At 58.3% G+C, this 57,671-nt stretch carries 53 protein-coding genes and 1 riboswitch (2 of these 54 cut by a window edge); of the genes, 10 read left to right on the top strand and 43 right to left on the bottom strand.

Annotation, left to right across the window (positions count from 1 at the left end; genetic code table 11):
• The 6 genes from gatA to pcrA form a co-directional block, all read right to left on the bottom strand.
• On the bottom strand, positions 1 to 937 hold the 5' portion of the coding sequence (gene gatA, locus MOMUL_RS09045) for an Asp-tRNA(Asn)/Glu-tRNA(Gln) amidotransferase subunit GatA (protein WP_062284291.1). Its footprint begins 527 nt before the window's first position; the window shows 937 of its 1,464 coding nt (coding positions 1-937); the start codon lies at positions 935 to 937; its stop codon lies off the left edge, out of view.
• 17 nt (positions 938 to 954) lie between these two features.
• On the bottom strand, positions 955 to 1,239 hold the full coding sequence (gene gatC / locus MOMUL_RS09050; protein WP_054936682.1) for an Asp-tRNA(Asn)/Glu-tRNA(Gln) amidotransferase subunit GatC: 285 nt from the start codon (positions 1,237 to 1,239) through the stop codon (positions 955 to 957).
• Positions 1,240 to 1,296: 57 nt separating this feature from the next.
• Entirely contained in the window at positions 1,297 to 1,473 is a 177-nt protein-coding gene (locus MOMUL_RS16630; protein WP_161484992.1) for a hypothetical protein, read from the bottom strand.
• A gap of 25 nt (positions 1,474 to 1,498) precedes the next feature.
• Positions 1,499 to 1,696, bottom strand: a complete 198-nt coding sequence (locus MOMUL_RS09055; protein ID WP_062284292.1) for a hypothetical protein — start codon at positions 1,694 to 1,696, stop codon at positions 1,499 to 1,501.
• A gap of 30 nt (positions 1,697 to 1,726) precedes the next feature.
• Positions 1,727 to 3,727 (bottom strand): NAD-dependent DNA ligase LigA, encoded by a 2,001-nt coding sequence (gene ligA, locus MOMUL_RS09060; protein WP_062284294.1) that lies wholly within the window; start codon positions 3,725 to 3,727, stop codon positions 1,727 to 1,729.
• Positions 3,728 to 3,999: 272 nt separating this feature from the next.
• On the bottom strand, positions 4,000 to 6,186 hold the full coding sequence (gene pcrA / locus MOMUL_RS09065; RefSeq protein ID WP_062284295.1) for a DNA helicase PcrA: 2,187 nt from the start codon (positions 6,184 to 6,186) through the stop codon (positions 4,000 to 4,002).
• 114 nt (positions 6,187 to 6,300) lie between these two features.
• Here pcrA and MOMUL_RS09070 point away from each other — a divergent pair, with 114 nt between their 5' ends.
• A complete protein-coding gene (locus tag MOMUL_RS09070; RefSeq protein WP_062284297.1) occupies positions 6,301 to 6,879 on the top strand; it encodes a hypothetical protein in 579 nt (192 codons plus the stop codon).
• 98 nt (positions 6,880 to 6,977) lie between these two features.
• Here the strand turns inward: MOMUL_RS09070 and MOMUL_RS09075 are convergent, their stop codons facing one another.
• Positions 6,978 to 8,201: a DUF438 domain-containing protein gene (locus MOMUL_RS09075; protein ID WP_064774378.1), complete on the bottom strand. Its 1,224-nt coding sequence runs from the start codon at positions 8,199 to 8,201 to the stop codon at positions 6,978 to 6,980.
• A gap of 214 nt (positions 8,202 to 8,415) precedes the next feature.
• Between MOMUL_RS09075 and MOMUL_RS09080 the strand changes: the two genes are divergently transcribed.
• The 5 genes from MOMUL_RS09080 (at position 8,416) to queF (ending at position 11,523) form a co-directional block, all read left to right on the top strand.
• The gene (locus tag MOMUL_RS09080) at positions 8,416 to 8,763 is read left to right on the top strand and encodes a cupin domain-containing protein (RefSeq protein WP_062284300.1); all 348 of its coding nucleotides are present in this window, start codon (positions 8,416 to 8,418) and stop codon (positions 8,761 to 8,763) included.
• 88 nt (positions 8,764 to 8,851) lie between these two features.
• Positions 8,852 to 9,292 carry a type VII toxin-antitoxin system MntA family adenylyltransferase antitoxin gene (mntA, locus tag MOMUL_RS09085; RefSeq protein WP_146127172.1) on the top strand — a complete coding sequence of 147 codons (441 nt, stop codon included), beginning with the start codon at positions 8,852 to 8,854 and terminating at the stop codon, positions 9,290 to 9,292.
• Positions 9,282 to 9,737, top strand: coding sequence for a type VII toxin-antitoxin system HepT family RNase toxin (gene hepT / locus MOMUL_RS09090; protein WP_062284303.1), 456 nt, complete (start codon positions 9,282 to 9,284; stop codon positions 9,735 to 9,737). The genes mntA and hepT overlap by 11 nt, the downstream gene beginning before the upstream one ends.
• 728 nt (positions 9,738 to 10,465) lie before the next feature.
• The gene (locus MOMUL_RS09100; protein WP_062284307.1) at positions 10,466 to 11,146 is read left to right on the top strand and encodes a queuosine precursor transporter; all 681 of its coding nucleotides are present in this window, start codon (positions 10,466 to 10,468) and stop codon (positions 11,144 to 11,146) included.
• Positions 11,143 to 11,523: a preQ(1) synthase gene (queF, locus tag MOMUL_RS09105; protein WP_153018333.1), complete on the top strand. Its 381-nt coding sequence runs from the start codon at positions 11,143 to 11,145 to the stop codon at positions 11,521 to 11,523. The genes MOMUL_RS09100 and queF overlap by 4 nt, the downstream gene beginning before the upstream one ends.
• A gap of 115 nt (positions 11,524 to 11,638) precedes the next feature.
• Here the strand turns inward: queF and MOMUL_RS09110 are convergent, their stop codons facing one another.
• The 35 genes from MOMUL_RS09110 to MOMUL_RS09280 form a co-directional block, all read right to left on the bottom strand.
• Positions 11,639 to 12,862: a S8 family peptidase gene (locus tag MOMUL_RS09110; protein WP_062284309.1), complete on the bottom strand. Its 1,224-nt coding sequence runs from the start codon at positions 12,860 to 12,862 to the stop codon at positions 11,639 to 11,641.
• A gap of 524 nt (positions 12,863 to 13,386) precedes the next feature.
• Complete coding sequence (locus tag MOMUL_RS09115; protein ID WP_062284311.1) at positions 13,387 to 13,722, bottom strand: hypothetical protein; 336 nt, start codon at positions 13,720 to 13,722, stop codon at positions 13,387 to 13,389.
• 72 nt (positions 13,723 to 13,794) lie between these two features.
• A complete protein-coding gene (locus MOMUL_RS09120; RefSeq protein WP_062284312.1) occupies positions 13,795 to 15,453 on the bottom strand; it encodes a methyl-accepting chemotaxis protein in 1,659 nt (552 codons plus the stop codon).
• 200 nt (positions 15,454 to 15,653) lie between these two features.
• Positions 15,654 to 16,469 (bottom strand): phosphoribosyl-AMP cyclohydrolase, encoded by an 816-nt coding sequence (gene hisI / locus MOMUL_RS09125; protein ID WP_062284314.1) that lies wholly within the window; start codon positions 16,467 to 16,469, stop codon positions 15,654 to 15,656.
• Positions 16,470 to 16,472: 3 nt separating this feature from the next.
• On the bottom strand, positions 16,473 to 17,237 hold the full coding sequence (gene hisF / locus MOMUL_RS09130; RefSeq protein WP_062284316.1) for an imidazole glycerol phosphate synthase subunit HisF: 765 nt from the start codon (positions 17,235 to 17,237) through the stop codon (positions 16,473 to 16,475).
• A 6-nt stretch (positions 17,238 to 17,243) separates the two neighbouring features.
• A complete protein-coding gene (hisA, locus tag MOMUL_RS09135) occupies positions 17,244 to 17,975 on the bottom strand; it encodes a 1-(5-phosphoribosyl)-5-[(5-phosphoribosylamino)methylideneamino]imidazole-4-carboxamide isomerase (RefSeq protein WP_062284318.1) in 732 nt (243 codons plus the stop codon).
• On the bottom strand, positions 17,953 to 18,585 hold the full coding sequence (hisH, locus tag MOMUL_RS09140; RefSeq protein ID WP_062284320.1) for an imidazole glycerol phosphate synthase subunit HisH: 633 nt from the start codon (positions 18,583 to 18,585) through the stop codon (positions 17,953 to 17,955). Before hisH ends, hisA begins: the two co-directional genes overlap by 23 nt.
• Before the next feature lie 52 nt (positions 18,586 to 18,637).
• Complete coding sequence (gene hisB / locus MOMUL_RS09145; protein WP_062284321.1) at positions 18,638 to 19,228, bottom strand: imidazoleglycerol-phosphate dehydratase HisB; 591 nt, start codon at positions 19,226 to 19,228, stop codon at positions 18,638 to 18,640.
• Positions 19,225 to 20,514, bottom strand: a complete 1,290-nt coding sequence (gene hisD, locus MOMUL_RS09150; protein ID WP_062284323.1) for a histidinol dehydrogenase — start codon at positions 20,512 to 20,514, stop codon at positions 19,225 to 19,227. Before hisD ends, hisB begins: the two co-directional genes overlap by 4 nt.
• Positions 20,498 to 21,184, bottom strand: coding sequence for an ATP phosphoribosyltransferase (gene hisG, locus MOMUL_RS09155; RefSeq protein ID WP_062284324.1), 687 nt, complete (start codon positions 21,182 to 21,184; stop codon positions 20,498 to 20,500). The genes hisD and hisG overlap by 17 nt, the downstream gene beginning before the upstream one ends.
• Before the next feature lie 25 nt (positions 21,185 to 21,209).
• The gene (hisZ, locus tag MOMUL_RS09160) at positions 21,210 to 22,376 is read right to left on the bottom strand and encodes an ATP phosphoribosyltransferase regulatory subunit (RefSeq protein ID WP_062284326.1); all 1,167 of its coding nucleotides are present in this window, start codon (positions 22,374 to 22,376) and stop codon (positions 21,210 to 21,212) included.
• 148 nt (positions 22,377 to 22,524) lie between these two features.
• Positions 22,525 to 22,821 carry a YerC/YecD family TrpR-related protein gene (locus MOMUL_RS09165; RefSeq protein WP_062284329.1) on the bottom strand — a complete coding sequence of 99 codons (297 nt, stop codon included), beginning with the start codon at positions 22,819 to 22,821 and terminating at the stop codon, positions 22,525 to 22,527.
• A gap of 107 nt (positions 22,822 to 22,928) precedes the next feature.
• Positions 22,929 to 23,156, bottom strand: coding sequence for a hypothetical protein (locus tag MOMUL_RS09170; protein ID WP_062284331.1), 228 nt, complete (start codon positions 23,154 to 23,156; stop codon positions 22,929 to 22,931).
• Between the two features lie 10 nt (positions 23,157 to 23,166).
• Positions 23,167 to 24,594: a Ger(x)C family spore germination protein gene (locus MOMUL_RS09175; protein ID WP_062284333.1), complete on the bottom strand. Its 1,428-nt coding sequence runs from the start codon at positions 24,592 to 24,594 to the stop codon at positions 23,167 to 23,169.
• Positions 24,591 to 25,688 carry a GerAB/ArcD/ProY family transporter gene (locus MOMUL_RS09180; RefSeq protein ID WP_062284334.1) on the bottom strand — a complete coding sequence of 366 codons (1,098 nt, stop codon included), beginning with the start codon at positions 25,686 to 25,688 and terminating at the stop codon, positions 24,591 to 24,593. The genes MOMUL_RS09175 and MOMUL_RS09180 overlap by 4 nt, the downstream gene beginning before the upstream one ends.
• Before the next feature lie 2 nt (positions 25,689 to 25,690).
• Entirely contained in the window at positions 25,691 to 27,352 is a 1,662-nt protein-coding gene (locus MOMUL_RS09185) for a spore germination protein (protein ID WP_062284338.1), read from the bottom strand.
• 162 nt (positions 27,353 to 27,514) lie between these two features.
• Positions 27,515 to 28,771, bottom strand: coding sequence for a phosphoribosylamine--glycine ligase (gene purD, locus MOMUL_RS09190; protein ID WP_062284340.1), 1,257 nt, complete (start codon positions 28,769 to 28,771; stop codon positions 27,515 to 27,517).
• A 17-nt stretch (positions 28,772 to 28,788) separates the two neighbouring features.
• On the bottom strand, positions 28,789 to 30,330 hold the full coding sequence (gene purH, locus MOMUL_RS09195; protein WP_062284342.1) for a bifunctional phosphoribosylaminoimidazolecarboxamide formyltransferase/IMP cyclohydrolase: 1,542 nt from the start codon (positions 30,328 to 30,330) through the stop codon (positions 28,789 to 28,791).
• Positions 30,331 to 30,384: 54 nt separating this feature from the next.
• A complete protein-coding gene (gene purN / locus MOMUL_RS09200; RefSeq protein ID WP_062284343.1) occupies positions 30,385 to 31,005 on the bottom strand; it encodes a phosphoribosylglycinamide formyltransferase in 621 nt (206 codons plus the stop codon).
• Between the two features lie 83 nt (positions 31,006 to 31,088).
• Positions 31,089 to 32,141, bottom strand: coding sequence for a phosphoribosylformylglycinamidine cyclo-ligase (gene purM / locus MOMUL_RS09205; RefSeq protein WP_062284345.1), 1,053 nt, complete (start codon positions 32,139 to 32,141; stop codon positions 31,089 to 31,091).
• Complete coding sequence (purF, locus tag MOMUL_RS09210; protein ID WP_084785566.1) at positions 32,141 to 33,604, bottom strand: amidophosphoribosyltransferase; 1,464 nt, start codon at positions 33,602 to 33,604, stop codon at positions 32,141 to 32,143. The genes purM and purF overlap by 1 nt, the downstream gene beginning before the upstream one ends.
• Positions 33,568 to 35,769 carry a phosphoribosylformylglycinamidine synthase subunit PurL gene (gene purL / locus MOMUL_RS09215; RefSeq protein ID WP_062284347.1) on the bottom strand — a complete coding sequence of 734 codons (2,202 nt, stop codon included), beginning with the start codon at positions 35,767 to 35,769 and terminating at the stop codon, positions 33,568 to 33,570. Before purL ends, purF begins: the two co-directional genes overlap by 37 nt.
• Positions 35,759 to 36,469 carry a phosphoribosylformylglycinamidine synthase subunit PurQ gene (purQ, locus tag MOMUL_RS09220; protein WP_062284349.1) on the bottom strand — a complete coding sequence of 237 codons (711 nt, stop codon included), beginning with the start codon at positions 36,467 to 36,469 and terminating at the stop codon, positions 35,759 to 35,761. The genes purL and purQ overlap by 11 nt, the downstream gene beginning before the upstream one ends.
• A 104-nt stretch (positions 36,470 to 36,573) precedes the next feature.
• Positions 36,574 to 36,855, bottom strand: a complete 282-nt coding sequence (gene purS / locus MOMUL_RS09225; RefSeq protein WP_062284351.1) for a phosphoribosylformylglycinamidine synthase subunit PurS — start codon at positions 36,853 to 36,855, stop codon at positions 36,574 to 36,576.
• A 19-nt stretch (positions 36,856 to 36,874) separates the two neighbouring features.
• Complete coding sequence (purC, locus tag MOMUL_RS09230; RefSeq protein ID WP_062284353.1) at positions 36,875 to 37,591, bottom strand: phosphoribosylaminoimidazolesuccinocarboxamide synthase; 717 nt, start codon at positions 37,589 to 37,591, stop codon at positions 36,875 to 36,877.
• Positions 37,592 to 37,756: 165 nt separating this feature from the next.
• Positions 37,757 to 39,052, bottom strand: a complete 1,296-nt coding sequence (gene purB, locus MOMUL_RS09235; protein ID WP_062284355.1) for an adenylosuccinate lyase — start codon at positions 39,050 to 39,052, stop codon at positions 37,757 to 37,759.
• Positions 39,049 to 39,573, bottom strand: a complete 525-nt coding sequence (gene purE, locus MOMUL_RS09240) for a 5-(carboxyamino)imidazole ribonucleotide mutase (protein ID WP_062284356.1) — start codon at positions 39,571 to 39,573, stop codon at positions 39,049 to 39,051. The genes purB and purE overlap by 4 nt, the downstream gene beginning before the upstream one ends.
• Before the next feature lie 330 nt (positions 39,574 to 39,903).
• Positions 39,904 to 40,006: riboswitch (purine riboswitch) on the bottom strand.
• Positions 40,007 to 40,104: 98 nt separating this feature from the next.
• A complete protein-coding gene (locus MOMUL_RS09245; protein ID WP_062284358.1) occupies positions 40,105 to 42,066 on the bottom strand; it encodes a stalk domain-containing protein in 1,962 nt (653 codons plus the stop codon).
• Between the two features lie 436 nt (positions 42,067 to 42,502).
• The gene (locus MOMUL_RS09250) at positions 42,503 to 44,242 is read right to left on the bottom strand and encodes a YcdB/YcdC domain-containing protein (protein WP_062284360.1); all 1,740 of its coding nucleotides are present in this window, start codon (positions 44,240 to 44,242) and stop codon (positions 42,503 to 42,505) included.
• A gap of 118 nt (positions 44,243 to 44,360) precedes the next feature.
• Positions 44,361 to 45,227 (bottom strand): ABC transporter permease, encoded by an 867-nt coding sequence (locus MOMUL_RS09255; protein WP_054936745.1) that lies wholly within the window; start codon positions 45,225 to 45,227, stop codon positions 44,361 to 44,363.
• The gene (locus tag MOMUL_RS09260; protein WP_062284362.1) at positions 45,214 to 46,155 is read right to left on the bottom strand and encodes an ABC transporter ATP-binding protein; all 942 of its coding nucleotides are present in this window, start codon (positions 46,153 to 46,155) and stop codon (positions 45,214 to 45,216) included. The genes MOMUL_RS09255 and MOMUL_RS09260 overlap by 14 nt, the downstream gene beginning before the upstream one ends.
• Positions 46,155 to 48,461: a DUF8725 domain-containing protein gene (locus MOMUL_RS09265; protein WP_062284364.1), complete on the bottom strand. Its 2,307-nt coding sequence runs from the start codon at positions 48,459 to 48,461 to the stop codon at positions 46,155 to 46,157. Before MOMUL_RS09265 ends, MOMUL_RS09260 begins: the two co-directional genes overlap by 1 nt.
• A gap of 8 nt (positions 48,462 to 48,469) precedes the next feature.
• Entirely contained in the window at positions 48,470 to 49,951 is a 1,482-nt protein-coding gene (locus tag MOMUL_RS09270; RefSeq protein ID WP_062284365.1) for a TolB family protein, read from the bottom strand.
• The gene (locus tag MOMUL_RS09275; RefSeq protein ID WP_062284367.1) at positions 49,938 to 50,489 is read right to left on the bottom strand and encodes an RNA polymerase sigma factor; all 552 of its coding nucleotides are present in this window, start codon (positions 50,487 to 50,489) and stop codon (positions 49,938 to 49,940) included. The genes MOMUL_RS09270 and MOMUL_RS09275 overlap by 14 nt, the downstream gene beginning before the upstream one ends.
• Positions 50,490 to 50,986: 497 nt before the next feature.
• Positions 50,987 to 51,709: a hypothetical protein gene (locus tag MOMUL_RS09280; RefSeq protein ID WP_062284369.1), complete on the bottom strand. Its 723-nt coding sequence runs from the start codon at positions 51,707 to 51,709 to the stop codon at positions 50,987 to 50,989.
• A 651-nt stretch (positions 51,710 to 52,360) separates the two neighbouring features.
• Between MOMUL_RS09280 and MOMUL_RS09285 the strand changes: the two genes are divergently transcribed.
• Together MOMUL_RS09285 and MOMUL_RS09290 are read left to right on the top strand one after the other, a co-directional pair.
• Entirely contained in the window at positions 52,361 to 53,362 is a 1,002-nt protein-coding gene (locus tag MOMUL_RS09285; RefSeq protein WP_062284370.1) for a serine hydrolase, read from the top strand.
• Positions 53,363 to 53,824: 462 nt separating this feature from the next.
• Positions 53,825 to 55,147 (top strand): PocR ligand-binding domain-containing protein, encoded by a 1,323-nt coding sequence (locus MOMUL_RS09290; RefSeq protein ID WP_062284372.1) that lies wholly within the window; start codon positions 53,825 to 53,827, stop codon positions 55,145 to 55,147.
• Between the two features lie 51 nt (positions 55,148 to 55,198).
• On the opposite strand, the gene MOMUL_RS09295 is transcribed toward MOMUL_RS09290, so the two are convergent.
• Complete coding sequence (locus MOMUL_RS09295; protein WP_054937970.1) at positions 55,199 to 55,873, bottom strand: corrinoid protein; 675 nt, start codon at positions 55,871 to 55,873, stop codon at positions 55,199 to 55,201.
• A gap of 269 nt (positions 55,874 to 56,142) precedes the next feature.
• On the opposite strand from MOMUL_RS09295, the gene MOMUL_RS09300 reads away from it, so the two are divergent.
• A complete protein-coding gene (locus MOMUL_RS09300; RefSeq protein WP_062284373.1) occupies positions 56,143 to 56,946 on the top strand; it encodes a methyltetrahydrofolate cobalamin methyltransferase in 804 nt (267 codons plus the stop codon).
• Between the two features lie 96 nt (positions 56,947 to 57,042).
• Positions 57,043 to 57,671: the 5' portion of a cobalamin B12-binding domain-containing protein gene (locus MOMUL_RS09305; RefSeq protein WP_062284375.1), read on the top strand. Its footprint extends 4 nt past the window's final position; 629 of the gene's 633 nt are visible here — the first part of the coding sequence; its start codon is at positions 57,043 to 57,045; its stop codon lies beyond the right edge, outside the window.

The following is a 57,671-nucleotide window of genomic DNA, read 5'->3' on the forward strand; positions in this document are numbered from 1 at the left end:
CCACCAGGTAATAGGCCGGCAGGGCGTATTCCGTATGGGGCAGGGAAGTCTCTTCGCAGATAGCCCCCATTTCCTCAAGTTTGGCAATGGCCCGGCGGACAACCGTCTCTACCTCCGGTTCTATACCGGCGCCGAAATACTCCCGCGGTACACCTATTTTTAAGCCTTTAATTTCAGGTTGCAGGGCCGCCCGGTAATCAGGTACCGGCAGGTCGGCCGAGGTGGAATCAGAGGGATCATGACCGGCAATGACCCCCAGGACCAGGGCGCAATCGGTGACATCCCGGGTGATGGGGCCGATCTGGTCCAGGGATGAGGCGAAGGCCACCAGGCCATAGCGCGACACCCGGCCATAGGTCGGTTTCATACCGACGACGCCGCAAAAGGAAGCCGGCTGGCGGATGGAACCGCCGGTATCGGACCCGAGGGCATAACAGGCCTCCCCGGCGGCCACGGCCGCTACCGAACCGCCGCTGGACCCGCCCGGTACCCGTTCCAGGTCCCAGGGATTACGGGTCGGGAAAAAGCTGGAGTTTTCCGTGGAGGAACCCATGGCAAATTCGTCCATATTGAGCTTGCCCAGTATTACCGCCCCGGCCTCTTTAAGGCGCCGGACCACGGTAGCGTCATAGGGCGGCACCCATCCGGCCAGCATCTGGGAAGCACAGGTTGTCCGTACTCCTCCCGTGCAGAGGTTGTCCTTTAAGGCCATGGGCACGCCGGCCAGGGGCCCCGGTTCCTCCCCCCGGGCGCGGGCCGCGTCAACGGCTTTAGCCTGCTCCAGGGCCTCTTCGGCCGTCCGGGTTAGATAAGCCTGCACCCGGCCATCGACGGCCTTGATGCGCTCGATAATGGCTTCGGTAACCTCTACGGCGCTGACCTCGCGGCGCTGTAAAAGATCGCCCAGTTCATGGGCGGTTAAATAGTGTAAATCCATCGCCTTAACCTCCCGGTCTAAACTACCCGCGGCACTTTAAACTGCCCTTCACTGGCTGCCGGTGCCCCGGCCAGGGCCTTCTCCCGGGGTAGACCGGGCCGCGCTACGTCATCGCGGAAAACATTGCGCAGGGGCAACACGTGGGCCGTGGGCTCCACGTCCGTGGTGTCCAAGGCGTTCAATTTATCCATATATTCCAGGATTGCGTTGAGTTGCCCGGTATAGGCCGCCTTTTCCTCCGGGGTAAGCTTCAGGCGGGCCAGCAGGGCGACATGTTCTACCTCGGCTGTCGTAATAGGCATAAATTACAACCACCTTTTCTAGGTATACTTTCTGCCTAATTATAGCAAAAGGGTGGGCTACCGGCAACGTTTCCCGGGGTAACCCCGGTCATATAAATCTTCTCGCCCCCAGGTCCGTTTTCCTTCAACCGGGCCCTGTTTGATTCGTATCTGGATAAATCTTTTTTCTTCAACCCAGGCCCTGGTATCCCAGGGCTCACCTTGATGGGTATTACCTGGTTTTTCAAGTGTCATCAGTTAGATCTCCCTGCCCCTTTACCTAACGCCAGGTGAAATGGGCGCCCCCGAAAAGGATGCCTGCAATAAGCAACAAGCGCAGGGCTTGCCAGAAGGTAATCCTTTTCAAGTTAAATACTTCGGGCATGGTGATGTTCCAGAGCCACTGGAACAAGCCGGTTACGGCGAAAAACAGGGCCACCAGGAAAGGTAATACGGCAAAAATCCTTACCGGTAACATTTTATCAACCCCCAATCTTTAGGCCAATCGTTACTGGCGCAGTAGTTGCTTTAACCCGTCCACGTCAATTACAGGCACCCCCAGTTCCCGGGCGCGGGTGTACTTGGAACCCGGCTTTTCGCCAACAACCACATAATCGGTCTTTTTGCTCACGCTGCTGCTGACCTTGCCCCCGGCGCGGGTAATCAGCTCTTCTGCCTCCTGGCGGGTAAGGCCCGGCAGGGTGCCGGTGATGACAAAAGTCTTGCCGCTTAAAGGCCCGGCCGGAGCCGCCGCTCTTTCAGCTTCCATCCGTACCCCGGCTTTTTTCAGCTTTTCCAGGACGGCCAGATTTCTCGGTTCGGCAAAAAATTCCCGGATACTCTCAGCAATACGCGGGCCTATATCGGGCAGGGAGGTCAATTCCTCCTCTGAGGCCGCGATTAGCTTCTCCAGGGAGCCGAAGTGGCTGGCCAGGGTCCGCGCCGCCCGCTCGCCCACATGGCGAATGCCCAGGCCGAAAAGCAGGCGTTCCAGGGGCCTGTCCTTGGCTGCGGCAATGGCCGCAATGAGGTTGCTGGCCGACTGCTCGCCAAAGCGCTCCAGTTTTAACAGGTCTTCCTTTTGCAAGTAGTAGAGGTCGGCCGCATCACGGATGAGGCCGGCCTCCAGGAGCTGGGCGACGATGGCCGGCCCCAGGCCCTGGATGTCCATGGCCCCACGGGAGGCAAAGTGAATGATCCCTTCCAGGACCTGGGCCGGGCAGGCCAGGCCCCCGGTGCAGCGGTGGGCCGCTTCTCCCGGCGGGCGGACTACTGCCGCGCCGCAGGCCGGGCACTTCTCCGGCATGTTAAAAACCTCTTCCGCTCCGGTACGATGTTCGGGCAGGACCTCCACCACTTCCGGAATGATGTCGCCGGCCTTCTGGATAACCACCGTGTCGCCGATGCGGATGTCCTTTTCCTGGATGTAGTCTTCATTATGCAAGGTAGCCCGGCTGACGGTAGTCCCGGCCAGGCGCACCGGCGTTAAGATAGCCGTTGGGGTCAGGACTCCCGTGCGCCCTACCCGGAGGATAATCCCCTCCACCCGGGTCGTCGCCTGCTCGGCCGGAAATTTATAGGCCACGGCCCAGCGCGGCGCTTTGGCCGTCGCTCCCAGGACAGGGTACAGGGCCAGGTCATTAACCTTGATCACCAGGCCGTCAATCTCATAGGGTAATGCTGCGCGGCGCTCCGCCGTCCAGTTTTTAATTTCTGCCAGCACGGCCCGGATGTCGGGGGCCAGGAAACGGTAGGGGTTGACGGGCAGGCCCAGTCCGGCCATCAACTCCAGAGCTTCTGCCTGGGTAGTAACATGTGCCCCGGTGACGCTGATCACCTGGTAGACAAAAAGGCTTAAGCTGCGGCCGGCCGTTACTTTTGGATCCAGCTGGCGCAAAGACCCGGCGGCAGCATTGCGGGGATTGGCGAAGAGGGGCTCGCCGGCCTCTTCCCGTTCGGCGTTCAGGCGGGCAAAGGCTGCCTTGGGCATGTAAACTTCCCCCCGCACTACCAGGTGGGGCAGGGGTTGCCGTAAACGCAGGGGCAGCACAGGGATGGTCCGGAGATTCGCCGTAACTTCTTCCCCTACCTGGCCGTCACCGCGGGTAGCCCCCAGGCTAAAAGCCCCGTCAATATAGGTGAGGGCCACCGTCAGGCCGTCTATTTTGGGCTCGATAAGGTAGGATACCTCGCCGCCCGTTATTTCCCGCACGCGGCGGTCGAAATCCAGCAAATCGCCCTCATTAAAGGCGTCATTTAAACTTAATAAAACTTCGGGGTGCCGGACGGGATTGAAGTCCTCCCGGGGCGCGCCGCCTACCCGCTGGCTGGGGGAATCCGGCGTCAGGAGTTCCGGGTAGGCCTCTTCCAGGGCTATTAATTCCTGCATCAGGGCATCGTATTCCCGGTCGCTGATCACCGGCTGGTCGAGGACATAGTAGCGGTAATTGTGTTCTTCGATCAGGCGCCGCAGTTCTTCAACCCTCTGCCGGGCTGTTTGGAAATCCATTTATTACCTTCCTCCAAAAAAACATATCGCATCTCTTCTTAGTCAGGCTTTGTTTTTGGATCGCATCAAAGCCCATGCTGAGCAACCTATGGCTCAGCCGTGGGCTTAAGGCGGGGTTCCCGGCCCATTCGGCATCACAAGCCTTCCGAGGCCGGCCTTTAGTCCCGCTGTCCTCGGCCCCACCCTCGCTCCTCGGCTTCGCCAAGTCCGCTTACCGCTCGGGCCAAGTCGCTCGCTCCAAACAAAAGCCAGACCTTGAACAATATAGTGTCTTATACCTTCCTAACGGGAGCATACCGGACCATGAGTTGCTTGATACCTCTTTCGGGGAAGGCAACGCTGATAACAGTATCCTCACCTTCGCCACTGATTTTTACAACAACCCCGAGGCCAAAACTATTATGCTGGACTTTATCCCCCAGTTGCCAGTCAAACTGGACCCCGCGAGCTATCCCGGTCCCGGGCCGGCCCTGCTGGCGGCCGGTGATACCGCCCCCGGAAGCTGGGAGGCCGGCCTGCCCATCCCGGGCGATTAAATCAGGCGGTATTTCCTCCAGGAAACGGGAAGGAGGGTTGCTCATGGTATTGCCGTAAAGGTTGCGGGTCCAGGCATGGGTAAGGTAGAGGACTTCCTTCGCCCTGGTCATGCCCACATAGCAGAGGCGGCGTTCTTCTTCCATCTCCTCCGGGTCTTCCAGGGAGCGAAAATGGGGGAAGACCCCTTCTTCCAGGCCCGCCAGGAAGACCACCGGGAACTCCAGGCCCTTGGCCGTATGCATGGTCATAAAGACCACGGCGTTACCGCCGCTGTAGGTATCGCTTTCAGCCACCAGGGCCACCTGGGCCAGGAAATCGGCCAGCTCAGGCTTCTCACTACCTTGGTCATAATTCCTGGTAACCGTCAGGAACTCCTTTAAGTTTTCCAGCCGCGCCTGGGCTTCCGGCGTTTTTTCCGCTTCTAACTCGGCCTGGTAACCGGTTTCCCGCAAAATGGCGGTCACCATGGCCGTTATTGTTAAGTTTTCCTGTTGTTGCCGTAGGTTATCCAGCAAGATTATCATTTCCTGCAGGGCTTGCCGGCCTTTAGCGGGAATACCGGGGATGTTTTCCACCTGTTGTAAAGCCCGGTAAAGACCCAGGCTGCTGCTAGCAGCGAAAGCCTCCAGCCGGGCCAGGGAGGTTTCGCCAATGCCCCGCCGCGGGACATTGATAATCCTTAAGAGGCTCGTGGCGTCATCAGGGTTGGCTATCACCCTTAAGTAGGCCAGGATGTCCTTGATCTCTTTCCGCTGGTAGAATTTCAGGCCGCCGACGATTTCATAGGGAATACCCGCCTGGAGGAAAGCCTCTTCCAAAGCCCGCGACTGGGCATGGGTACGGTAGAGGACGGCAAAATCGCTGAAGGGCCGGCTTTCCTGGCTGTGGCGGCGGTAAATTTCAGCAGCAATATAATTACCTTCATCGCGTTCATCATTGGCGCTGTAGAGGTGCAGCAGTTCCCCTTCCCGCCGCCGCGTCCAGAGGCGCTTTTCCTTGCGGCCCACATTATGCTGGATAACGGCATTGGCCGCCTTGAGGATGGGCTGGGTGGAGCGGTAATTCTCCTCCAGGAGAATTACCCGGGCATTGGGAAAATCCTCTTCAAAGGCCAGGATATTGCCGATGTCAGCCCCGCGCCAGCCGTAAATGCCCTGGTCCGGGTCGCCGACGACGCAGAGGTTTTCACCATTGCCGGCCAGCAGGCGCACCAGGACATACTGGGCATGGTTGGTATCCTGGTACTCGTCCACCAGGATATGCTGCCAGCGCTGCTGGTAGTAGCGTAAAATCAGGGGGTTATTCTGCCATAAGGCCACCGTCTGCATGATGAGGTCATCAAAATCCATGGCATTAGCGGCTTTAAGCCGCTCCTGGTAGCGGCGGTAGATAGTGCCCTGCTGCTGTTCTTTTACAGTTGCGCTCCAGCCGAGGTATTGTTCGGGTGTGTGCAAGGAGTTTTTAGCATTGCTGATAACATGGGCTACCGAGCGGGGCGGGAACTTTTTCTCATCCAGGTTTAATTCCTTTAAAACCTCGCGAATGACAGCCTGCTGGTCGTCGGTGTCGTAAATGGTGAAATTGGGCCGGTAACCCAGCAAGTGGGCATCCCGCCTTAAAATGCGAACACAGGCCGAGTGGAAGGTGCTGACCTGGAGGCGCCGGGCTGCGTTACCCACCAGCCCCTCCAGGCGTTCCTTCATTTCCTGGGCCGCTTTATTGGTAAAGGTCACCGCCAGGATATTTTCCGGCGCCACCCCTTCCTGGATCAGGGAGGCCACCCGGTAGGTCAAAACCCTGGTTTTGCCGCTCCCGGCACCGGCCAGGACCAGCAAAGGCGCACCGCGATGGCTGACGGCTTCTTGCTGGGGCTTGTTAAGTAAAGTCATAAAGTCTGCCAAGATCTTCACACTCCTAAACATTACTTATATTCGCCCCGATAGATAAAAAACCTGCTACGCGGTTCTCTTCTTTCTCTCCATCCAGGAAAGGGCTGCATATAATGCAGCAGGTAAAGTATATGTGAGGTGAACAAGGTGTTCAATAGGGACGCAGAGAAGCAAATAATCCGCTTGCAGGCTCCTCAGCAAGAGAAAGGAATTGCGGCCGCCCTGGCCGGCCTGGAAGAAGATTACCAGGAAGGTGAGAAAAATGCCAGCGGCTCCGGCCTGCTGGCAGACAGTACCCCTGAACCCGCAGAAGATGCCCCGCCCGGCCTATCGCCAGCCCAGGGCCAGAACCAGCCCCTGACCCTGGCCGCCCACACCCAGGCCCTCTTCCGGGAAGCTATTTTAAACGGCAGCGTTAACCAGGTGCTGGACGAGTTGCGGATCTGGATCGAAAAAATCCGGACTTTCTTGCTCTACGCCGATACCGGTATCGAGACGGCCGGAAACATTGTTAACATCGCCAAAGGTACCCTGGAAAAGGAACTGGGCCTGTCCCCGGCCGCCGCTACCACCGGCCCCGTATCTATGCAGCTGCCGGCCTCATCCTTACAATTAGTGTGGAACCTCATCCGCACCCCGGAATTCCAGCAGTTTACCGGCCGGATGCTGGCCCAGGTCCTAAAAATGGGCCTCAACCCGCCCCCGCAAGGAGAAAGCTCTGGCTAGAGCCAGAGCTTTCTCCTCAACTCCTGGTATTCAACTTGAGTTAACCTGCTTTCTATATCCCACAGTCAACTCTTTGCCGCCCTGCCCTTATGCCCAGCCTACCAGTCCAGCAGGCGCTTTTCTCCTTCCAGGGCGCGGATGTCCGTGACGTCCTGGGTGACCTCCACCACGCCCCGGTAGCGGCCCTCAACGTCGCGCACGGCGAAATAACGAATATGAATGAAGCGGCCGTTCATGGTGAGCCAGAATTCAGCCTCATTCCTGGTACCGTCGCGGAATTCAGCCAGAATCTTCTCCACCACATGAACGCTGGCCGGGGGGTGGCAGTTCTGCACTTTACGGCCGATGATAGCCGGGCTGCGGGTAAAAATGCGGTGCTTACCGGCGGAATAATAGCGGACGTTGTCATTCTCGTCTACAAAGGTGATATCTACAGGCAAATGGGTTAAAAGGAGGTTCACCTGTTCCGGGGTCAACCTGCCGGTAGCTAACTCGATTGCCCCTGCCGGGCCTTCTTTTTCCTGCGCATCCGGGGCGGTCCCGGCCGCCTGGCGCGGCCGCCATTCGTTCCCGGGAGAAACCAGGGCGTAGCCTATTTCCTCTTCACCCCGGCGTACCTCCACCCAGTCGGAGGGTGTAAGTTTTTCCAGGGCCATGGGGAAGAGGATGCTTTCTTCCTTATTAATCATTTCCACTATAGCCGTGAGCAGTTCGTTTCCCTGGTTGATAACAGTAGCCAGATCATCTTCATCCACAGCACGGGTTACCTTTTTCAACATAGCCCGGATGTCGTCGTGGAGCTGCCACATGACCTTGGGCGGGCCGTATACTCCCCGCCGTTCCAGCAGCGGAAACAGCTGGTGCTCCTTGCGAAGGTAATGTTTGTCGATTTCCGCCAGGCGGGCCAGCTCTTTTTTAATTTCTTCCTTCCGCCGCCGGAAAACTTCCCGGCCTTCCTTATCTGCCGTCTTAATTTCCCCCAGGAGCTTCTTCAGGGCCTCCACCACGCCGCGTATGGCCTCGTTCTCCAGGCGGAAGGTGTGGACGGGGTGGCCGGGCGGGGTGGGTTCAACCTGCTGTTCGGCCAGGGATTCTTTAAACAGGGCGATGTGAACATCGCATAAGCGCTTGATCTCCTCTTCCGGCATGCCCTCGGCAATAAGCCGGCTTTCCAGGGCCGCGATTTCACCCGGGCTGACGTTATGAATCAGCCTAGCAAAGCGTTGTTTCAGCTCTTCCAGGTCCTTACCGGCATGTAAATCCCGGATAATCCCCTTTAAAATTTCCTGGCGCTCTTCCCGGGCATCCAGCAGTTCACTCACGACCATTTCTCCTTTTCGCTTATTTACCTTATTTACTAAAATGTTTCCCTGGCCAAAGTCCGGGTTATGCATCTTTGCACTCAAAAAAACCCTCTTTACTTGCACGCCAGGGCCGGCGCCGGGCACTGTTGGCACTATTTTGTTATTTTATTCCTTCCTTCCCGGTGGTATAATAAACCAGTAAAAATCTCACAACAAAGTAGAGGTGAAGGAAATGGAGCCGGATAAGAAACAGGCTGACAGCAGGCCCCTTGAAGCCCGGGCGGCCGTTTTAAGCGAGCTGGTCGGTTACCAGGAGGGCTCTATCGTCAGCCGGACGATTATTGATAAAAAGACAGGTACGGTAACCCTCTTCGCCTTCGCTGCCGGCCAGGGCCTGAGCGAGCACACGGCGCCCTACGACGCCCTGGTGTACGTGCTGGACGGGGAAGTGGAAATTACCATCGCCGGCAGGCCCCTCCATGTAAAGACGGGGGAGGCCATAATCATGCCCGCCAACCAGCCCCACGCCCTGCGGGCGCTAACAAACTTCAAGATGGTCCTGACCATGATCCGGTCCTGAGAGAACCATGTAAAAAATTCCGCCATAATGACCCCCAGGGTCATTATGGCGGCTCGCTGTGGTATAATCCTCATATACCTTACTATCTATGCGGGTCGGAGTAAAGATGCAGGAGAAAAAATTTTTATCAACGCTTAAACCTATATTTGCCTCTTTACCGGATGTCGTTGCCGTATATTTATTTGGCTCATATTTAAACGAGCCTGAGCGGGCGCGGGATGTGGACCTGGCAATTCTTCTCAAAACAACGGAAAGTAGGATAACATACTACTATATGCATCTTTATTCAAAGCTGGGAGAAATTTTTTCGCCTCTTGAAGTGGATCTGCTCTTTTTAAATTGCGCGCCCGTGCCTATAGCTTTTGAAGTGATTAATACCGGCGAGGTTATTTATTGTACTGATGAGGAGCGCCGGACAGACTTTGAATACGTTATTTCCGGTTTATATCTTGACTATAATTACCATCTACACCAGGGCAGGCGGGAATTATATGAAGCAATAAGGGAGGCTTCATCCCTTGTTCAATGAGGAACTAATAGCCGCAAGGCTGGATATTATTCATAGCGCTATAAGAAGGTTGCAGCTCCTGGCACGCATGCCACGGGAACAATTCCTGCAAGACGAAGATGCTGTGGATATTGCTGAAAACAGGTTGCGCCGGGCCCTGGAAGCATTGTTTGACCTGGGCCGCCACCTGGTGGTAAAATCAGGCCTGGGCGTCCCCCAGGACTACCGGGCGATAATCGAAAAGATGAAGGACGGCAAGATGCTGCCCGCAGACTTTGCCCGCCAGATTATGGGCATGGCCGGTTACCGCAATCGCCTTGTCCATGAATATAACAAAGTGACACCGGAAGAACTATATGAAATCCTGCAAAACCGCCTGGGGGACTTTACGCTGTTCTGTCAACATATTGTGAATTACCTGGAGAAAACATCCCGGGAGAGGCACACTCCTCCTAGAGGAAAGTAATCTATTGCCGACAAGTCCATAATCATGCCCGCCAACCAGCCCCACGCCCTGCGGGCGTTAACAAACTTCAAAATGGTCCTGACCATGATCCTGTCTTGAGAGAACTAAGAGGTGGGGCCAGGAGGCAAGAGAAAAAATTTTCATCAACTCTTAAATCTATATTTGCCTCATTGCCGGATGTCGTAGCCGTATATTTATTTAGCTCATATTTAAATGAGCCTGAGCGGGCGCCGCCAGATCAAGCCCCCGACTCGGATGATACGTGGCCAGGAGAGCGGCGGCCCTGTGGGCTATGCGCACATCTACCGGTACTTGCTCGGCAAAAATACTCAAAAGTTCTTTTACCAATCAACAAAGTTCCCTTTACACTTGAAGCTGGAAGGGCAACTGGCCCCTATGGGGGAGAAAAGGTGTTGTAGTGACAATTGTCCCTATGGACCCCTTGATTTTAAAGGGTTAGTGTCAAAGTTGCGTTTCATGGCTGTTATCTTATTTTTATTTTGCCATTAATGTTTGGCAAGGGGTAGCAAGCGAAGCTGGCCTGCCCCCTGCCCCTTAGAAACACGGCTGCGAGGCTATATGTCAAGGACGGACGTAAAATAATTTTGACGTTAAGCCACATATTTAATTCGGATATTGACTTAACATCCCAGGTCTGTTAATGTAAGAATAGCCTTGGGGCTGGCGGTCGCAGTCACCCGCCTAAACAAAACAAGGAGTGGATCTGCATGCGTTACAAACTTTTTCCCTTCGTAATGGTTGCCTTCGTAGTGGTCTTGCTCCTCTCTAACACGGTAGCCGTCAAGGTGGCGAAATTTGGACCCTTCTTTTTTGACGGCGCCGTAATTTTATTTCCCATCTCTTATATCTTTGGTGATATTTTAACTGAGGTTTACGGCTACAAGCGCAGCCGGGTAGTAGTATGGACGGGTTTTATAGCCTGTCTGTTTATGTCCTTTGTCTACTGGCTGGTAGGGATACTTCCTCCCGCCCCTCCCTGGGGAGGCCAGGAAGCTTATCAACGGATCCTGGGGCAAACACCCAGGATAGTCATGGCCAGCCTGGCAGCCTATTTTTGCGGTGAATTTATCAATTCCTATATCCTGGCAAAACTAAAAATTTTGACCCGGGGCCGGTGGCTGTGGACCAGGACGATCGGCTCCACCATAGCCGGCCAGATGGTGGATACCGTCCTGTTTATCACCATCGCTTTTGCCGGTATTATGCCGGGAACCGTACTGCTACGCATGATAATGACCAATTATTTCTTCAAGACCACCTACGAGGTCCTGGCAACACCCCTGACCTACGCTGTTACTGCCTGGCTTAAAAGGGTGGAAAACGAGGATTACTATGATTTCCAAACCAACTTTAATCCCTTTATGGTAACAATGGAGGATCTAAGATGATGGAGTTCGAAGCATTAGGAAAGGACGTCCGCGAGCCGCGTAAAAAGTTGGAAGTATTTCCCAAGCCGGCTAATGTGAAAACTGTCATCCTCGAATCCGACGAAGTAACTAGTCTTTGCCCGGTAACGGGGCAGCCGGACTGGGAAACGGTAATCGTGGAATACGCCCCCGCCAAATACTGTATTGAATCTAAAAGTTTCAAGCTTTATTTGTGGAGCTTCCGGGAGGAAGGCGTCTTTTGTGAAGCCCTGGCCGATACCATTGCCAGGGACATTTACCGGGCTTGCTCGCCTCACTGGTGCAAAGTAACTGTAATCCAGAAGCCGCGTGGCGGGATAAAAATAACTGCTTCTGCCTTTTACGGCGAGGGCAATTAACCCCCCTGGAAAACCCTCTGATTTCGAGCAGGCGGTTCTGTTCTTCAGGCCCGTCATTAGAGGCGCAGCCCATAAATGTAATAGCGACCTGGAACTAAACCAGGTCGCTTTTTATTTAACTTGTCATGGAAGGTATCACACTTAAAGAAGTAACTGCCGGGCCTTCCCTGGCCTCATCATTAAAGCGGGTCCCGGCCGCCAGGAAGGAGGCATTCACCAGCCCGGATCCCTGTTCTTCAGGTGTTAAACCCGGCAGCCTGGTGGCCGTGCTGGTGATGGTCTTTACTACCTGCCTGCCGGATATGTGCCCATCCCGGGACAGCACCAGGGCTGCAACCCCGGCAACATGGGGACAGGCCATGGAGGTGCCGCTCATGGCCCGGTATTTACCTCCCGGGTAGGTGGAAAGGATATCAACGCCCGGAGCGGCTACCGTTACTTCCGAACCCCGGCTGCTGAAGCTGGCCAGGTTATTCTTCCGATCAATAGCCGAAACGGCGATGACACCGGGGCAACGGGCCGGGTACATGACGCTGTTTTCTTTCCCCTCATTGCCGGCGGCCGCTACCAGGACCATGCCGGCCTGGACGCACCGGCGGACGGCCTCTTCCAGGGCTTGACTCGGCCGGGTGGTGCCGAAACTCATGTTGACGACCTGCATTTTATTTTGCAACGCCCAGTCCAGGCCGGCAATGATATCGGAAATATAACCATTACCCCGGCGGTTAAAAATCTTGACGGCATAAATCTCCGCCCGGGGGGCTACCCCTACTACGCCAAAATTATTATCTACAGCCGCAATGATCCCGGCCACATGAGTGCCGTGGCCATTACCATCCCCGGCCTGCCAGCCGGGGAATTTGATATTCTGGGTACCACGGATGTTAGCCTTAAGGTCGGGGTGGCCGGCATCAATCCCCGTATCCAGGACTGCCACCTTCACCTTCTCCCCGGCCGCCTCCTGCCAGGCCTTTGGTGCGCCAATACGTTCCACTCCCCAGGGGATGGTCTGCTCCCTTTGCCGCATCCTGACTGCCGGCAGGGCTACTGTCTGGACCTGGAAATCGTCTTCAATTAAAAGGACATCCGGGTGTAAGCCTAGCTCTTCGAGGGACTGGCCCCGTTCCGGCATCCGGACTGCCAGGGCATGCACGAGGGGTAATTCGCGTACTACCCGCCCGCCTTTTTTAAGGACTGTTTCATGACAACTGCTCAAGGGCCGGTGCTTGCGGAACATAACAATCTTCCGGCTGCCGTAATTATCGCTACCCACCCGGGACAGGGAAACACCGGCCATCGCTACTACGCCGGCGTAATAAGCCAGCAAAACAGGCCACATGGCTAACCCCTCCGTAAACAGAAATCAGAGGTAGTGATTATGCTGCATTTTATGCATTACTGCCGGAAGAGGTTCAAAAATGCCACCCGGCCGGGAGGAAATTTTTTTCTCTTTTCCTTTTAACCACCAGCCCTGCAGCTGCATATGCTAGGTCTAGAAAGGGTCCCTACAAAGGGAAAAAGGAGGTATCTTTAATGACACAAGAGTTATTGTGGTGGACTATTATCATCATCCCAATCATCATTATCATCCCCATCATCTTCCTGTTCTTCTTGTTCCCGCTAAATGCCAAATAGGAGGAATTTTTAATGGGCGGTCATGGTTTTAACTTCTGGTGGTTGTTTATTCCCATTATCGTGATTATCATCATCCCCATCTTCTTCCTCTTCTTCATCCCCCTCAGTGCAGCCAATGCATGAGCGGGAAAACCCCGGCCCCGCCGGGGTTTTAATATAAAGGCCCCGGGCTTTCCACCCGGGGCTCCTTTATACTGCCGGCGGTACCTTTCCGCTATGGTAATGTATTTAACTTTTTTGCCAGCTTTTGAGAAACTCCTGGATATCCGGCGGCAAGGGCTGGCCGTTATTAATCTCCCCCGCCATCCCTTCAATTAGCTGGGCAAGCTGCTTCTTCATTTCCGGGCTCAGATCTTTGGTCATGTTGTTAACAAAACTGGCCATATCTACCTGGCCATCCGGGAACATGGCAGCAGGATCTATACCCGCTTGAGCCATTATTTCTTGCACGACAGCAGGGTTATCGGGCGTTATGCCCATTTCTTTAAAAACCTGTCCCATGGATTTCCCGCTTGTAACTGCTTCAACTACGCGCTGGCGCAGGGCATCCAGATCAGCACTCATGGGCCTCACCTCGCATAAAATTTACCCTTGATCATTATATGCCCTGCGTTCTACTTTAGTGCCCGCCAGCTGTTATTTTTCCGCCGGCGCTATATTGGCCGCCAGAACGCCAATGATGCGGCCGTCGTCAGCGCGTACAGGAACCGAGACGGTAATGGCCACCCGGTTGGAACTCTGGGTCACATAGGGCTCGCTGGCATAACGTTCACCCCTTATGGCCGCCTGGAACCATGGCCGGAAGGACCAGTTGGTTACTCCCGCATCCGGCCGGTTATAAATAGTTGCCCCGTCCGGTAGGGTGGCAATTAAGGTCTGGATAATAGCTGACTCGCTGAAAGCGGCGTCAAGGAGCGGCGCCAGGGTGGTGGCTTCCATTTTCTTAACAGCAGGGTCGGCGGCCAGCTTTTCCAGTACGGCATAACCCTGGTTAACAAGTTCCCGGCGCAGTTCTTGGTCCCACCCCTCCCTGGTAAAAGCGGCAGCCATGGTAAAGAAATTCTGCGCCATGGCCGTAAACTGGCGCGTATTCTCTTCCACCACCGCCATAGCAGCCTTTTGTTCCTGCGTTGCAGCCGATACCTCTTCAATGCTGGCCGCCGTTTCCTGAGCCACGGCTGCCATCCGGCCGGCAGCCTCGCTTACCTCCCCTACCCTGGCCAGCTGGTTCTGGGCCTGTTGGCTGATGTTGGTCATAACTTCGGCGGCCTTATTGATCGCCTGGCTTACGGCCATAAAATTCTCTTTCACCTGGGTTCCGCGCTGGAGGTTGCTCCGGACTAGCTCAACGTTTTTATCCACCTGGGCTGCTGTCTGGCGCGCCTCTTCGCTAATGGCTGCCGCTAGGGAGGTTATATTCTGGGCGGCTGCTGCCGACTGTTCGGCCAGCTTCCGCACTTCTTCCGCCACCACGGCAAAACCGCGACCCTGCTCGCCGGCCCGGGCGGCTTCAATGGCGGCATTCAAAGCGAGCAGGTTGGTCTGGTCGGCAATGGCCGTGACTGCCTGGACCAGGGTATTGATCTGTTCCATTTTGTTCTCCAACTGCCGCATGCGGCCGGCCGCCTCCTGGATGGAAGCGGCCCCGGCCTTAATTTCCTGGAGTAATTGCTCCAGCAGCCGGCGACCTTCCTCTTCCTTGCTCCGCACTTCCATCCCTAACTCCGTCCCCAGCCCGGCCCGGTCGCTGATATCTTCTGCTAGATTATGTAACGTTTTAATATTTTCCGCCACCTTCTGGGCGGCTCCCGCCTGCTCGTCGGCACCGCCGGCAATCTCCTGGATGGCTGCCGTTACCTCTTCCAGGTTGCGATAGCTGGTACCGGCGCTTTCCTGGAGATTTCGGGAAAAATAAGACAGCTCATCGGCGGTACGCTGCATGCGACCCACCAGGCGGTAAAGACTGTCCAGGACGGCAGTTACCGGTCCCTTGAAGCTCTCCCCTAACTGTGCCCCGCTCAAAGATTGTTCTGCTCGTACCGGATCACCTTCGCCAAGCAAATTAAGGAACTGCATCACCCGTTGCATGGGGCGCATCCATTTTATGTATAGATTGAGTAGGATAACCAGGCTTAAAATTAAACCCAGGGCCCCCGCCACAATGGCCGGTAAAAGGAGCAATTGCCAGCTAACGCCCTGGACGGCAACCAGCGCGGTACCCACCGTCCCCGGGCCCAGGGCCAGAAATAGCAAGAGGATAAAATAGAAAAGTTTGGTACGGAGACTAATTGCCAATTTCTCCACCTCCCGGCATTATTCTTTATATTAACATATTTTTCCGCATTTGACTAGACAAAAGCACGGTGAGATAGATGTTGGTCAGGTTGTCAGGCAGGCAGGTACTCCTTGAGGTAGATCCTTATCCTGATTACCGGGTATCCCCTTACTGAAACCTCCCGAACTATGCAGGAAGCCCGCAGGGGTATATGGGGTAATCATTGGTGTTTTTTGGACAAAGGATCATTTGCCGGCAGGCGAGCAGCCAGTTCGGCAGCCAGTTGTTCCGGCGTAAGGTCATGGTAGGCCAGCAAGACAAGGGTATGGTAATAGAGGTCGGCAAGCTCGTATAAAATTTCCCGCCGGCTGTCGTTTTTAGAGGCAATGATGGTTTCACCGGCCTCTTCGCCGATTTTTTTCAGGATTTTATCCTGGCCGTTATCAAAGAGATAGGACGTGTAGGACCCTTCCGGCCGGGTAGCCTGGCGTTCTTTAATCACCCGGAAGACCTCTGCCAGGATGGTTCCCAGGCCGGCAGTGGCCGGGCCGGGGGCTTCTACCTGGCTGCCCGGGGTCGCCGGGTACAGGACAACCTGCCGGGCGCCGTGCAGGTATGTCCAGCCCCGTTCATCCGGCCCGCTATCAGCTTGCTTCCCCTCTGTCCGCCCCTTTTCGCCCTGCCTGTTGCTGCCGGGCCTGCTAACCTGCAGGGGTAGGGTGTTATGGAAACAGGAAAATTCACCTTCATGGCAGGCCACCCCTACCTGGCGGACCTGGAAGAGCAGGGCATCGGCGTCACAATCGTAGCTGGCATTGACAATATACTGGCGGTGGCCCGAGGTGGCTCCTTTATGCCAGAGTTCCCGGCGGCTGCGGCTGTAAAACCACGTCTCGCCGGTAGCCAGGGTGCGGGCCAGAGCTTCCCGGTTCATATAGGCCAGCATCAACACCCGGCCGCTTTCTACATCCTGGATAATGGCCGGGATTAATCCGTCGGCATTAAAGCGAATTTCCTCAGGTATTTTTACACCCATCTTTTACTCCTCCAAACGTACGGGAACACCACGTGCCGCCAGGTAACTTTTGGCTTCCCCGATAGTATAGGTGCCAAAGTGAAAGATCGAGGCCGCCAGGACGGCGTCGGCCCGGCCTACCGTCAGGCCTTCATACAGGTGCTCTAGCTTCCCCACGCCGCCGGAGGCGATTACCGGGATGCTGACAGCTGTGCTTATGGCTGCTGTCAGTTCCAGGTCGTAGCCTTCTAAAGTACCGTCGCAGTCCATACTGGTGAGCAGGATCTCGCCGGCCCCCAGCTCCTCCACCTGCCGGGCCCACTCCAGGGCGTCTTTTCCCGCCGGCCGGCGGCCGCCGTGGGTATAAACCTCCCAGGAACCGGGGCCGGTACGGCGGGCATCAATGGCCACCACCACGCACTGGCTGCCGAAACGCCGGGCGGCCATGGCTACGAGATTAGGGTCCAGCACGGCGGCTGTATTCAGAGAAACCTTGTCGGCCCCGGCGGCCAGCATGCGGCGAATATCCTCCAGCGTGCGCAGGCCACCCCCTACGGTAAAGGGGATAAAGACCTCCTCTGCCACACGCCGGGCCACGTCGACCATAATCTCGCGGCCTTCGGCCGAGGCCGAGATATCCAGGAAGACCAGTTCATCGGCGCCGGCGCGGTCATAGGCAGCTGCCAGCTCTACCGGGTCCCCGGCATCCCTTAAGTTTAAAAAATTGGTTCCCTTAACTACCCGCCCGTGGTCCACGTCCAGGCAGGGAATAATCCGCCGGGTAAGCACCTTAAATCAATCCTCCTCCCCGGCCACGGCCAGGGCTTCCTCCAGGGTAAAGTTGCCGTTGTAAAGGGCCCGTCCCAGGATGGCCCCTTCCACGCCTTCCTTTTCCAGGCCCCGCAGGGCACGGACGTCGTCCAGGCTGGCGATGCCACCGGAGGCTATGACTTTCAGGCCGCTCCTCCTGGCAACCTCCCTGGTGGCGGCAATATTGGGTCCCTGGAGAGTGCCGTCGCGGCTGATATCAGTAAAGATGGCCCGCTTTACCCCCAGGGCGGCCATGCGGCCGGCAAAGTCAAGGGCCCTTTCCTCCACCGTTGCCGCCCAGCCTTCCACGGCAACCATCCCTTCCCGGCTGTCAATACCGACGGCCACCTGGTCGCCGAAGCGCACAACAGCCTCAGCAACTATCTCCGGGTTGGTGATGGCTACCGTCCCCAGAACGGCCCGGGCCGCCCCGGCAGCGAGGAGGTCCTTAAGGCTTTCCAGGTTGCGGATGCCACCTCCCACCTGGACCGGGATATGGACCTCTTTGATTATGGCCGCAATAACGTCCATATTCCGCGGCCGGCCGGCGAAGGCCCCGTCCAGGTCCACCACATGAAGCCAGCGGGCACCCCTGGCCACCCATCCCCGGGCCACGGCCACCGGGTCGGTGGAGTAGATAGTCTCGGCTTCCGGCCGCCCCTGGTAAAGGCGCACGCAGCGCCCTTCCCGCAGGTCAATGGCAGGCAGAATCAGCACGGTTTACCATCTCCCCAAAGTTTTTTAAAACCTCCAGGCCCCAGCGGCTGCTTTTTTCCGGGTGGAACTGGACCCCGAAGAGGTTGCCCCGCTGGATGCTTACGGCAAAGGTTAAACCATAATCCGTAGTACCGGTAACTATGGTTTTATCGGCGGGGTCAATATAATACGAATGAACAAAGTAAAAGTTCGTGCCCGTGGGTACCCCCTGGAAAAGCTCCCCGGCCTTAAGCAATTGCACCTGGTTCCATCCCATGTGGGGAACCTTAAGCCCGGGCGGCAAACGCTTGACCTCGCCCGGCAGGAGGTTGAGACCTTCCACCGGGCCTCCTTCTTCGCTGGTGCTGAAAAGGAGCTGCAACCCCAGGCAAATGCCCAGGAAGGGTACACCCCGCCACACAACTTCCCGGATGGCTCCCACCAGGCCCCTCTGCTGCAAATTGGCCATGGCGTCGGCAAAGGCTCCCACGCCGGGCAGGATAACGCCCGGAGCCGCTGCCACTACCCGGGGGTCTGAGGTTATCTCCGCCGGGTAACCCAGTTTGGCCAGGGCCTTCTGGACGCTCAAGAGATTGCCCATACCGTAATCGATAATAGCTAGCGGCCGCATTTCGCTTCCTCCGCAAATAACTTTGTCGCAGGCTGGTATTGTCTGACCCTTATCAGTCCAGGCTACCCTTGGTAGAAGGGGGGCCTTCTACCCGGGGATCGCGGCTGGCGGCTTCCTTTATGGCCCGGCCCAGGGCTTTAAAGAGGGCCTCGGCGACATGATGGCCGTTGCGCCCGGCGAGCTTTTGCACGTGGAGGGTCAGGCCGCTGTGGTTAACAAAGGCCCGCAGGAATTCCTCCAGCAGTTCTGTCTCCAGGCTGCCGATCCGGCCCGGGGGCAGGTCCAGGTTACAAGCAAGGTAGGGCCGGCCGCTGAAGTCCAGGGCCACCTGGACCAGGGCCTCATCCATGGGTACCAGGGCGCTGCCGTAGCGGTTAATCCCGGCTTTATCGCCCAGGGCCTTTTTGATGGCCTCTCCCAGGCAGATACCGATATCTTCCACAGTATGGTGATTGTCAACTTCCAGGTCGCCCTCAGCCCAGATTTTCAGGTCCAGGAGGCCATGGCGGGCCAGCTGGGCCAGCAGGTGATCAAAAAAGGGGATCCCGCTGCTCCCCTGCCATTTACCGCTGCCGTCCAGGTCGAGCTTAACGCGAATGCTGGTTTCTGTGGTCTGGCGCTCAATCACGGCCTCGCGAGTCATTTTCTATCCCCTTCCTCCAGCCGCAGCTCAATGGCCCGGGCATGACCCTCCAGGCCTTCGGCCCGGGCCAGGGCCTGGATCAAGCTCCCGGCCGCCTTCAGGTAGGCGGGACCGGCGGCAATGAGGCTGATTTTCTTCATAAAAGTAGTGACACTTAAAGGTGAATAAAACCTGGCCGTGCCGCCGGTAGGTAAAACATGGCTGGGCCCGGCCCAGTAGTCCCCCAGGGGCTCGGAACTGTAAGGCCCCAGGAAAATCGCCCCGGCATTTTCCACCCGGCCCAGCCAGGACCAGGGATCGGCCACGTACAGTTCCAGGTGCTCTGGAGCCAGGGCATTGGCCAGGTCCAAGGCGGCCTCCAGATGGGGCACTACCACGCACGCACCATAATTTGCCAGGGAGCGGGCGGCTATCTCCCGCCGGGGCAGGGTCTCCAGCTGGCGGGCGACTTCCTCTACCACCGCCCGGGCCAGGCCGGCTTCCGGCGTGATCAGGACTGCACCGGCCAGGGCGTCGTGCTCAGCCTGGGAGAGGAGGTCGGCCGCCACCCAGTCCGGCCGGGCGCCAGCATCGGCAATGACCACGATTTCACTGGGTCCAGCCAGCATGTCTATATCAACTGCCCCATAGACTTCCTTCTTGGCCAGGGTAACATAAATATTTCCCGGGCCGGCAATCTTATCCACCGGGGCCACTTCTTCCGTCCCGTAGGCCAGGGCGGCCACGGCCTGGGCACCGCCCATTTTATAGATCTCCCTTACCCCGGCCTCGGCGGCCGCCACCAGGAGCAGGGGCGGCAGGGTACCGTCCCGCCGCGGCGGCGTCGCCAGGGCTATTTCCTCAACCCCGGCCACCCGGGCCGGCACGGCGGTCATTAATACCGACGAAGGATAAGCAGCCGTACCGCCGGGTACGTAAAGGCCCACCCGCTTTAAAGGACGGCAGATCTGGCCCAGGATGGTACCGCCGGCATCCGCCTCCATCCAGGAACCCCGCAGCTCACGGCGGTGGTAGGCGGCAATATTATCCCGGGCCTTTTGAATAGCCTCCCGCAGTTCAGGGGTAACGGCTTCATAAGCAGCCTTAATCTCCCCGGCCGTCACACGGAAACCGGCCTTTTTTAGATCAACTCCATCCAGCTCGCGGGTGTAACGTTCTACGGCTACCTGGCCTCCCGCCCTGACATCGGCAATAATGGCCCGCACTTTGGTAGCTATTTCTTCCTGGGCCAGCAACCGGCCGGCCCAGCGGCGCCGCACTTCTTCACCCTCAAGAACAGGTAGCAATCCCGGCACCCCCTTGAGCAGCCGCCCGCTTTAAGGCTTCTATTACAGGCCGCAGGCGCTGGTAATTGATCCGGTAGCTAACCCGGTTGGCAATCAAACGAGCGGTGGAGGGAAAAATGGGGACCACTTCCACCAGGTCATTTTCCTTTAAGGTCCGCCCGGTAGATACAATATCCACAATCAGGTCGGCCAGTCCCACTAGGGGGGCCAGCTCGATATTGCCATGGAGCTTGATTATTTCTACCGGCAAGCCTCGCTCCTGGAAAAAAGCTGCTGCTACCCTGGGAAACTTGGTAGCCACCCGGCGGCTGCCAGCCAGCAGGGTTTCCAGGGACCGGCCTGCTTCTTCCCAGCGCTGCCGGGGCGCGGCTACCACAAAACGGCAATAACCAAAACCCAGGTCCACCAGCTCAAAGACATCGGCCCCGGCCTCCGCCAAGGTATCCTTGCCGACAATACCCAGGTCGGCAGCCCCGTGTTCTACATAGGTCGGCACGTCCGTGGGACGGCAGATCAGGTAACGCACCCGGTCGGCAGGGAAAGCAAAGACCAGCTGCCGTGCTTCGGTAGCCACGCCATCTACCGGGAGCCCGGCCTGCTGCAATAACTGTAAAGCATCTTCGCCCAGCTTGCCCTTGGGCAAGGCCAGGGTCAGCAAGTCGGTGACCATTTAAATGTTCCTCCGGAAATCCAATCTAATCCACCCAAACCAGGGCCAACCCCCGGGCGGCGGCCCGGGCTGCTGCTTCCTGGCGGTTTTGACTTTCCCCATCTATAATTACCGTTACCCCCCGCCGGCGCAATTCCTGCGCCCGGCGCAAAACTGCCGCCAGGTCCCGGCCGGCCACCAGGTAACCATCCTGTCCGGCTCCCTGCCCCTCGCCCCGGGCCATGAGCACCCGCTCCAGTCCCAGGGCAAAGCCGGTGGCCGGGCAGGGGTAACCAAACTGGCCCAGCAGGCCATCGTAACGTCCGCCGCCGCAGACGGGTACTCCCAGGCCTGGTACATAACCTTCAAAAACGATGCCGGTGTAATAATCAAAATCCCGTAAAATACCCAGGTCAATGAAGAGCCACTTTTCCAGCCCGTAAGCTGCCAGCGCCTGCCATACCCGTTCCAGGCCGGCCAGGGCAGCGGCTGCTCCGGTCTGGATAAAATTGGCCCGGGCTTCCTCCAGGGCCTCTTTACCGCCATGTAAAGTGGCGAGGAGTTCCAACTGCCGCCTTTTCGACCCCGTCAGGTTATACTCGTCGACAAGCCGCTCCAGCCCCACCAGGTCCTTGCCGGCCAGGGCTACTTTAATCCTCGCCACCGCCTCCTGGGGCAGGCCCAGGTCATGGAGTACCCCCTTGGTGACAGCCACCTGGCCAATGCCTAAACGAAAGTCCTGTAAACCGGCCTGCAGCAAGGTTTCTACCGCCAGGGCAATAATCTCCCCATCGGCCGCCACACCCCCGGCGCCAATAAGCTCCACCCCGGCCTGGTGAAATTCCCGCAGGCGCCCGGCCTGGGGTTCTTCATAGCGAAAGACCCTGGCGCTGTAACACAGGCGTAAGGGTAAGGCCTCACGCCGTAACGATGTAGCCACCAGGCGGGCAATGGGCGCCGTCATCTCCGGCCGTAAAGTGAGGATCCGCCCCTGGCGGTCGATAAATTTGTACAGCCTGCCTTCATCCCCGGCCGGAGAACCGGCCTGGAAGGTTTCCACAAATTCAAAAGTCGGGGTCAGCACTTCCTGGTAACCCCAACTTTGAAAGAAAGCCACCAGTTCCTGCTCCAGTTCCCTGAGGGCAGCTGCCTCTGCCGGCAGCAGGTCCCGCACCCCCGCCGGTACCTGGAGATTATTCCAGCTGCCGGTCATTACCTTCACTCCACTGCTTTATCATGTTAACGTATTAACGTAATAATAACACGGGAATGTCCCCTTGACAAAGGCCGCCAGCCACGTCCAGGGGCCGGCAAGTCTGATTAAACCTCTTTATCTCCAGCCGGTTATCCCTGGCGTTAAATTACTTCCTTTTATCCAGGCGATCCAGGATGAGCTTGTAGCCGTCGGCGCCATAGTTTAAAAAACGCTTGACCCGGCTGATGGTGGCTGTACTGGCCCCTGTAGCGGCGGCAATGGCCGAATAGGTAACCCCATGGCGCAAGAGGCGGGCCACGGCCAGGCGCTGGGCCATGGCCTTGATTTCAGCGGTAGTACACAGGTCTTCAAAGAAGCGGTAACATTCATCAAGGTTCTCCAGGGCTAAAATAGCGCGAAAGAGTTCATCAACCTGGGGGTCCTGCAACTTATCCCGGCCCATAGCATACCCTCCCCCCTATATCAGAAACCAGTTCAGACCTCTACGCGACTAATTAACAACTTCGCCATACACCGGTTTTTTCCTCCCCAGGAATCCGTTCTTTCTTTTCAACCAATCAACCTTAACAGCCACTCCGTCACCGGGCCAAAAACCCGGGCTAAAAGTTTTGCCGGGCTGGGGACGGGTAAATTTAAAGCCAAGGCCAGGCTTAAGGCCAGGCCCAGGGACCAGACAATGCCCATGACGGCCAGTTCCCGCCAGTACTTTTTCTGCCAGAGCTTCGGAGCATCCAGGTAAGCGATGACCAGGAAAGCCAGGATAATTAAAATGAGCATTCCATCACTCCTACCTGGTACTGCCCTGAGTGGCGCCCTTGCCGCCAATATCCAGGGTTTTACCTGGTGTCCTGTTGGTCATTCCCAGCCGGTTCAGATACAAATCCACCTTAACCTGGATTTTAGCACGGGTAAACTCTTCGTTCCAGCGGTCCTGAACCTGGCGCCAGTAGCGAACGTTGCTGCGGTGCAGGGTTTCGCCAAGACCAAAGATGTCCGCCCGGATTTCCTGCTGGGCCTTGCGCACGGCAGCCAGGACCCGCTCTTCCACGGCCCTGTTGACAGCCTCCTGAATGGCCAGCAAATGTTCCGGCCGGTCGGGGTTCAGGCTAACTGTAGCTTCCGTTAAGTCACAGTTGCCCCGGATTTCCACGTTAAAAGTTACCTGGCTGCCTTCAACCCGGGGTTTAACCTCCGTAGAGGCGCGGTGAAAAATCACCGAGGCCTGGCCCTGGGTTCTGGCCCGGGCTTGATTCTGGGAAGGGTTTTGCCCCTGCCCCTCTACCGGCCCGGCAGGCTGTCCCTGCCCCTGGTCCGGTGTAATAGTTTGACCCATTTTCTGCCCCTGCTCCTGCCCCGGGTAATTACCCCCGGTCTGTATTGACAAAGTTACGGTAATAACCCCCTCCCTTACTTCCCCCCGCAGCCACATGAGGCCGTTGGTCTCCCTTTCATCCAGCCAGCCGATCAAACGGTCGTCGCGGAAAGCCCCGGCGCCTTTAATGGCTACGGCCTCGGGGGGCGTCTTTTTCCCCTCTTCCTTGTAAGCTCCCTTCTGGCCCTTATCTTCACCATCGCTTCTCACCTCGCGGCTTTCCTGCTCCGGCGTCGGCGTCATGACCACCTGGGGCAGGACAGGGTTGTCTCCCGGCGCTTCCCACATGGCCAGCAGGTCTTTTAATTCTACCTTAAAGGTGGTCCGGTTGCGCAAGATGCCGGTTAAAATCGTCCCGGGCATTAATTCAATACCCGGTGGCAGTTCCAGCACCTTGCGCGCTTCACCCATGGTAATCAATACCGGTGTCGTCAGGCGCATCTGGCGCTCGCGGGTAAAGAGGTCCAGGTAATGAAGCCCCTGCCGGGCCAGCTCCTCACCAAGAATCAACACCCGGTTCTGGGCCCATAAAAGACGCCGCGGCACCAGACTTTCCAGCCGGCGGGCCGCCTGGGCAAAGTCGCTGCCGGTGGCGCTGATAACTTCCCCTGCTTTGGGTGGTTCCCCGCCACCTCCCCCACCCATGGACGGGCCTCCGGCTATGGTCCGGGGAATAGCGACATAAACACTCAGGCGTACCTGATCCCCGGGGACAGCATCCAGGGCTACAGCCATGACAATGGCCAGTTCTTCAATCTCATGGCGGCTCCAGCAGCCCGCAAGCACTGGTAACATAAGAGCCAGTAAAAGAAGGGCCAGGGCTAAACGCAGCCGGGCCTTCATATCCCCGTCCTCCTTTTACCTCGCAGCCAGGCCATAACCAGCAAAAATAAGGGTAAAATAAGCTGCCAGGTTAGGGTCCACCCCGGTTCTACCAGGAGCAGATCGTGGCGAATCTCGCTAATGTTCCGGTAAAGGAGGGTAGCCATGGCAACATTTAACGCCCCCAGGGGGGCTACCAGGGGGCGGTACTCCTTAAGCCCGGTTACGGTGGCCAGGCCCAGGGCCACTACATAAAGGTTAATAGTTATTTTGATAAATACTCCCCCTACCCAGATGGCCAGGAACAGGGCTTCGATGCGCTCAAAAAACTGCCCCAGGGAGACCACCCGCGCCAGGGCATAAGCGGCAAAGGTCAGGCGGGCAGCTTCGCAGCTGCCGAATACAAGGATTGTACCCATGGTCACCAGGCTGAGGAAAAAGGCTATCCCCAGCAGCCCGCTGATCAGGCTGGCTCTCAGGGCCCGGGGTGGGTTAACGAAGGCACCGTAGGCGGCTAGGATGAATATCTGGCCCAGAAAGCTCCAGCTCACCAGGGCACCCCCCAGGACCGGCCGGAAGCCGTTTTCCAGGATTGGCAAGAGATTGCGGGGCGCCATTTCCGGCGTGGCAAAAAGGAGGACGATGGCAATAAAGGTCACCATCAAGGGTAGGATAAAATCTGTGCACCGGGCAATTACTTCCAGCCCGTTGCGGGCGGCATAGACGGCCACGGCAACGATACTGAGGCTGAAGAATAAAGCCGGCGTTTCCGGCATAACCGCCGTGACCAGGAACTCGCTGAATTCCCGGATGACTACCGCATCCAGCAGGAAAAAGGCCAGGACAAAGATCAGGGCCACCGTTTTACCCGTTACAGGGCCTAAAATCAACTCGCAGTACTGGAAAAGAGTGTGGTGGGGGAAACGCTGGGCCAGCAGGTAGACTACCAGCGCCACCGCGCCGGCAGCCAGGGTGGCCACTATGACCGACAGCCAGGCGTCCTGGTGCGCCCGCAAAGCCAGCAAAGCCGGCAAAAAGAGGATGGCTGTAGGCAGGACGGCGAACCACAGCAGGACCGCCGCCTGGCGGGGACTGATATAGCCTTCTTCCCGCATCTTCAGGACCGGCCCTCCTCCGGCGGGGGATTGGAGCTGGCTGGCGGGGTTGGCTTTAGCCCGGCTCCCTGGCGTACCGGGTCACGGTAGCCGATCTGGCTGGGCCGGGAGTTCATGGCCCAGCGGGGTACCCGGACCAGGACGTCTTTAAAATCGCTGAAATTCCAGGGAGTGACAGGAGCCAGGTAGGGCACCCCGAAGGAGCGCAGGGTGTTCAGGTGCACCAGGATGGCCAGCAGGCCCAGCATGATGCCGTAGAAACCCAGGGTGCCGGCCAGGATGAGCATGATGAAGCGCAGCAGGCGCAAGGTTATGGCCATGGCAAAGGAAGGGATGGCAAAGGAGCTGATGCCCGTCAGGGCCACGACGATGACCATTGACGGCGAAACCAGCCCGGCGCTCACGGCCGCTTCTCCAATCACCAGGGCGCCGACGATGCTCAATGCCTGGCCTACCGGCCGGGGCAGGCGCACCCCGGCTTCCCGCAGGAGTTCAAAGGTTAATTCCAGCATGATGGCTTCCACCACTGCCGGAAAGGGAATCCCTTCCCGCTGGGAAGCCAGCTTGACCAGGAGGTTGGTGGGCAGCATTTCCTGGTGAAAGGTGCTAACCGCAACATAGGCCGCCGGCAGGAGGAGGGCTATATTCAGGGCTACAAACCGGGCCAGCCTTAAGAAACTGGAGAGGTAATAGCGCTCATAGTAGTCTTCACTGGACTGGATAAACTGGACGAAAAGCGTCGGGACAATGAGGGCAAAGGGGGTGTTATCCACCAGGATGCCCACCCGGCCTTCCAGCAGGGCGGCCACCACCTTGTCCGGCCGTTCCGTATGATCGATCTGGGGAAAGGGGGAGGTGGGGTTATCTTCTATAAGTTCCTCAATGTAGGCGCTTTCCAGGATACCATCAATTTGAATCCGCTCCAGCCGCTGGCGCACTTCCCGGACTACCGCCGGGTCGGCCAGGTCTTCAATATAGGTGATGACAATATTGGTCATGGTATAGCGGCCCAGGCAAACAAGTTCCATTTTGAGGGACGGAGTTTTCAACCTGCGCCGGAGGAGGGCGGTATTAGTGCGTAAGCTCTCAATGAAGCTTTCCCGCGGGCCCCGGACCACACTCTCGGTAATAGGCTCATCAATAGTACGGTGTTCCCAGGAACGGGTGCTTAAGGCCAGGCCTTTATTATACCCATCCAGGAGCAGGACCGTATCCCCGTCCAGGACGTGTTTAACCACAGCCCCCATGTTATCAACCACGGCCACATCCGTCAAGGGCATGATGGTTTCCATAACTGCGGCCAGGTCCCGGGTTCTGTCTGCCAGTTCCCGGGCCAGCTGCGGGGGTGCCTGCTGCAGGGTGCGCATCAGGGTATCTTCAATGAGCTTTTTGTCGACCAGGCCGTCAATATAAAAAAGGGCTGCTTTAATAGCCTGGCCGAGGTAAAAATCGCGGTGGACGACATCGCTGCATTTGGCAAAGATTCTCTGCAGCTGTTCCAGGTTGAGTTTCAGTTCGGCAGTGAGCTGGTATGCCTCCAGGGGCGGGTAAGGTGCCTTTTGAGCCTTACTACCCTGGGACTGGCCCTGTTTATCCTGCTGTCCCGGAGGCTTCCGGCGGCGGAAAAGAGCCGCCCTTAAGGGCTTGCGGTAAGGACCGGGCAAAGTTCCTCCCTCCTTTAAGTGGAAACCGGTTAATACCAGCACTGGTTAGCTTTCACCGGGGGAGGAAACTTTATGCACTTTCAGGTGCCCCGGCCGGGTTGCCCCGGTTTTAACTTGGGCCGCGTGGGTTAGTTAAACCTGGCGTACCGGAACTTTAAGAACTTACAGGGCCCGGTAACCAATATCGCGGCGGTAGTGCATGCCCGCAAAATTGATGGCCTTTATACCGGTATAAACGCGGTCCAGGGCGGCCTGTAAATCTTCACCCCGGGCTGTAACACATAATACCCGTCCCCCGGCAGTTACTACCTGCCCGTCTACCAGAGCCGTACCGGCGTGGAAAACCTCTACTCCAGGCGGCACTGCCTCCAGCCCCGTAATGGCTTCACCCCTGGCATAAGGTCCGGGATAACCGCCTGCCGCCAGGACCACCCCGGCTGCCGCCCCCGGGTACCAGTCAATCTTTGTTCCGGCCAGCTCACCGTTTATGGTAGCCAGCATCAGTTCCACCAGGTCACTTTGTAAAAGCAGCATCAACGGCTGGGTTTCCGGATCGCCAAAACGACAGTTAAATTCCAGGACTTTGGGGCCCTCGCGGGTGAGCATCAGCCCGGCGTAGAGGACGCCGCGGTAGGGGCAGCCGGCCGCGGCCATAGCCCGGACTGTAGGCCGGAGAATCTTTTCTTCTACCTCCCCGGCTATTTCCGGAGTGTAAAAGGGGACAGGGGCGTAGGCGCCCATGCCGCCGGTATTGGGGCCGGTATCTCCTTCCCCCACCCGCTTGTGGTCCTGGGAAGGCAAGAGGGGGATCACCGTTTCCCCGTCGCAGAGGGCCAGGATGCTGACCTCTTCGCCTTCCAGGTGCTCTTCAATAATCACCCGCTGCCCGGCAGGGCCAAACCGGCCGCCGAACATGGCCGTTACTGCTTCCCTGGCCGTGGCCGTGTCCGGAGCCACCACCACCCCTTTACCGGCGGCCAGGCCGTCGGCCTTGACGACCACCGGGCCGGGATGTTCCTCCAGGTAGGCCAGGGCCGCCCCGGCCTCCATAAAGGCGGCATGGCGGGCCGTGGGGATGCCCGCCGCCTGCATTAACTCTTTGGCAAAAATCTTGCTCCCTTCCAGCCGGGCCGCCGCCCGGGAGGGGCCAAAAACAGGTAACCCTGCGGCCTGGAAGGCATCGACAATGCCGGCCACCAGGGGTGCTTCGGGACCCACCACGGTAAGATCGATGCCTGCCCGGCGGGCGAAGGCCAAAAGCCCCTCAATGTCACCGGCGGCAACGGGCACGCAGGTGGCCAGCCCGGCTATCCCGGCATTGCCAGGCGCGCAATAGATTTCTGTAACCAGGGGACTCCGGGCAATCTTCCACACCAGGGCGTGTTCCCGACCGCCGCCGCCGACTACCAGAATACGCATTTTGCCGTGCCCTCCCCTTAATGCCGGAAATGACGTATGCCGGTAAAGACCATGGCTATACGGGCGGCATCGGCCGCCTTAATGGACTCTTCGTCGCGGACGGAGCCGCCGGGCTGGATGATGGCCGTGATCCCGGCCTTAGCTGCCAGTTCCACTGTGTCGCTGAAGGGGAAGAAGGCATCAGAAGCGAGAACAGCCCCTTTCGCCCCGGCCCCGGCCTGCTCCAGAGCTATGCGCGCTGCACCAACCCGGTTCATCTGGCCGGCACCAATGCCCAAAGTAACGCCGTCCTTAGCCACCACAATGGCGTTGGACTTGACGTGCTTCACCACCTGCCAGGCAAAGAGTAAATCCTCCATCTCCCTGGCTTCAGGTTTACGGGTCGTTACTACCTTGAGGCGCTCGGGGTCGAGGACATGGTAATCCGGCTCCTGGACCAGGAAGCCGCCGCTGACGGGCCTTACCTGGTATTCCTGGACGCGGTAGGCAGCCCTCTCGCCTGCGGCAAGCAAGCGCAGGTTGGGTTTCCCTTTAAGGATTTCCAGGGCTTCCGGGGTAAAATCAGGGGCGATGACAGCTTCCAGGAATATCTCCGTCATTTCCCTGGCTGTAGCGGCATCCACCGTCCGGTTCAGGGCTACGATGCCGCCAAAGGCGGAAACAGGATCGGCCGCGTAGGCCAGGCGGTAGGCCTGGGATGGAGTTGTAGCCCGGGCTACGCCGCAGGGATTGGTGTGCTTGATGATAGCCGCTACCGGCTCTTTAAAGTCAGAGGCCAGGTTCCAGGCAGCGTCCAGGTCCATGAGGTTGTTGTAAGAAAGCTCCTTGCCCTGGAGCTGCCGCGCCCCGGCCAGGCTGCCGGGGGGTACGGCGGGCAAACGATAAAAAGCGGCCTGCTGGTGAGGATTCTCACCATAACGAAGGTCCTGGACCTTCTCGCCGCTGAGGATAAAGTGAACAGGAAAAGGCTCTTCATTGCGGATAAGGCGCTGGAAATAGGCGGCGATGGCCGCATCGTAAGCAGCTGTGTGGGCGAAGGCCGCCGCCGCCAGGCGCCGCCGGGTGGCCGGGCTTAAATTCCCCTTCTCCCGCAGTTCGGCCAGCACCTCGCTGTAGCTGGCCGGGTCAACGACCACCGCCACTCTCTCGTGATTCTTGGCTGCTGCCCGGACCATCGTTGGGCCGCCGATGTCGATGTTCTCGATAGCCTCCTCCGGCGTTACCCCTGGCCGGGCAATGGTTTCCCGGAAGGGGTAGAGGTTGACCACCACCAGGTCAATGGGCTGGATGCCCTGCTCCTGGAGCTGATCCAGGTGTTCCGGCGTCGGCCGGGCCAGGATACCCCCATGGATTTTAGGGTGGAGGGTTTTGACACGGCCGTCAAGGATCTCAGGAAAACCGGTAACGGCTGCGACTTCGGTAACGGGCAAACCGGCTGCGGTCAAGGTGCGGGCGGTACCGCCGGTAGAAATAAGCTCCCATCCCAGCTCTACCAGCCCCCTAGCCAGATCCACCAGGCCGGTCTTGTCGGAAACACTAAGAAGCGCCCTTTTCGGCATATGTATAGCTCGCCTCCTATGAAATAACTCGACTTGCCGCCATGAGCGGCTCCTTCAAATTTTCACTGCGACCCGCCGGCCGTGGAGGGTAACCCTGCCTTCGGCCAGCCATTTGATAACCTCGGGGTAAAGGCGGTGTTCTTCCACCAGGATGCGGGCCGCCAGGGTTTCCGGGGTGTCGTCGTCCTTTACCGGTACCACCGCCTGGGCGATGATGGGGCCCGTATCGGTGCCGGCGTCAACAAAGTGGACGGTGCAGCCGGAAAACTTGACACCGTATTCCCAGGCCTGGCGCTGGGCGTTGAGGCCGGGAAAGGCCGGCAGCAGGGCCGGGTGAATGTTGATTACCGCCCCCGGAAACTGATCGAGAAAATCCTGGCTGAGGAGCCGCATAAAGCCGGCCAGGACTACCAGCTTTACCCCCTCTTTTTTTAAGACCGCCGCCAGGGCCCGGTCATAGGCCTGGCGGGATGGGTATTCCCGGGGTACGAGGCAACAGGCCTTGAGTCCCCGCTGCCGGGCCAGTTCCAGAGCGCGGGCTTCCGGGCGGTCGCTGATGACCACCTGGATGCGGGCGGGAACGCGGCCGGCAGCTATAGCGTCGGCAATGGCCTCCATGTTACTGCCCCGGCCGGAAACCAGGATGCCGATGGGTAAAGGTAATGCAGCAGCCATACTCTTTCCTCCGGAAATAACTTTGTCACCGGGCCTCCCCTAATCGCGACTTCCGGGATATACCCGGGCCCTCAATAGACTAACTATATAAGATCCGGCACAAATTCCACTTCTCCCCGGCCGGGTATTATCTCGCCGGCCACAAAAACCTCTTCCCCGGCGGCCTCTAATCGCGCCTTTACCCTGTCAGCGTCACCGGCCGCGACCACCGCCAGCATACCCAGGCCCATATTGAAGGTGCGGTACATCTCCGGTTCCGGCACCTTGCCGTTCTCCTGGATGAGGCGGAAAACGGGCGGTACCGGCCAGCTGCGCCGGTCCAGGCGCATGCTTAAACCTTGCGGCAGGATGCGCGGCGGGTTTTCCACCAGGCCGCCGCCGGTGATGTGGGCCAGGCCCTTGATTAATCCTTCTTTTAGTAATGGCAACAGAGAGGCTGCATATATACGGGTCGGCTCCAGCAATTCTTCCCCCAGGGCCCGGCCCAGTTCCGGCAACTGCCGGTCCAGGGTGTAACCGGCTTCCGCCAGCAAAACCCGGCGGGCCAGGGAAAAGCCGTTGGAGTGCAGGCCGCTGGAGGCCAGGCCCAGGACCACCTGGCCGGGCCGGATGCGGCTGCCGTCCAGGAGCTCCTCCCGCTCCACGACGCCGACGGCGAAACCGGCCAGGTCGTATTCATCCTCCGGGTAAAAGCCGGGCATCTCGGCCGTCTCGCCCCCGATCAGGGCGCAGCCGGCCCGGCGGCAACCTTCGGCCACCCCGGCGACGATTTGGGCCACTTTTTCCGGCACCATTTTCCCTACCGCCAGGTAGTCCAGGAAGAAGAGGGGCTCGGCCCCCTGGACCAGGATATCGTTGACGCACATGGCCACTGCGTCGATGCCGACGGTATCGTGGCGGTCCATGAGGAAGGCTATCTTCAGCTTCGTCCCTACCCCGTCCGTGCCCGCCACCAGCACCGGCTGCCGGTAACGGCCCGGTTCCAGGGCAAAAAGACCGCCGAAACCGCCCAGGTCCCCCAGGACCCCCGGCCGGAAGGTCCGGCGGACATGCTCCTGCATCAACTCTACGGCACGGTTGCCGGCGGCAATATCCACCCCGGCGGCAGCATAGGTCAGGCCTTCGCCAGCCACTATTATGCACCTCCTTCCAGGCTGTACTTGGACGCCTCCTCCGGGGAGGGGATGGGGATGGGATAGCGGCCGGAAAAGCAGGCGGCGCAGAAATTTTCGGCCCCCCGGCTTACGGAACGGAACAGCCCCTCCAGGCTCAGGTAATAGAGGCTGTCGGCCCCAACGTGGCGCCGGATGTCTTCCAGGGAATACCGGGCGGCAATGAGCTCGCCCCGGGCGCTGGTATCGATGCCATAATAACAGGGGTATAAGACCGGCGGCGAGGCCGCCAGCAGGTGAACCTCCCGCACCCCGGCCTGGCGCACCATTGCCACAATGCGGCGGCTGGTAGTCCCCCGGACAATGGAATCATCGATGATAATAACCCGTTTATCTTTCAGAATTGACTTGATGGGATTGAGTTTCAAGCGCACGCCCAGGTCGCGCATCTCCTGGGTGGGCTGGATGAAGGTCCGGCCCACATAGCGGTTTTTCATCAACCCTTCGATAAAGGGTAAACCCGCCGCCTCGGCGTAACCGGCGGCGGCGGCAATGCCGGAATCCGGCACCGGGATCACCACATCGGCCGCCACCCGGTACTCCCGGGCCAGATTGCGGCCCAGCTCCCGCCGCACCAGGTTGACGGTCTCACCGTCCAGGATGCTGTCGGGCCGGGCAAAGTAGACGTATTCAAAAATGCAGTGGGCGCTGTGGGGCGCCCGCCGTCCCTGGATGGAGCGCACCCCCTGGCTGTCGATGACGACAATTTCCCCGGGCTCAATGTCACGGCAAAAAGCGGCGCCCACGGTATCCAGGGCGCAGGACTCGGAGGCCAGCACCCAGGCCTCCCCCATTTTCCCCAGGCACAGAGGCCGGACGCCAAAGGGATCGCGGACACCAATGAGCTTTTCCTCGGTCATCACCACCAGGGAATAGGCGCCCTCCAGCTCGTCCTGGCAGCGGCGCAGGGCCGCCTCAATGGGCTCCTGGCTGTAGCGGGCGATAAGATTGACAATAACTTCGCTGTCAGTAGAAGACTGGAAGATGGAGCCCCTGGCTCCCAGCTCCCGCCTCAGCCGGTTGGCATTGGTCAGGTTCCCGTTATGGGCAATGGCCACCATACCCCTGAGGTAGCGGAAAACCAGGGGCTGGGCATTGACCAGGGAACTCGCCCCGGTAGTAGAATAGCGCACATGGCCGATGGCCAGGTTGCCCTTTAAAGCCCGGAGGTTGTCCTGGTTAAAAACCTCCGCCACCAGCCCCATGCCCTTGTGGACGGCAATATGGCGGCCGTCGGCTACGGCAATCCCGGCGCTCTCCTGGCCCCGGTGCTGCAGGGCGAAGAGGCCATAATAGGCCAGGCGGGCCACATCCTTGCCCGGGGCATAGATGCCGAAGATGCCGCACTCTTCATGCCAGGGCGACCGGTCCCGGGATAGATCCCTTTCCCTCACCGGGCCATCAAAGCCGGTATGCTCTCCCGCCATTGCTTCTCCATCTCCCCCAGGCTGAGATTAAACACCGTCCTGCCGTTTACCCTTACCGCCAGGGCCCGGCCGGCAGTACGGCCGATGACCGCCGCCGGCAGGCCCTTCTCCCGGGCCATGGCCAGCACCCTGTCCCGGGCTGCCGGCGGGACCGCCAGCAACACCCGCGACTGGCTTTCGCTGAAGAGGAGGTAATCCGGCCGGAGACTGCTTGCCAGTTCCACCACGGCGCCCAACCCGCCGGCCAGGGCACTTTCAGCCAGGGCCACGGCCAGGCCCCCTTCGGCGCAATCGTGGGCCGCCGTCACCAGCCCGGCGGCGATGGCCTGCCGCACAACTTCCTGGACGGCGGCTTCCCGTTCCAGGTTAAGGCCCGGCGGCCGCCCGGCCACCAGACCGTGGACAACGGCCAGGTATTCGCTGCCGCCTATCTCCGGGCAGGTTTCTCCCAGGAGAATGAGGACATCATCCTCCCGGCGCCAGGCCAAAGCGCAGCGTTTTTCAATATCAGTGATGAGACCCACCATACCCACCACCGGCGTGGGATAGATGGCCTCCCCTTCTGTTTCATTGTAGAAACTAACGTTGCCTCCCGTTACCGGCGTCTGCAAGGCCTCGCAGGCCCGGCTCATACCGGTTACGGCCTGGTAGAACTGCCAGGCGACTTCCGGCTTTTCGGGATTGCCGAAGTTCAGGCAATCAGTAAGGCCCAGGGGACGGGCGCCTACACAGGAGAGATTGCGGGCTGCTTCAGCCACGGCAATGGCCCCGCCCGTTTCCGGGTCCAGGTAGCAGTAGCGGCCGTTACCGTCCACCGTCAGGGCCAGGCCCTTGCCGGTTCCCTTAATCCTTAAAACCGCAGCATCGCCGCCAGGGCCGGCCACCGTGTCCGTGCGCACCATGTAGTCGTACTGGCGGTAAACCCATTCTTTGCTGGCTATATTTGGTGCCGCCAGGAGTTTTAAGAGCACTTCCCCGTAATCTCCCGGCTCCGGCAGGTGGCTGAGGTCCACATGCTGTAATTTATCCAGGTAAGCAGGCCGGCGCCGTTCCACCTCGTAGACTGGGCACTGGTCCGTTAAGGCCCGGGCCGGTACCTCGGCCACCACCCGGCCGCCCTCTTTAATGCGCATGATACCGTCGTCCGTCACCCGGCCGATAACCACCGCCTCCAGGCCCCAGCGCCGGCAGATGGCCTGGACCCTTGCTTCAGCACCTTTTTTGGGCACCAGGAGCATGCGTTCCTGGGACTCCGAAAGCATCACCTCATAGGGGGTCATGCCCTCCTCCCGCCGGGGCACCAGGGCGACGTCGATTTCCATACCCGTCCCGGCCCGGGCCGCCATTTCACAGGAAGAGCTGGTAATCCCCGCCGCGCCCATATCCTGCATGCCAATGATTAAATCTTCTTTAATAATATCCAGGCAGGCTTCGATGAGGAGCTTCTCCCGGAAGGGGTCCCCTACCTGGACGGAGGGCCGGCGTTCCTCGGAAGCCTCGCTCAATTCCTCAGAGGCAAAGGTGGCACCGTGGATGCCGTCGCGGCCGGTGCGGGCGCCCACCAGCATGACGGCATTGCCCACCCCGGCGGCGCGGCCGCGGCGGATATCTTTTTGCTCAATAAGGCCCACGGCCATGGCGTTGACCAGGGGGTTGCCGGTATAAGAAGGATCGAAGTAGACTTCCCCAGCCACCGTGGGCAGGCCCAGGCAGTTGCCGTAAAAGGCAATGCCGGCCACCACGCCGCCCATGAGGTAACGGGTACGCGGGTCATCCAGGGGGCCGAAGCGGAGGGAGTCCAGGACTGCAATAGGCCGCGCCCCCATGGCAAAGATATCGCGCACGATACCCCCCACGCCGGTGGCCGCTCCCTGGAAGGGCTCAATGGCCGAAGGGTGGTTGTGGCTTTCGATTTTAAAGACTACCGCCTGGCCGTCGCCGATGTCGATAATGCCGGCGTTTTCCCCCGGCCCCTGGAGAACCCAGGGGGCTTTCGTAGGAAATAGCTTTAACACCGGCCGGGAGTGTTTGTAGCCGCAGTGCTCCGACCACATGACGGCAAACATGCCCACTTCCACATAATTGGGCTCGCGGCCCAGGATTTCTTTAATACGTTCAAATTCCTCGTCCGTGAGGCCCATCTGCCGGTAAACTTCAGGCTCCAAGGCGCTCCCCCCTCTGCCACCAGTCAACTATGGAAGCAAAAAGCTCCCGTCCGTCGGTACCGCCCAGAAGGCTTTCGGCACAGCGTTCCGGGTGGGGCATCATGCCCAGGATATTGCCCTCCCGGTTAATAATGCCGGCGATATTGCCCACCGAACCGTTGGGATTGGCCGCCGGCGTCACTTCTCCGTCCGGAGCGCAGTAGCGAAAGATAATCTGCCGGTTAGCCTCCAATTCGGCCAGGGTGGCGGCGTCGGCATAATAGTTGCCTTCACCGTGGGCAATGGGAATGCGGATGACCTGGCCCTCCCGGAAGCGGTTGGTAAAGGGGGTGGCGTTATTTTCCACCCTTAAATAGGTCCACTGACAGCGGAACTGGAGGCAGTCATTGCGCCGCATGGCCCCCGGCAGGAGACCGGCCTCCAGGAGGATCTGGAAGCCGTTGCAGATGCCCAGCACCAGGCCGCCGGACCTGGCAAAGTCAATGACTGCCGGCATAATGGGGGCAAAGCGGGCAATGGCCCCGGCCCGGAGGTAATCGCCGTAGGAAAAGCCGCCGGGCAGCACCAGGCAGTCGTAACCCGCCACATCGGTATCGCCATGCCAGAGGTAGTCCACCGGCTGGCCCAGGACCGCCCCCAGGACGTGGTAAACATCCTGGTCGCAGTTGGAGCCGGGAAAGACGATAACGCCGAACTTCATGGTTGTTCCTCCAAAATAGGATTCTACCATAAATGGTGCCTTCTGGTAGGACATATCCCCGCCCTAACGCCCAGGCAAATTGTAAGCGTTCCCCGGCGTGGGCGTCACCCCCTGGGCGACTCCTCCGTGGATAGGCCAGCTGGTTCTTCCAGTGTATAGCGGTACTGTTCGATCACCGGGTTGGCCAGGAGCCGCCGGCACATCTCCTCTACCTGCCGCCCGGCTTCCTGCCGGTCATCCAGGTCCAGCTGCACTTCCAGGTATTTACCGACGCGCACCGCAGTTACCCCCTCATACCCCATGGCTTTGAGGCCGCCCATGACAGCCTCACCCTGGGGGTCGAGGACGCCGGGCTTTAAGGTAACGTAAATTTTAGCCAGGAGCATAATTATCGTCCCTCCAAATTTATTGCAGCAACTTTTCCACCCGGCTTAACACTTCTTCATAGGCGTCTTCGACGCCGCCCAGGTCGCGGCGGAAGCGGTCCTTGTCCAGTTTTTCCCCGCTGGTGCCGTCCCAGAAGCGGCAGGTGTCGGGGGAAATCTCATCGGCCAGGAGGACATGGCCGTGGAAAAGGCCAAACTCCAGCTTGAAGTCCACCAGGACCAGGTCGGCTGGTTGCAAGAATTCCGTCAGCAGCTCATTAACCTTCCAGGCGTAGCTTTCCATTTCTTTAATCTGGGTGTCGGTGGCCAGCTCCAGGGCGGCAATGTGGTAGTTATTAATCATGGGGTCATGGAGGGCATCGGATTTATAATAAAACTCCAGCACCGGGCGCTTGAGGGGTGTCCCTTCCGCCAGGCCCAGGCGTTTGGCCAGGCTACCGGCAGCAATGTTCCGGGCCACCACTTCTACTGGGATGATTTCTACCGCCCGCACCAGGAGTTCCCGGGGACCAGTCTGTTCAATAAAATGGGTGGGGACGCCCCGGCGGGAAAGCACCTGGAAAAACAGGGCCGACAGACGGGCATTGATCTCGCCCTTGCGGGCAATGGTGCCTTTTTTCAGGCCGTCAAAGGCCGTGGCGTCGTCCTTGAATTCTACCAGGTACCGGTCGGGGTCACCCGTGCGGTAGACCCGCTTGGCTTTACCTTCATATAATAGTTCACTCTTAACCGGCATGCTAATCCCTTCCTTACAAAAATAATTTTACCGCACTGGCTTTGTCTTTGCTCGGACCAAGTCCTTCGCTTTAGATAAAACCCACCCGGAATTTTCATGCTTTCGATGGTTGCGTTTCGCTGCCATGAGGGGCTCCGCTTCTCGCCCGTCGGCCCCGGCCTGGAATTACTCCAATCCCGCGCGGCGGAAGATGTAGTCCACGTGGCGCAGGTGGTAGTCGTAATCAAATAAAGCCTCAATCTCCTTCGGGTCCAGGCGGCTCGTAATATCCTGGTCCTTTAAGACCAGTTCTTTAAAGGGCTGGCGTGTCTGCCAGGCCTGCATGGCATTGCGCTGCACCCAGGCGTAGGCTGTCTCCCGCAGGACGCCTTTGTTCACCAGGGCCAGGAGGAGCCGCTGGGAAAAGACCAGGCCGTGGGTGGCTTCAAGATTCCGGCGCATATTCTCCGGGTAGACATTGAGGCCGGCTATCATCTCGGTGAATTTGACCAGCATGTAGTCCAGCAGGATGGTGCTATCGGGAATAATCACCCGCTCGACGGAGGAATGGGTGAGATCCCGCTCGTGCCAGAGGGCGATATTTTCCATGGCCGCCAGGGCATTGCCCCGCAACACCCTGGCCAGGCCCGCCACCCGCTCGCACATGATGGGGTTGCGCTTATGGGGCATGGCCGAGGAACCCTTCTGCCCTTGAGCAAAGGGCTCTTCAACTTCTAAAATATCTGTCCTCTGGAGGTTGCGGATTTCCGTGGCCATTTTCTCCAGGGAACTGCCGATGACGGCCAGGGTGGCCAGGAACTGGGCGTGACGGTCGCGCTGGATGATCTGGGTGGAAACGCTGGCCGGTTTAAGACCCAGGCGCCGGCAGACGTGCTCTTCCACCCGGGGATTGATATTGGCAAAGGTGCCGACGGCGCCGGATATCTTGCCGACACTGATCATTTCCCTGGCCTGTTCCAGCCTGGTTATATGCCGGTCTACCTCCATGACCCAGAGGGCCATTTTCAGGCCAAAGGTGGTGGGCTCGGCGTGGACACCGTGAGTGCGGCCGATCATCAGGGTGTATTTATGTTCGCGGGCCTTTTTGACCAGTTCGGCCCGCAGTTCCCACAGGCGTCTGAGGAGCAGGTCGGCGGCGTCCCGCATCTGCACCGCCAGGGCCGTGTCCAGGACGTCGGAGGAGGTCATGCCCAGGTGAATATACTTGGAGGCGTCACCCACCTTCTCCGCAACGGCAGTGAGAAAGGCCAGGACGTCATGGCGGGTGGTGGCTTCAATTTCATTGATCCGGTCAATGTCAAAATCGGCCTTGGCCTTGATCTCTTCCAGGGCGGCCGGCGGGATCTGGCCGAGCTCGGCCCAGGCTTCGCAGGCATAGATCTCAATAGCCAGCCAGGTGCGGAATTTGTGTTCTTGTTCCCAAATTTTCCCCATTTCCGGCAAGGTGTAGCGTGCAATCATTTTTTCCCCTCCCGTAAATAACCCTCGATGCCCAGCTGCGCCAGCTTAGCATCCCGGGCCGCCACTTCGCGGGCCAGCTCTGCTTTATAGGCCGCCAGGCGCGCCTTTAGCTGCGGGTCGTGGACGGCGAGGATCTGGGCCGCAAGTATTGCGGCATTGGCCGCCCCGTCTATGGCCACGGTGGCCACCGGGATGCCTTTAGGCATCTGTACCATGGCGTAGAGGGAGTCCACCCCGCCCAGGGCCGCCGTCTTGATTGGAACGCCAATGACCGGCAGGGTGGTCACGGCTGCCAGGACACCGGCCAGGTGGGCCGCCCCGCCGGCGCCGGCGATGAGGACTTTGAGCCCCCGGCCGGCTGCATTGCGGGCGTATTCCAGGGCAGCATCGGGCGAGCGGTGGGCGGACAGAATCCTTACTTCATAAGGAATCTGGAAGCGCTCCAAGAAGCTTGCGGCCTGGGCCATAACCGGCAAATCGGAGTCGCTACCCATAACGATACCAACATGTGCCAGGTTCATCAAATTTCTTCTCCTTCCTTATATTTTAGCATTTATTTTATCAGCCCCCTTTATCCTTTTTGCTACCGGCCTGTATTTAAATATAATTTAACTCTCCCCGCCGGCTTCTCCCCACTTTCTCTCCGCTTTCACTCCGATTTCTGAACATAAGGATCATAAAGCACAATTTAAATTCCCTCTTGCCGGCCGGCAAACTAAACTAAAGAACCCAGGCCGGGGTAGGTCATGCAACACTGAAACCTACCCGCCTGGGTTTTTATCCCTCCGGTGTAGCACGAAAGTGCCTGTACCACTCGGACCTGGCCGCGAAATAACCTTCGCGCGGAACCCTGAGGTACACTTTCAGGCTGTAGCCAGGGCAATTTACGGTTGCCCGGTAGAAACTTGGGAGCCCTATTCCCCCAATTATACAGGCCACTACCATATTTACTTTTCGCCCCCATAATAGCAAAAGGGATAACAACTGTCAATAATAAGCTTTCATGCTATCCTAATTGTTCTTTAGAAGGGCGTCGTACGAAGGCAACCCCGCTATTCCCTGGTGACCAGCACCTGCTGCCTGGTTTCTGACCAGTGGACCTTGTACCCCAGGGCCTCGGCGACATAGCGGGCCGGGAGGAAAACCCGATCGTAACGGTTCAGGGGGGCTACATCCAGGGTTTCCCGGCGGCCGTCGCGTTCCATTTCCGCGCGGCCGGGATAAAACTTCAGGATATGGCCGGCGCTGCTCAAAGTCACCGTTTGGCTGGCGGGGTCCCAGCCAATCCCCGCCTCGGGAACACCCAGGGCCAGGGCCAGGTAGCGCAGGGGGACGTAGGTACGGCCGTTTTCCAGCAGAGGTGCGACATCCATCTCTTGCACCTGGCCGTTGCTGCTGTAACTTTTTTGCCCCAGGGTAAAGATGGCCACCGGCACGGCGCTTCCATAAATAGTAAAGGCGCGGCTCACTGCTTCCCGGCCCTGGCTGTCATAGGCCTTAACTATGAGGCTCCCTTCACCGGGCAGGCGATTGAAGTCAATGGTCAACTGGTAGGGCGGGCTGGTAGGGCTACCCAGAAGCTCGCCATTTAAGTAATATTCCACCCTGCTGATGAAGGGGTCGTAAAGCTTGACGGCGGCCCCTAGGGTGACTGCCCCCCGGATGGCCATGTGGTCCTCGAGTTCCCGGTAGGTTCCGGGTGCCTCCTGGCCGACCTGTTCCAGGTAGTGGGGGCCGGCGATGGCCTCCCGGTAGGCGGTCAAAACCTCCGGGTTGTCGTCCAGGCGGTAATCGCTCACCTTCGCCTGGGTGTAGAGGGGGTCGCTTTCGTTGAGATCAAAGTAGACCACAGCCTTGACCCGCGGGTAGAGGAGGGGCAGGGTGCGGTAGAATTTACGAATGTTGAAGGCGGCCCAGCGGCTGACATCGGCCCGGCCGGGGCTCAACACCGTGTGGGCAATGCCGAACTCGCCCACCATCAGGGGCTTGCTGCCGGCGAAAATGCGGTACCAGTAGTCCAGGCGTTGCAGGGGATCAAGTCCAGCTCCCGGCTGGTCGGCGCGGCCGCTCAGGTAGTAGTCGCTGTAGAAGTTGACGCCCACCCAGTCGACATAGTCATCGCCTGGGTAATACTCCAGGGCCGCGGCTTTGACCCCCTCCGGCTGGACGATATCAAAGGGGTTCCAGACCATGGCCACGTTGGGGGCTTCCCGGCGCATTATGGTAGCCGCCCGGCGAAACCAGGAGACGTAGGCAGCGGGGTCGCCATGCCAGGCGTTGGTGCCCTCCATGTTCATTTCCGAGGCGAATCGGAGAAAAACAGGGATTTTAACGGCGGCGAGCTCCCGGGCGATGGCTGTCAGGTCCTCCTCCCGCAGGCCCCCCAGGCCGCCGTTGGGCTCCAGGGCCAAGACCAGGCCCGCGCCGGGCACCTGCCGGGCTTTCTCCATCGCATCCCGGGGTAAAACAAAGTTGCCCGGCCCGTAGATGTGGCCGTAGCCTAAATAGAGGGCGTGCTGGCGACCGTAAAGGTCTTTGACCCGGTTGTAGTCGTTCCCGGCAGGCCCCCGCTCTTCGTAAAGGCCCAGGTAGACACCGGCAGCCGGCTCAAATTTAGCCAGGGTTATCCGCCCAGGGTCCGGCACCGGGATAAAGAGGCGCAGCACCGATTTCAGGCTTTCGCCCCGGGCCGTATCCTCCCAGGCCCAGTCAGGTTTCCCCGCCTGCTGAAAGAGGGCGACCTCCTTCACGTAGGCGGCCCCGGCCTCGCCCAGTTTCCCCTGGCGGTCGCAGAGGCGGAAGATCTTCTGCCAGGCCAGACCGGCGTTGAGCAGGTCGCCGCTGGCCTCAAAAGCAGCGGCGGCGTTGCGGTAGAGGCTTTCGGCCGTGGCCGGGTCACCGGCCTCCAGTTCCCCGGCGCGCTGGTAGTCCTGCCAGGGGTCGGCCCAGGCGGCTGCTGGCGGGATCAGCAACAAGAATAAAAGGATGACAACTATACGCAGCGATACCTTCATGCCTGACCATCACCTGCTCTTTTTTTGTGGTAATTCGTTCCTAATTTTAACACAGGAGCAGGGAGCAGGAAAGGTAACTATGGTGATCCGGTTATATCCCACTAATTAAGTGGCAGGCCTTCTACTTGAAGTGCCGGCGTTATGGCAGCCGAAGTTTACCCTCTATGTCGCAGGTTACAAGGGGAAGCTCCTCCCCTAAGAGAAGCCTCCCCTTTTGCTTACTTCTCTACCAACTGGCGCATTTCTTCATAGCCCTGCTTCTCCAGCTCCGCCGCGCTCTTGAACTGGTCCCACTGTTCCTTTATGAAGTCGTAGGTAGAACTCCAATTATTGAGCGGGCACGTGATTACATTGTATTTGGCCGGTTCAACTTATATACATGTATGCCCACCTGTCTTTCTGCCGGCACTGTGTTTGACGCCCAATAATTTAAGCGTTACTTGTTTTCCGGCTGTACTGTTTTCCCGGTAAAGGCATCCACATAATAAAAGTCGGGCCCGGGAGCCGGGATATAGACGAGGTAGGGGGAGGGGGCTTTCTGGTCAAAATACTCGGGCCAGATGTAAACCAGCTTCAGGGGATGCTGTTTTAAAAACTCGGCTTTGGCCGTTTCGGCCGGCACCACGTTCCGGTTGTCAGGCAGGGGAACGGGCGCACCACTTATGCCGTTGTGAAAGCCAACGATCTTCCCGCTCAGGGCGTCTACCCGTACAGAGAAGGCACGGTCCATAACCGGCACGCCCTGGTGGACCTGGTTAAAGGTAAACGAGATTACCGGTAGGGGGCGTTCCTGATCTTTCAGCTTGCTCTTGTCTACCCAGGCGGGAATCCTTTCTTCTACCTCCGGGTACACCTGCATTTCCAGCTCTGCCGGCCCTGCTGGCAGGTATTTTTGCAGGAATTGCACCGCCGTGTTCTGGGCGGCTTCCCGGGAAACAGTAGCTTTCTGGCCGCGTCCGGATTCGTCCTGGAGGTTATAGCTTATAACCTCTCCGGTGCTGGCATTGGTGATCAGGTGCACATAGCGCGCCTGGCGCAACACTGGTTTGCCGTCCGCCCCTTTTTGAGGTATGGTGCTCCAGGTATAACTTTTCTGTTTGATCTCCCGATCATTAAAAGATTCCACATCGCTGGCTCCGTGAAACTGCATGCCCGTCAGGTCAAGGCCAAATGTTTCTGTCAGCAGCTTGGCGGCTTCTTCCGGCGTCCTGGCGATCAATTGTCGGCCCTCGCCCTGCAGGGTGATGCGCTGGGATTTGGGAAGGGAGGGCAGGAATTCGGCCAGGGGTTTCCCCGTCAGGGCATCGATGGGGGCCAGGGATGCAGGCGCATAAACCAGTGCCGGCCCGGTTTCGCCCTTTTCCGGTTTAAACACACCATAAAAAGGTTGATGTTCAAGATAAAAAAGTTTCATTTCCAGCATCCCGGCAAAGGCCTTTTCCGCTTCTTCCCGGGTTACGGCCCTGGAAGGATCGGGGAATTTGGCCTGATCAATTCCTTCTTCCCTTTGCCGGTAGAAGTTGATGATGTGGCCGAAAACGTCCACCCCCACCCTAAAGCCGCTGTTGTTCATAAGGGGAACTCCATTGACCAGCCGGTAGTAGGGTACGTTGGCTTCGGCCCAGTAGATTTTATTGCCTTTTTCATCAGCGCTGCCTCCACCGCCAAAGCCCATATCGTCACCCTGTACATAGTCCTTTATTTTGTCCCCCAGGATCTGCCGGGCAAAGGCCGCCGCCTTTTCCCTGGCCAGGGCGGGGGAGGGAACCTTTTCCGAGGCCCAGGCCGGGTTCTGGAAGTTGTAACTGAGCAGTTCTCCCGTGGCGGTGTCAAAGGTGAGGTAAGCGTAGGCGCCCTGGATACCCCCGTCCGTGCCCGGGGTACGGTTACCCAGCATTACGAACCAGGCTTTGCCACCTTCGTCCGCTACATCCTGCACGGACAGTTCTTTCAGTTCCGGTACAGCATGGTAAACCTTTTCCAGGGCCTGTTTCTGGGCTGCGGTGAGCACCAATTTTTGTGCTTCCGTTATCCCCTGTGGCGCTACCGTCCGTACTCCGCCACCGACGCCCGTTGCTTGAACAACGGACGCCGGTTTTTCCGCCGCCCAAACCGGGGAAGCCAGCAGCATGCCGGCGGCCAGCACAGCGGCGGCCATACCCTGCACTTTTTTCACCTGCATCTCCTCCTTTAAAGGATAAAATTTTGGGTTCAGTTATATGGACTGTTTGGAACGGGGAATGTAACGCGTAAATTACATTGATCCGGCCAGATTTTTCTTTGGCCGCTGATGCTTAAACATCCATGGTGATTCGCCTCCTTTTCCCCCCGGGCAAAAGCAGGCGGGCGCTCCAGTGCAACAGCAGGACGCCGGCGGCCAGGGAGACCAGGGTGTAAACGGCCCAGCCGGGCAGGCCGAAATTTACCCCCGTGGGAATCCCATTTTCTCCCAGGATCTGCATTAAAACAAAAACGGGGTTGATGTCCTGTAAAAATTCCACCACCCAGGCCAGAAAGGCCGGGTGCCAGGTTTCCGGGCTTATACCTCCCCGGGCCTGCAGCCGGTTCATTTCATGCAGAAACACCGCCAGAAAACCGGTGCCCGCCGCCAGGGCGAAGGCCAGGCCGTAGGTCGTGACGGTACTTACGCCCGTTCTTTTAAAGAAAGAAGAGCAGGCCACGCCTATGCAGCCAAAGAGAAAGATGGTCACCAGGTAGAAGCCGAAAACCCCCAGCACCTGTGCCGGGGCGATGCCGCCGTACATAAAAACGATGCTGTATAGGGGCAGGGTGGCCACCACCAGCAGCACCACAAAGGCGCAGGCAGAAACCAGCTTGCTCCAGATGATCTGCCGGGGGGTGAGCCGGGTGGTCAGCAGTACATTCAAGGTCTGCCGCTCCCGTTCCCCGCTGATGACGCCGGCGGTGAGGCCCGGCACCACGAAGCCTAGCAGGACCAGTTGGGTGACGCTGAGCATGATGAACAGGCTGCGGCTGCGGTCGGGTTGGAAAATGCCCGGGGAGCCCCGCCAGCTCAGGTACATGAACCCCAGGACGAAGGCGCCGATGACCAGCAGGTAAAGGGCCAGCAGCCACGCCGTTTTCCCGGTGCGGAACCGCTGGCGCAGCTCTTTGAGCAAAACCGGGTTAATTTCCGCCATTATCTTCAACCCCCTCAGCGGTGACGGCCATAAAGGCTTCCTCCAGATTGCGCCGGACTTCGGTGAATTCCACCACAGGCCAGCCACCGCTGACCATGGCCTGTAAGAGGGCGGCCTGTTCCGCCTGGTTCCCGTCGAAAAGGAACCGGACCTCCTGTTCATCCGCCAGGGTTTCACTTACCCCGGGCCGGGTGGCCAGAAAGCCCGCCAGTTCCCCCGCCCGGTCCAGCACTGCCACCCGCATTTGCCTGGCACCCCGGGAAACGGCGGTGATTTCCGCCACCGTGCCCGCGACCACCAGCCGGCCTGCCTCCATAATGGCCACGGCATCGCAGATCTCCGCCAGCTCCGGCAGGATGTGGGAGCTGATCAATACCGTTTTACCCAGGTGTTTCAAGTGCCGGATAATTTCCTTCATCTCCGCCCGGGCCCGGGGGTCCAGGCCCGAGGCCGGTTCGTCCAGGATCAGCACCTTGGGGTCGTGCACCAGGCAGCGGGCCAGGGCCAGCCGCTGCTTCATCCCCCGGGAAAGGGAGTCCACGTATACGTCGGCCTTATCCGGCAAGTTGACCAGTTCCAGAAGGGTCCTGACCAGGCCGGGCCGCCGGTGGGCGGGGATGTGATGGGCGGCGGCAAAAAACTCCAGATATTCCGTCGCCCGCAGGCCGTCGTAAACACCGAAGAAATCGGGCATATAGCCGATTATGCCCCGCACCTTTTCCGCTTCCTCCACCACGTCCAGGCCGTTCACTGTGGCCGTGCCCGCCTCGGGGAGCAGCAGGGTGGCCAGGATGCTCATGGCCGTGGTCTTGCCGGCGCCGTTGGGACCGATGAGCCCGTAAACCAGCCCCCGGCCGATTTCCAGGCTGAAATTGTCCAGCGCCCTGGTGGCCCCGAAATTTTTATATATCCCATTAAACCGGATCATCAGGAAACCACCCCTTCCACCGCCAGGCCGGGCCATGCCGGGTAAGGCCCCCGGGATTCTCCCGTCACTTTGAGCCAGACCTGGTTATGGGATAGATACCGGGACAAATCCGCCGATCCGATCCTTTTGCCGCCGTCGGGCAGTTGTTCCCACCGCCCCTCCCGGTGGTTGTATATTTCCACCGGCAGGTTGAACTGCCCTTTAGCATATTGAATATCCAGGGCTGCGATCTGAAAATTCCTGCTGATCCCCGCGTCGTCTAGATCATAAACCAGGTGGACCTTTTGATCGTCAATTGCAATGTTTTCGGGTGAAGGGCTCCGGCCAGGCATAAGGAATTCACCGGTGCGCGGTTTGATCAACCCTGCCGGAAGATAAAACCGGCCAGCCGCATCCAGCGGGATGGTCTGTTTCACCAGCACCAGGCCGTAGTCCGCACGCCGGCCGCTTTTTCCCGCCACCGCAAAAATACCCGGCGACCCGTCGTGCCAGCCGATAAACTGTATACCAGCCGGACGCCCGGAATCACCGTAAATGATTTCATTCAACATCATCCGTTCCCGGAAATAAGGATCCCCCGGCCGGCCCGGCTTGCCCACGCCCAGCGCGGCCAGTAGCATTTCCGGGTCGGCGGGCGGATTAACCCCTTCCAGTTTTTCCTCGATATGTGCCGTATCCCCCGCCGGCAGGTTGCCTGCCGGGATCACCCGGCTACCCAGGATCAGCTTGCAGTCCCGCAGGTCCAGGCCGGTCCTGTTCACCAGATCCCCTTTGATGCTGTTCCCCTCCAGGTAGAGCCGTCCTGCGATGCTTCCCAGGTCCCGCCGCAGCCCCAGGGCGTAAACCTGCCGCAGGGAATTGTACTGAACGTTACCGAAGTTGACCGTGGTGGTATCTTTATTCTGCTGTACCAGGACCGCTGTCCGGTTGGTGCCGCCCGAGCTAGGACCGGCCAGCATGCCCGGGGCGGCCTGGACGGTGAGATCCCCGCCCCGGGTGGTTACCACGGAAGCCCCCGCCCGCACCTCGGCCATTTCCGGTGAAAGAATTTCCACCGCGGCCAGGGTCTGGGTCAGGTAACCCTGGATGCGGCCGGCGGGGGCCAGCAGGTAAAAACAGCCGGCGGCCACCAGCGCCCCCGCCGGCACCAGCGCCCAGGCCCAGTCCCGGCGGTCGGCCCGGTGCAGGAGGAAGTAAAGCAGCGGCCCCACGGCGGTTGCGTATACCAGCCACAACAGGGCCAGCACCGGCACCGGCGGCCCCGCCAGCCGGGGTATATAGGCGCTGGCAGCCACCAGGGAGGCCACCGCCGGGTCCCCGGTCGGGTAAGGGCCCTGCGGAAGGAGGACCTTTATACCCGGTCCCGGGATGGTGCTGTTCAGCAGGGCGGACCACACATCCCGGGCTTCGCCGCCCAGGTCCCCCGGAGCAGCGCCGCAGTAAAGCACTTCCCCCCGGCCCAGGGGCCGCCGGGCCAGCACCGGGACGCCGTTTTCCACGGCCAGGGCCTTGCCGGCCACCAGCCGGCCGGCAGCCACCTGCAGGGGCCCGCCGGAGCGCAGGCCCTCCAGCTTGCCGGCCACCACCTGCCTGCCGCTGACCTGCACCGGGCTGACATCGGCAAAACTACCCCCTTCACCGGCTCCCGCGCCGCCCAGCAGTACCAGCGAGCCGCCCAGATACACCCATTCCTTCAGGGCTTTGACCTGTTCCTGGCTTAAACGGGACACGCCGGCAGGTCCGATCATGATAATGTCCGCCGCGCTTAGGAGCAGGCTGTCCCCGGGCAGTTCGCCGGGGGAGAGGTATTTCAATGTGGCCAGGGAGCCGGCTCCCCGGGAAAGCCAGTCCTGCAGGCCGCCCCCGGTCACATCTTCACCCAGGGCCAGGATCACCATACGGCCGTCGTCCACCGCCACCCCTTCCACCCGGGATTCGGCCAGTACCTGCCCGCCGGAAACCAGCCGCACCACCGGCTTCACGGAGGCCAGTTCCCCCGGGATCACCAGGCGATACTGCCCGCTGGCACCCGCCGGCACGTCCACATCTGTGGCCACCCGGGCCAGATCGGGACGGCGCCTTTCCGGCCGTTCCTCGTCCTGCTCCACCGTAATGGTTCCCGCAAATCCCGGCCCGGGGTTGTCCACGGTTATTACCAGTTCCAGGTGCAGGTTTACCTTATACAGGCCGCCCAGGCCGGGGCGCACCTTCATTTCCACCGGGGCCGCGGCAAGGGAAGGCAGCGCCCCCGCCAGCAGGGCCGTGGCCAGGACGGCCAGAATAAAGACGTTGCTGAAAAACCGCATTTTCCCTCTCACTGCTTTTCACCCCGCCCGGTTGTTTTTTCCCGCAGTTCCACCTGCACCAGCGCCACTGTTCCTCCATCCCGGCGGGCCACCAGCAGGGTTTTGCCGTCGGGGCTGAAGTGCATGCTTTGATAATTGTTCAACTGGTCCAGGAGGAGCGTCCTTGGTTCCCGCACCCCTTCCATTTCCAGCTGCCGCAGCCAGTTCAATTCGGTTACCCCCGGTGTGGTATCCGGGGCCAGGAGCAGCCGGTCGGTGGACAGGGTCTGGTTTTCTTTCTGTTTGGGGAGCCTTTCCCCCAGGAGTTCCGGGTTGATGGTCCTGATTTCCTCCTGGCGCTGGCGCACAGTGAACAGAGGCGAGCCGTCCCGGCTGTAGGTCAGCACCCGTTCGGTGGTTTTCGCCCGGATAAAGGCCAGGTACCCCCGGGGACTCCAGGCAGGCTGCCGCCCTCCGGTCAGCCGGCGGGCATCCCCGCCGCCGGGAGTAACCAACCACAGTTCCGGTTCACCGGCAGGACCGGCCCGCTCCACCGCCAGCCGGGACCCGTCGGGAGACCAGGCCGGATTCCTGCCGGGGCCCAGGGATACCGGCTCCTTACCGCCGGTCAAGAGGAAGATCTCTTCTTTCCCGCCGGGTTCCTCCATGGAATAGGCCAGGGTTTTGCCGTCGGGCGACCAGGCCAGGCCGGCCGGGTTTTTCCCCTTATCTACCTTTAAAAGTACGGCGGCACCGGCCAGGGCCCTTTCCACCTGCGGGGCGGCCTCCGGCGCCAGGGGAACCGCTGGCATGGCCGCCCTGATAATCTCCGCCTCCCCGGTTTCATACCGCCGCACCAGCGCCAGCTGATCGCCGGAGGGGGTGAGGGCGGGCCAGGCATAGGACTGGCCCCCGGGGGGCTTTACTATGCCGGTCTGGTTGCCGTACTGGTCCAGCAGTAACAGGGCACCGCCCCTGACGGCCAGAAAGCCCCGCCCCCGGGGTGCGCAGGCAAATTCCAGGGGGCTGTCCTCCAGCCAGAAACGGCTGATTTCACTGGTGGTTCCTGCCTCCAGGGTTTTGGGTGCCAGGGCGGACCACCACAGCCAGTACCCGGCTGCCAGGAGCAGTACCGCCGGGAACAGCCAGAAATATTTCGGCCACCGGCCCTTTCCGGCGGGTTGGGCCGGAGATGGCGGCGTCCCTTCCCCGGCGGAGGTGGCCCCGGGCTGCGGTGCTCCCTCCGAGGTGGAGGCGGCTCCAGGCCGTTGTGTCCCGCCGGCCCCTTCCGCCGCCTGCATCTGAAGCAGCCGCGCCCGCAACTCTTCCCGCAGCCGCGTGTTCACCGGCACGGTTTGGCGCACCCTGCGCATGTGGATTAAAAGTTCGCCCAGGGAGCTTTCATCAGGGATCAGGTCCGTTTCCTCCCGGCCCGTTCCTTTATGGCGCCGGGGGTCCAGCGGGGTAACCTTGTCCGGATTATTGCCGTTATGCGTTCTATTGCCGCCCAATCCCCTCTACCTCCTCCCTGTCTTTTGCATAATTGGCCCGCAGCGCCTTCAGCGCCCGGTGATGAATCATCCGCACCGCCGCGGTGCTTTTCCCCAGCACCTGGGCAATCTGGCTGAACTTTAGCTCCCCGGCGTACCTTAAGGAAACCACGTCCCTTTGTTCCGGTGACAACCGCCGCAGCATGTCTTTGAGCTGTCGCACCTCTTCGGAACGCAAAAGCTCCTCCTCGGGACCGGACGGCGCCGCCTCCAGATAAGACATTTCCTCTTCCGTAAATACCCTTTCCCGGCGCCCCCGCAGGTAGTCCACATAGGCGTTGTGGGCGATGCGAAAGAGCCAAACCGCAACGGGAGCATCGCCCCGGTATTTAGGAAAGTTTTCCATAGCCTTCAAAAAGACCGCCGCGGTAAGGTCGTCGGCGTCCCAGGGATTATCCATGCGGTAGCGTAAATAGCGATTTACGGCGTCAAAGTACCGGTCGTATAGCTCCGCGAAGGAAGCCCGGGTGCCCCGTTCATTTTCATCTCTTTTGTGCAATAGATAAGCACTCCCCCGGGATTTTCCGCGCAACCCCAGCCCGTTCCGGACCGGAAAAAGAGGGTTGGCGGAAGTTCCCTCTACTTTCTTTATCCAGGTGCCTGCAGCACACATTCCCCATTGCCTTTCCCTAACTAGTAGACGAACAAACCATGGAAAAAGTAACAGCAAAGGGAATGGTAGACAAAAAAATGTGTGGTAAAATAAGGGATATTCTGTAAGGGTTCCCTGCGTGCAAGCGAAAAATTCTCGTGGCCCGGAAAAAGTTGACATCCAACTCTCTCAATAAGGTCCCAAAATTTCCGCAAATCTCTTTAATTCAGCTTTTTTATTTTTCAACGAGGATGGTGATTGATAATAATACCTATATGCGTCTATATCTGGGAATGTACTGTGTGTAGTTACCCTCGGGCTCCAACCTCTCCTGAAGCAGAGTTCCGGCAGCTTCTTGAACCCCTACTCATATCTGTTCTCTTACTTATAGACGAAAGGAACCACTACTTGGTTCCCTCCGCTAAAATCTTCTCCGTTTCCGTTACCCCGTAAGATGGGGAGTCATTTCCCGACCAGATATTTTCCAAGTCGTGGAAGATGTTATGAGCGGTTACCAGCGGCTTACGATTTATTATCGATGATTTTCTTACTTCTACAAACGCCTTGTTACCATCCTCGATAAACGCTTCGACAGCAGGTATGTCCTTGAATTCTTTTATTCCCGCTACAGCGCTTTCCCACTCTTTTCCCAGTTCAGAAATCTCCTTCTTTAGCCGGTTGAGGGAAATAGTCTTACTTTCATCTTCCGGCCAGAAATAAAGGTTAAGCCACTTGTGAGCAGACGTGATTACGTTTAACACAGGAGAAAAGGTATCACCAACGAGTTTTTTAACGTCCTCTGGAGATTTATCCTCAATTTTATCAGGAGAAATACCTAATCTTTCCTCAAGCTCGTTGATGATTAGCGAAACCAGAGAGATAGTGAGAGGGCCTCTAGCTTTCCCATTGGCGTCAACTTTAACCGTACTACCATCAGGTAGCGTTCTTTGTACCGGGTGCTCTGATTTATTACCGACCAGTAATTTGATACGTTCGCTTAACGAAGATTTTGGAACACCCGGAGGATAAGGTATTCCCAATACCTCCGGAGCAACCAGCCGGATAGCTGCCACAGTAACACTGAGAACCGCTATTACGGTAATGGTTATTTTATGCCAGCGTTTCACAAAAGTCACCTCCTTGGTATTACGCTAGTTCTCAAGGCATCCCACATCTCACCGGTCACCAGACCTAAGCGCCAGATGGCAATACCGTCAAGGCCGTACCGCTTAGCGATGCCCACCTTGATTAGATTGCTTCCCTCCGTTTCTGTGGGAACTGAAACACCAGTCGAGGTTTACTCCTTGGTACAGCCTCGCTTCTCCCATTATACCATTAACCGCCCTGGTCATGGCAACCTCAGACCCCCTTGTAAACAGCCCCCGGGTATAGCCTTTACCCCAGCCTTTTAATCACCTCCCGAATCTGCGAACCGCCCCTGACAAAATTAATCCAGGCCCTGGTTCCTTACGGCCTGCTGGTAACCCTGCTGCTGGGGCGGCCGTTCCTGCGGCGTATCCCGGTAGCAATGGGCCGCCCCGGCTGCGCCGGCAGGTACTTACCGTTATCAAGGGGGTTAATCATGCTCCCGCAGGCATGTATAAATCCAGGGCTCACCGCCGGTTATGGCCAGGAGTTGCACCACCTGCAAAACTTTCCTTCCCCGGCAAAAATTACGCCGCCCAAACTTATACTTTCTTAATATTTCTCCACCACTTTTATGTTTTAATATAAGGGGGGAGGGACAAACCCTGCTACATTTCTCAGGAGGTGCTTTGATGTTTCGTCGTCACAAGTTAAGATACTTGCCCTTCATCTTCGTCCTGGCCGCACTGGTGGTTTTTCCCCTGGTGGCCCGGGCCATGAACTACCCGGTGCAGCCCGGCGATACCCTGTGGCTGATTGCCCGGCGTTTTGGTACCAGTGTAGATGCTCTAAAAAGCAGTAATAATTTAAGCAGCGATATTATTTATCCAGGCCAGAACCTTTATATCCCCGATGGGGCTGTAGCAAATACCCCCGACTACACCCCCCTGAAGAAGCAAATTGAGGACTACCTGGCCGGCCAGCCGGGAACTTACGGCGTCTACTTTAAAGACCTCATTTCCGGCCAGTCCTTCGGCATCAATGCCGACACCCCCCTGCCTGCAGCCAGCACGGTAAAGCTGCCGGCCGTCCTGTTTATCAATCACCTGGTCGCCCAGGGCAACCTGGACTGGCAGCAAAAGCTGACCTATAACAGCGCCACCGACTACCAGGGCGGCAGCGGCATCCTGCAGTTCAGTGTCAAAGATGGGGATAAGCTTACCTTAAGAACCTTAACCACCCTGGCCATTACTACCAGCGACAATATTGCCTACAATATGCTGCGCAATTTTGTCGACAAGGGCAGTATTGCGAGTTTTATGCGGAGCCTGGGTGGCCAAACCGTCTTTCCTGACGGCCAAAACTTGAGCACAGCCCGGGATATGGCAACCTATGTCCAGGCCGCCCTGGACTTTGCTAAAGTCAACCCCGACGGCCGCCGGCTCCTGGACGACATGGCCAATGGTATTTACAATGAAGGCATACCCTTAAAGATCCCCGACGGCGTTACCGTGGCCCACAAGGAAGGGTTCATCTGGGGCAGCCCGGCTGATGCCGGCGCCGTCTTTGGCTCCCGGCCCTTTATCGTCACCGTCCTCTCCCAGGGAGTCGAAGATCCTGACAAGGGCTTTGCCAATATAGCCACCATCACGAAAATGATGTACGACTACCAGGAAAACCTGGCCCGGAATTAGTAAAGGGTAATGATAAAAAGCCCCCGGCCGGCGCTTTAACGCGCAACCGGGGGCTTTAATGCAAGCGCGGGTCTAGGAGCCTGCTGACCAATCCCCACTTTTCAAGGGTTTAAGCACAGGTGGAGCTTGACACCGCCTTTAGTCTTGTGAAACCCGGCCTAGCGGTACTTGGTCAGGTAAATATATACTTCCATAGGTAATACTAGTGAGAAGGATACAAAAAATATACATCGAAAATATTAATTTAGTACACAATGAAAAAAATTTGTGCGCTTACCGGTTAATTGTTCCTGTTGTAAACTCACAATAAGGATCCTGCTGTAATCAACCCGCCTCGCTTCGCCCGGCGATTTCCGGGCGGGTTGAAGGGAAGAGGAATGCAAGTCCTGTAAAAAAAATTTATACTAGCCGAAAAATGACGCAATCCGTAAATCATTGCCGGTCGGGAGGAGGGCGGTTACAATGCTGGTGCTGAGTTTGAGCGAAAGAGTGAAAGATCTCCAAATAAAAAAGAAGATGGAAAAGGAGCTTCTCCAGAGACTGTTAAACTCTTTTTCTTATGCCACGAAGATGTTTTCCGCCATAACAGATTTAGAAGGAAATTGCCTTCTCTCCTCCGAGCAGGGTGATTGCGAGTTCTGCCAGCTGGTTAAATCGAGTCCCAGTGGAATGGCGCGTTGCCGGAGCTCTTATGCCTGGGCCGGGGAACAGGCCCTCAAATGGAAAGAGCCCTATATTTTCAAGTGCCATGCCGGCCTTATCTCTTGGGTCTGTCCTTTTTTCCACAGAGGTAAACATATCGGGAATTTTATCTGCGGCCAGGTGATGATGTGGCAGCCCGCCGAATTCTGTCATCACTGGATCAGGGAACTAGCGGGTGAGATAGGGCAGGACCCCGACGTTTTATTGCATTCCTTAGACAGGGTTAAGTCGGTGACGTCGGTAGAGATACAGGCCGCGGCCGATCTGGTGTTTATCATTACCAGTTACGTAGCCAGGAGCGAGGGCGAGATCTTTGACTTCCAGCAAAAATTGCGAAGGGTCGGTTCCTGGATATGGGCGGAAAACAAGAAACAGAAGGATGCCGGGAGCCGGACCGCCGGGGGTAACACGGAGCAGGATCTGAACAAGCTAGGGAACCAGATCTTTATCGAGATCAGGCGAGCCAATATCGAGAAGGCAAAAAAGCTGCTAGAGCAGCTCGTCCTGCAGATTTTTATCCAGAGCAAGGGGCAGCTGGAAGTTATCAAGGGACGCAGCCTGGAGCTCCTGAGCTTCCTCATCCGCACGTCGACCGAATACGGGGTAAAGTTCGGGGAAGTAATCCACTTGAGCGATCTGAAACTGAAGGAGATAGATGAAGCCGACACCGTGGAGAAGGCCGTCCTCTGGCTTCTGGCAGTGGGAAACGCCTTCATCGAGTTGATAGCGGAAAAGAACTCTAGCGAGGGAGAGGACATCATCAACAGAGTTGTCGATTATATCCAGAAAAACTATAGTTCCGAGAGCCTCTCTGTTAAAGAAATCGCTAGAGCCAGCTACATTAGCCCGGCGTATCTGGGGCAACTATTTAAAAAGAAGATGGGCTATTCCCTCAAAGAGCACATTAACAAGGTGAGGATTGAGCAGGCGAAGCTCCTGCTCAGGCAAACCGAACAGACCATCGAGTCGGTTGCCGTACAGACAGGATTTAAAGAGCGCAGTTATTTCTGCAAGGTTTTCAAAAAAATCACCGGCTTGAGCCCCAACGAGTACAGGAGAAAGAATTTCTTTCCATTGGCCTGAATCCAAAAACTGCCCGTGCGAACACCGCACGGGCAGCTCGTTCTTCCCCTTTCAATAGGCACAATCCCTTTCCCGCTCATTGCACCGGCTCACCAGAGATTGGGCGATACTAATGGCCTCACGGGCCGAGCTGCCGTAGGCGTCCGCCCCGATGGACTCCGCAAACTCCCTCGTCACAGGTCCTCCCCCCACCATCACCCTGACGCTCTTGCGCAGGTGGTGCTTCTCCAGGGCTTTGATTACCCTGGCCATTTCGCCCATGGTTGTGGTCAATAATGCCGACATTGCCAGGATTTCCGGGCGGTACTGCTCCACCGACCTGACGAATTCAGCCGGCGAGACATTCACACCCAGGTCGATAACCTCAAACCCGGCGTAACCCAGGGATAGAGCCACCAGGTTTTTCCCGATGTCGTGAATATCCCCTTCCACAGTGCCGATGACAATTTTCTTTCGCTTATGCAGGCCTTTTTTAATGTAAGGTTTCAAGGCGAACAGACCGGCCTCAATGGCGTGGGAGGCGTTGATGACATCGGGGATATAAAAATCTGCCCCCTGGTATTTATCCAGGGTCTGGACGGTTGCCGGTATCATAGCCTCCTCCAGGATCTCGTCGGCGCTCATACCCATCTGCAGACCCGAGCTAATTGATTTCAATACGCCGTTGGCATCCCCCCTCAGGATGGCAGAAATGATATCCTGGAATATTTGGGTACGGCCGCTCAAGGTATCACCGGCTTTCCTGTTTGTTCCTTCGTTTATAAATTATACACGACAATTCACTATAAATTAGCCACAACTTATTGCCTTTTTTTCATGATCTTAATATTGTCGTAAAGTATAATTCAAGCGGGGTCCCAGGAAATGGTTCTGAGGGATCTAAAACCATCGAAAAGGATGTGATAGGCGGAGTTGACTTATAATTTTAAGTTTAACACAATTCTATCGTTAAAGGAAGCCGGATTAATCCATACCGGGTTGGGAGGTAACAGCCGATGCTCATTGTGGGAGAATTGATCAACACCAGTCGCAAACCGATTAAAGAGGCAATTGAAAGAGAGGATGCCGCTTACATTCGCGACATCGCGGTGAAGCAGGCGCAGGCCGGGGCGGATTACATCGATATCAACTGCGGCACTATGGTTCACAATGAACCGGAGATCATGGCCTGGCTGGTCAACACCGTGAGGGAAGCAGTGGACGTTCCCCTGTGTATCGACAGCCCCGATCCCCAGGTACTGGAAACGGGATTGAAGCTGGCGACCAGGGGCCGGCCTATGTTAAACTCCATCACCGCGGAACCGGATCGGTTTGAGGCAGTTTTGCCCATCATTAAAAGCTTCAAAGCCAAGGTGGTGGCCCTGTGCATGGATAACGACGGGATACCCTCCACTGCGGAGAAGCGAATCGAGATCGTCAAGAAGCTGGTAGAAGACCTGACAGCAGCCGGTGTTGAGAGGGACGACATCTATATCGACCCGCTGGTTAAGCCGCTCAGTACCAACGACCAGGCGGGGTTGGAAGTGATCGAAGCCGTTGGCTTTATCAGGCAGGCTTACCCCGATGTGCACATTATCTGCGGTCTCAGCAACGTCAGTTTCGGGCTGCCCAACAGGCGGGTCCTCAACCAGGTCTTCATGGTGCAACTGATGACCGCCGGTATGGACTCCTACATCCTGGATCCGCTGGACAGGGAGATGATGGGCTTCTTCCACGCCTCCAGGGCACTGCTGGGGAAGGACCCTTTCTGCACCGGTTACCTGAAAGCCCACCGCAGCGGGTTGTACAGGCGTGACTGATAGCGGCCGTGCTCCGGTATCCCGGCAATAATACCGGCCGTATCCTCTTCCTATTACGTCTCAATTAAAATCATTAAAAAAGGAGGATTTGCCGCGATGGCCAGCTTTGAAGAACTGTCACAGGCGGTATTCGAGGGTGATGAAGCACAAGTGGTGGAATTGACTAAGAGCTTGTTGAGCGGCGGAGCTGATCCCCTGGAAGTGATCAACAGGGGCCTGATCGCCGGCATGGACAGGGTCGGTGTCCTGTTCAAGAACAACGAGATGTTCGTACCGGAGGTCCTAATGTCGGCCAGGGCCATGAACGCCGGGGTGGAGGTGATCAAGCAGAGCCAGCGAGCCTTCGACATGCCGTCCATCGGGAAGATCGTGCTGGGAACCGTCAAGGGGGACCTGCACGACATCGGTAAAAACCTGGTGGGTATGATGTTGGAGAGCGCTGGTTTCACGGTTTACAACCTGGGGGTGGACATCGACCCGGATAAATTCGTGGAGGCGGTAAAGAAATTCCAGCCAGACATCGTGGCCATGTCCGCCCTGCTGACCACCACCATGATGAACATGAAGTCAACCATCGATGCCCTGGTCGCCGCCGGGTTGAGGGAGCGGGTGAAGGTAATCGTCGGCGGGGCGCCCATCAGCCAGGATTTTGCGGACGAAATCGGAGCGGACGGATATGCCCCCGACGCCGCTTCGGCCACCGAACTCTGCAGGCGGCTGCTTGA

Source organism: Moorella mulderi DSM 14980 (assembly GCF_001594015.1).
GTDB classification, from domain to species: domain Bacteria; phylum Bacillota; class DSM-521; order Neomoorellales; family Neomoorellaceae; genus Neomoorella; species Neomoorella mulderi.

Bases quoted from the DNA above. Each gene is read 5' to 3' on its own strand.
- MOMUL_RS09300 (WP_062284373.1), top strand. From the start codon at position 56,143: ATGCTCATTGTGGGAGAATTGATCAACACCAGTCGCAAACCGATTAAA.
- hisH (WP_062284320.1), bottom strand. From the start codon at position 18,585: ATGCGGCCGCTAGCTATTATCGATTACGGTATGGGCAATCTCTTGAGC.
- purB (WP_062284355.1), bottom strand. From the start codon at position 39,052: ATGATTGCACGCTACACCTTGCCGGAAATGGGGAAAATTTGGGAACAA.
- purE (WP_062284356.1), bottom strand. From the start codon at position 39,573: ATGAACCTGGCACATGTTGGTATCGTTATGGGTAGCGACTCCGATTTG.
- purC (WP_062284353.1), bottom strand. From the start codon at position 37,591: ATGCCGGTTAAGAGTGAACTATTATATGAAGGTAAAGCCAAGCGGGTC.
- MOMUL_RS09100 (WP_062284307.1), top strand. From the start codon at position 10,466: ATGCGTTACAAACTTTTTCCCTTCGTAATGGTTGCCTTCGTAGTGGTC.
- MOMUL_RS09265 (WP_062284364.1), bottom strand. From the start codon at position 48,461: ATGCGGTTTTTCAGCAACGTCTTTATTCTGGCCGTCCTGGCCACGGCC.
- MOMUL_RS16630 (WP_161484992.1), bottom strand. From the start codon at position 1,473: ATGACACTTGAAAAACCAGGTAATACCCATCAAGGTGAGCCCTGGGAT.
- purF (WP_084785566.1), bottom strand. From the start codon at position 33,604: ATGGCGGGAGAGCATACCGGCTTTGATGGCCCGGTGAGGGAAAGGGAT.
- MOMUL_RS09255 (WP_054936745.1), bottom strand. From the start codon at position 45,227: ATGGCGGAAATTAACCCGGTTTTGCTCAAAGAGCTGCGCCAGCGGTTC.
- MOMUL_RS09290 (WP_062284372.1), top strand. From the start codon at position 53,825: ATGCTGGTGCTGAGTTTGAGCGAAAGAGTGAAAGATCTCCAAATAAAA.
- hisI (WP_062284314.1), bottom strand. From the start codon at position 16,469: ATGGGTGTAAAAATACCTGAGGAAATTCGCTTTAATGCCGACGGATTA.
- purS (WP_062284351.1), bottom strand. From the start codon at position 36,855: ATGCTCCTGGCTAAAATTTACGTTACCTTAAAGCCCGGCGTCCTCGAC.
- hisB (WP_062284321.1), bottom strand. From the start codon at position 19,228: ATGACTCGCGAGGCCGTGATTGAGCGCCAGACCACAGAAACCAGCATT.
- hisG (WP_062284324.1), bottom strand. From the start codon at position 21,184: ATGGTCACCGACTTGCTGACCCTGGCCTTGCCCAAGGGCAAGCTGGGC.
- purQ (WP_062284349.1), bottom strand. From the start codon at position 36,469: ATGAAGTTCGGCGTTATCGTCTTTCCCGGCTCCAACTGCGACCAGGAT.
- purH (WP_062284342.1), bottom strand. From the start codon at position 30,330: ATGCCGAAAAGGGCGCTTCTTAGTGTTTCCGACAAGACCGGCCTGGTG.
- MOMUL_RS09170 (WP_062284331.1), bottom strand. From the start codon at position 23,156: ATGCTCATTTTAATTATCCTGGCTTTCCTGGTCATCGCTTACCTGGAT.
- purD (WP_062284340.1), bottom strand. From the start codon at position 28,771: ATGCGTATTCTGGTAGTCGGCGGCGGCGGTCGGGAACACGCCCTGGTG.
- mntA (WP_146127172.1), top strand. From the start codon at position 8,852: ATGCGGGTCGGAGTAAAGATGCAGGAGAAAAAATTTTTATCAACGCTT.
- hisZ (WP_062284326.1), bottom strand. From the start codon at position 22,376: ATGACCGGCAGCTGGAATAATCTCCAGGTACCGGCGGGGGTGCGGGAC.
- queF (WP_153018333.1), top strand. From the start codon at position 11,143: ATGATGGAGTTCGAAGCATTAGGAAAGGACGTCCGCGAGCCGCGTAAA.
- MOMUL_RS09175 (WP_062284333.1), bottom strand. From the start codon at position 24,594: ATGAAGGCCCGGCTGCGTTTAGCCCTGGCCCTTCTTTTACTGGCTCTT.
- MOMUL_RS09080 (WP_062284300.1), top strand. From the start codon at position 8,416: ATGGAGCCGGATAAGAAACAGGCTGACAGCAGGCCCCTTGAAGCCCGG.
- MOMUL_RS09055 (WP_062284292.1), bottom strand. From the start codon at position 1,696: ATGTTACCGGTAAGGATTTTTGCCGTATTACCTTTCCTGGTGGCCCTG.
- MOMUL_RS09245 (WP_062284358.1), bottom strand. From the start codon at position 42,066: ATGAAGGTATCGCTGCGTATAGTTGTCATCCTTTTATTCTTGTTGCTG.
- ligA (WP_062284294.1), bottom strand. From the start codon at position 3,727: ATGGATTTCCAAACAGCCCGGCAGAGGGTTGAAGAACTGCGGCGCCTG.
- MOMUL_RS09180 (WP_062284334.1), bottom strand. From the start codon at position 25,688: ATGCGGGAAGAAGGCTATATCAGTCCCCGCCAGGCGGCGGTCCTGCTG.
- MOMUL_RS09165 (WP_062284329.1), bottom strand. From the start codon at position 22,821: ATGGGCCGGGATAAGTTGCAGGACCCCCAGGTTGATGAACTCTTTCGC.
- pcrA (WP_062284295.1), bottom strand. From the start codon at position 6,186: ATGTTTAGGAGTGTGAAGATCTTGGCAGACTTTATGACTTTACTTAAC.
- MOMUL_RS09110 (WP_062284309.1), bottom strand. From the start codon at position 12,862: ATGTGGCCTGTTTTGCTGGCTTATTACGCCGGCGTAGTAGCGATGGCC.
- MOMUL_RS09285 (WP_062284370.1), top strand. From the start codon at position 52,361: ATGTTTCGTCGTCACAAGTTAAGATACTTGCCCTTCATCTTCGTCCTG.
- MOMUL_RS09260 (WP_062284362.1), bottom strand. From the start codon at position 46,155: ATGATCCGGTTTAATGGGATATATAAAAATTTCGGGGCCACCAGGGCG.
- purN (WP_062284343.1), bottom strand. From the start codon at position 31,005: ATGGCTGCTGCATTACCTTTACCCATCGGCATCCTGGTTTCCGGCCGG.
- MOMUL_RS09115 (WP_062284311.1), bottom strand. From the start codon at position 13,722: ATGAGTGCTGATCTGGATGCCCTGCGCCAGCGCGTAGTTGAAGCAGTT.
- gatC (WP_054936682.1), bottom strand. From the start codon at position 1,239: ATGCCTATTACGACAGCCGAGGTAGAACATGTCGCCCTGCTGGCCCGC.